This window comes from Pseudomonas sp. SDO524_S393 (genome assembly GCF_054071875.1).
In genome coordinates this window covers 1-41,286 of sequence record NZ_JBSVVZ010000062.1, presented here as the reverse complement: position 1 = coordinate 41,286, position 41,286 = coordinate 1, and the positions used below count along the sequence as shown (strand labels likewise).

37 protein-coding genes are annotated in these 41,286 nt (G+C 62.9%); 20 read left to right on the top strand and 17 right to left on the bottom strand.

Features of this window, described 5'->3' with window-relative positions:
• Nucleotides 1-110 precede the first annotated feature (110 nt).
• Nucleotides 111-962: a LysR substrate-binding domain-containing protein gene (locus ACW9IB_RS23190; RefSeq protein WP_457367564.1), complete on the bottom strand. Its 852-nt coding sequence runs from the start codon at nucleotides 960-962 to the stop codon at nucleotides 111-113.
• 243 nt (nucleotides 963-1,205) lie between these two features.
• On the opposite strand from ACW9IB_RS23190, the gene ACW9IB_RS23185 reads away from it, so the two are divergent.
• From ACW9IB_RS23185 to metC, 10 genes are all read left to right on the top strand, one after another.
• Nucleotides 1,206-2,027: a transporter substrate-binding domain-containing protein gene (locus ACW9IB_RS23185; protein ID WP_457367565.1), complete on the top strand. Its 822-nt coding sequence runs from the start codon at nucleotides 1,206-1,208 to the stop codon at nucleotides 2,025-2,027.
• Between the two features lie 2 nt (nucleotides 2,028-2,029).
• Complete coding sequence (locus tag ACW9IB_RS23180) at nucleotides 2,030-2,836, top strand: transporter substrate-binding domain-containing protein (RefSeq protein WP_457367566.1); 807 nt, start codon at nucleotides 2,030-2,032, stop codon at nucleotides 2,834-2,836.
• Nucleotides 2,829-4,250 carry an FAD-binding oxidoreductase gene (locus tag ACW9IB_RS23175; RefSeq protein ID WP_457415655.1) on the top strand — a complete coding sequence of 474 codons (1,422 nt, stop codon included), beginning with the start codon at nucleotides 2,829-2,831 and terminating at the stop codon, nucleotides 4,248-4,250. Before ACW9IB_RS23180 ends, ACW9IB_RS23175 begins: the two co-directional genes overlap by 8 nt.
• The gene (locus tag ACW9IB_RS23170) at nucleotides 4,247-5,449 is read left to right on the top strand and encodes an aminotransferase class I/II-fold pyridoxal phosphate-dependent enzyme (protein WP_457415654.1); all 1,203 of its coding nucleotides are present in this window, start codon (nucleotides 4,247-4,249) and stop codon (nucleotides 5,447-5,449) included. Before ACW9IB_RS23175 ends, ACW9IB_RS23170 begins: the two co-directional genes overlap by 4 nt.
• Entirely contained in the window at nucleotides 5,446-6,171 is a 726-nt protein-coding gene (locus ACW9IB_RS23165; protein WP_457367569.1) for an amino acid ABC transporter permease, read from the top strand. Before ACW9IB_RS23170 ends, ACW9IB_RS23165 begins: the two co-directional genes overlap by 4 nt.
• Nucleotides 6,161-6,844: an amino acid ABC transporter permease gene (locus ACW9IB_RS23160; RefSeq protein ID WP_457415653.1), complete on the top strand. Its 684-nt coding sequence runs from the start codon at nucleotides 6,161-6,163 to the stop codon at nucleotides 6,842-6,844. Before ACW9IB_RS23165 ends, ACW9IB_RS23160 begins: the two co-directional genes overlap by 11 nt.
• The gene (locus ACW9IB_RS23155) at nucleotides 6,831-7,655 is read left to right on the top strand and encodes an amino acid ABC transporter ATP-binding protein (RefSeq protein ID WP_457415652.1); all 825 of its coding nucleotides are present in this window, start codon (nucleotides 6,831-6,833) and stop codon (nucleotides 7,653-7,655) included. Before ACW9IB_RS23160 ends, ACW9IB_RS23155 begins: the two co-directional genes overlap by 14 nt.
• Nucleotides 7,656-7,671: 16 nt before the next feature.
• Nucleotides 7,672-8,268 (top strand): cysteine dioxygenase, encoded by a 597-nt coding sequence (locus tag ACW9IB_RS23150; protein WP_457415651.1) that lies wholly within the window; start codon nucleotides 7,672-7,674, stop codon nucleotides 8,266-8,268.
• A gap of 138 nt (nucleotides 8,269-8,406) precedes the next feature.
• Nucleotides 8,407-9,054, top strand: coding sequence for a glutathione S-transferase family protein (locus ACW9IB_RS23145; RefSeq protein ID WP_457415650.1), 648 nt, complete (start codon nucleotides 8,407-8,409; stop codon nucleotides 9,052-9,054).
• Between the two features lie 27 nt (nucleotides 9,055-9,081).
• A complete protein-coding gene (metC, locus tag ACW9IB_RS23140; protein ID WP_457415649.1) occupies nucleotides 9,082-11,781 on the top strand; it encodes a cystathionine beta-lyase in 2,700 nt (899 codons plus the stop codon).
• 41 nt (nucleotides 11,782-11,822) lie between these two features.
• Here metC and ACW9IB_RS23135 read toward each other — a convergent pair whose 3' ends face one another.
• The 6 genes from ACW9IB_RS23135 to ACW9IB_RS23110 form a co-directional block, all read right to left on the bottom strand.
• The gene (locus ACW9IB_RS23135) at nucleotides 11,823-12,899 is read right to left on the bottom strand and encodes a nucleoside hydrolase (RefSeq protein ID WP_457415648.1); all 1,077 of its coding nucleotides are present in this window, start codon (nucleotides 12,897-12,899) and stop codon (nucleotides 11,823-11,825) included.
• A 27-nt stretch (nucleotides 12,900-12,926) separates the two neighbouring features.
• Entirely contained in the window at nucleotides 12,927-14,237 is a 1,311-nt protein-coding gene (locus ACW9IB_RS23130) for an MFS transporter (RefSeq protein WP_457367576.1), read from the bottom strand.
• Between the two features lie 319 nt (nucleotides 14,238-14,556).
• Nucleotides 14,557-15,189, bottom strand: coding sequence for an N-carbamoylsarcosine amidohydrolase (locus ACW9IB_RS23125; RefSeq protein WP_457367577.1), 633 nt, complete (start codon nucleotides 15,187-15,189; stop codon nucleotides 14,557-14,559).
• 147 nt (nucleotides 15,190-15,336) lie between these two features.
• A complete protein-coding gene (locus ACW9IB_RS23120) occupies nucleotides 15,337-16,089 on the bottom strand; it encodes a maleate cis-trans isomerase family protein (RefSeq protein ID WP_122307871.1) in 753 nt (250 codons plus the stop codon).
• 11 nt (nucleotides 16,090-16,100) lie between these two features.
• Nucleotides 16,101-16,904 carry an alpha/beta fold hydrolase gene (locus ACW9IB_RS23115; RefSeq protein ID WP_457367578.1) on the bottom strand — a complete coding sequence of 268 codons (804 nt, stop codon included), beginning with the start codon at nucleotides 16,902-16,904 and terminating at the stop codon, nucleotides 16,101-16,103.
• The gene (locus tag ACW9IB_RS23110; protein WP_457367579.1) at nucleotides 16,901-18,034 is read right to left on the bottom strand and encodes an FAD-dependent monooxygenase; all 1,134 of its coding nucleotides are present in this window, start codon (nucleotides 18,032-18,034) and stop codon (nucleotides 16,901-16,903) included. Before ACW9IB_RS23110 ends, ACW9IB_RS23115 begins: the two co-directional genes overlap by 4 nt.
• A gap of 306 nt (nucleotides 18,035-18,340) precedes the next feature.
• Here ACW9IB_RS23110 and ACW9IB_RS23105 point away from each other — a divergent pair, with 306 nt between their 5' ends.
• The 4 genes from ACW9IB_RS23105 to ACW9IB_RS23090 all read left to right on the top strand — a co-directional run bounded on the left by ACW9IB_RS23105 (nucleotide 18,341) and on the right by ACW9IB_RS23090 (nucleotide 24,363).
• The gene (locus ACW9IB_RS23105) at nucleotides 18,341-19,393 is read left to right on the top strand and encodes a 2,5-dihydroxypyridine 5,6-dioxygenase (RefSeq protein ID WP_457367580.1); all 1,053 of its coding nucleotides are present in this window, start codon (nucleotides 18,341-18,343) and stop codon (nucleotides 19,391-19,393) included.
• Between the two features lie 379 nt (nucleotides 19,394-19,772).
• Nucleotides 19,773-20,207, top strand: a complete 435-nt coding sequence (locus ACW9IB_RS23100; RefSeq protein WP_457367581.1) for a MarR family winged helix-turn-helix transcriptional regulator — start codon at nucleotides 19,773-19,775, stop codon at nucleotides 20,205-20,207.
• A gap of 143 nt (nucleotides 20,208-20,350) precedes the next feature.
• A complete protein-coding gene (locus tag ACW9IB_RS23095) occupies nucleotides 20,351-20,842 on the top strand; it encodes a (2Fe-2S)-binding protein (protein ID WP_457367582.1) in 492 nt (163 codons plus the stop codon).
• Nucleotides 20,839-24,363: a molybdopterin cofactor-binding domain-containing protein gene (locus tag ACW9IB_RS23090; protein WP_457415647.1), complete on the top strand. Its 3,525-nt coding sequence runs from the start codon at nucleotides 20,839-20,841 to the stop codon at nucleotides 24,361-24,363. Before ACW9IB_RS23095 ends, ACW9IB_RS23090 begins: the two co-directional genes overlap by 4 nt.
• 129 nt (nucleotides 24,364-24,492) lie before the next feature.
• Here ACW9IB_RS23090 and ACW9IB_RS23085 read toward each other — a convergent pair whose 3' ends face one another.
• Nucleotides 24,493-25,140: a TetR family transcriptional regulator gene (locus ACW9IB_RS23085; protein WP_457415646.1), complete on the bottom strand. Its 648-nt coding sequence runs from the start codon at nucleotides 25,138-25,140 to the stop codon at nucleotides 24,493-24,495.
• Between the two features lie 160 nt (nucleotides 25,141-25,300).
• Between ACW9IB_RS23085 and ggt the strand changes: the two genes are divergently transcribed.
• The gene (gene ggt, locus ACW9IB_RS23080; RefSeq protein WP_457415645.1) at nucleotides 25,301-27,025 is read left to right on the top strand and encodes a gamma-glutamyltransferase; all 1,725 of its coding nucleotides are present in this window, start codon (nucleotides 25,301-25,303) and stop codon (nucleotides 27,023-27,025) included.
• On the opposite strand, the gene ACW9IB_RS23075 is transcribed toward ggt, so the two are convergent.
• The 4 genes from ACW9IB_RS23075 to ACW9IB_RS23060 all read right to left on the bottom strand — a co-directional run bounded on the left by ACW9IB_RS23075 (nucleotide 27,019) and on the right by ACW9IB_RS23060 (nucleotide 31,371).
• A complete protein-coding gene (locus ACW9IB_RS23075; RefSeq protein WP_457367586.1) occupies nucleotides 27,019-28,149 on the bottom strand; it encodes an FAD-dependent oxidoreductase in 1,131 nt (376 codons plus the stop codon). The two genes, ggt and ACW9IB_RS23075, sit on opposite strands and share 7 nt — an antisense overlap.
• Nucleotides 28,146-28,679: an AAA family ATPase gene (locus ACW9IB_RS23070; RefSeq protein WP_457415656.1), complete on the bottom strand. Its 534-nt coding sequence runs from the start codon at nucleotides 28,677-28,679 to the stop codon at nucleotides 28,146-28,148. The genes ACW9IB_RS23075 and ACW9IB_RS23070 overlap by 4 nt, the downstream gene beginning before the upstream one ends.
• Complete coding sequence (gene pnuC / locus ACW9IB_RS23065) at nucleotides 28,676-29,239, bottom strand: nicotinamide riboside transporter PnuC (RefSeq protein ID WP_457367587.1); 564 nt, start codon at nucleotides 29,237-29,239, stop codon at nucleotides 28,676-28,678. The genes ACW9IB_RS23070 and pnuC overlap by 4 nt, the downstream gene beginning before the upstream one ends.
• Before the next feature lie 497 nt (nucleotides 29,240-29,736).
• Nucleotides 29,737-31,371: a methyl-accepting chemotaxis protein gene (locus ACW9IB_RS23060; protein WP_457366296.1), complete on the bottom strand. Its 1,635-nt coding sequence runs from the start codon at nucleotides 31,369-31,371 to the stop codon at nucleotides 29,737-29,739.
• A gap of 209 nt (nucleotides 31,372-31,580) precedes the next feature.
• Here ACW9IB_RS23060 and ACW9IB_RS23055 point away from each other — a divergent pair, with 209 nt between their 5' ends.
• Together ACW9IB_RS23055 and ACW9IB_RS23050 are read left to right on the top strand one after the other, a co-directional pair.
• Nucleotides 31,581-32,411 (top strand): undecaprenyl-diphosphate phosphatase, encoded by an 831-nt coding sequence (locus ACW9IB_RS23055; protein WP_457366295.1) that lies wholly within the window; start codon nucleotides 31,581-31,583, stop codon nucleotides 32,409-32,411.
• Nucleotides 32,408-32,791, top strand: a complete 384-nt coding sequence (locus ACW9IB_RS23050) for a DUF1294 domain-containing protein (RefSeq protein WP_457415644.1) — start codon at nucleotides 32,408-32,410, stop codon at nucleotides 32,789-32,791. Before ACW9IB_RS23055 ends, ACW9IB_RS23050 begins: the two co-directional genes overlap by 4 nt.
• Here the strand turns inward: ACW9IB_RS23050 and ACW9IB_RS23045 are convergent.
• From ACW9IB_RS23045 to ACW9IB_RS23035, 3 genes are all read right to left on the bottom strand, one after another.
• On the bottom strand, nucleotides 32,780-33,136 hold the full coding sequence (locus ACW9IB_RS23045; RefSeq protein ID WP_457415643.1) for an MmcQ/YjbR family DNA-binding protein: 357 nt from the start codon (nucleotides 33,134-33,136) through the stop codon (nucleotides 32,780-32,782). The genes ACW9IB_RS23050 and ACW9IB_RS23045 overlap by 12 nt on opposite strands.
• Complete coding sequence (locus ACW9IB_RS23040; RefSeq protein WP_457415642.1) at nucleotides 33,133-34,041, bottom strand: LysR substrate-binding domain-containing protein; 909 nt, start codon at nucleotides 34,039-34,041, stop codon at nucleotides 33,133-33,135. The genes ACW9IB_RS23045 and ACW9IB_RS23040 overlap by 4 nt, the downstream gene beginning before the upstream one ends.
• A gap of 131 nt (nucleotides 34,042-34,172) precedes the next feature.
• Nucleotides 34,173-35,552 carry an NAD-dependent succinate-semialdehyde dehydrogenase gene (locus tag ACW9IB_RS23035; RefSeq protein ID WP_457415641.1) on the bottom strand — a complete coding sequence of 460 codons (1,380 nt, stop codon included), beginning with the start codon at nucleotides 35,550-35,552 and terminating at the stop codon, nucleotides 34,173-34,175.
• A 157-nt stretch (nucleotides 35,553-35,709) separates the two neighbouring features.
• Between ACW9IB_RS23035 and ACW9IB_RS23030 the strand changes: the two genes are divergently transcribed.
• On the top strand, nucleotides 35,710-36,636 hold the full coding sequence (locus tag ACW9IB_RS23030) for an AraC family transcriptional regulator N-terminal domain-containing protein (RefSeq protein ID WP_457366290.1): 927 nt from the start codon (nucleotides 35,710-35,712) through the stop codon (nucleotides 36,634-36,636).
• On the opposite strand, the gene ACW9IB_RS23025 is transcribed toward ACW9IB_RS23030, so the two are convergent.
• Nucleotides 36,602-37,792 carry an MFS transporter gene (locus ACW9IB_RS23025; protein WP_457415640.1) on the bottom strand — a complete coding sequence of 397 codons (1,191 nt, stop codon included), beginning with the start codon at nucleotides 37,790-37,792 and terminating at the stop codon, nucleotides 36,602-36,604. The genes ACW9IB_RS23030 and ACW9IB_RS23025 overlap by 35 nt on opposite strands.
• Before the next feature lie 230 nt (nucleotides 37,793-38,022).
• On the opposite strand from ACW9IB_RS23025, the gene ACW9IB_RS23020 reads away from it, so the two are divergent.
• Both ACW9IB_RS23020 and ACW9IB_RS23015 read left to right on the top strand, forming a co-directional pair.
• Entirely contained in the window at nucleotides 38,023-38,634 is a 612-nt protein-coding gene (locus ACW9IB_RS23020) for an FMN-dependent NADH-azoreductase (RefSeq protein WP_457366288.1), read from the top strand.
• 228 nt (nucleotides 38,635-38,862) lie between these two features.
• Nucleotides 38,863-39,900 carry an alpha/beta hydrolase family protein gene (locus ACW9IB_RS23015; RefSeq protein WP_457366287.1) on the top strand — a complete coding sequence of 346 codons (1,038 nt, stop codon included), beginning with the start codon at nucleotides 38,863-38,865 and terminating at the stop codon, nucleotides 39,898-39,900.
• On the opposite strand, the gene ACW9IB_RS23010 is transcribed toward ACW9IB_RS23015, so the two are convergent.
• Nucleotides 39,894-41,069 carry an MFS transporter gene (locus ACW9IB_RS23010; protein WP_457366286.1) on the bottom strand — a complete coding sequence of 392 codons (1,176 nt, stop codon included), beginning with the start codon at nucleotides 41,067-41,069 and terminating at the stop codon, nucleotides 39,894-39,896. The two genes, ACW9IB_RS23015 and ACW9IB_RS23010, sit on opposite strands and share 7 nt — an antisense overlap.
• Between the last annotated feature and the right edge of the window lie 217 nt (nucleotides 41,070-41,286).

Below are 41,286 nucleotides of genomic sequence, written 5' to 3'. Positions count from 1 at the left end.
CTGATCCACCGCTTTCGCGAGCAAGCCCGCTCCCACAATTTGGATCTCCTGTATCCGACAGATATCAATCCGCTTTGGCTCTGCTTTTGATTTTGATCTGAGGCGCCGGATCACAACCCCTGACTCCCCCGAATCAAATCATAAGCCTTGCGCGCAATCGGGTTCGCCGTATTCGGCCTGATCCACAAGTAATACGTCACATCCGGCAACCGCGGCAGCCCATCCGTCTCCCCCAGCACCCGCATATCCGGCCCCAGCATTTCCATACTGCGCGGTGTCACGCCCAAACCCGCCCGAGTCGCGGCTTTGATTCCGATCAGATTCGATGCCAGATACGCCTGGCGCCACGCAATACCCGCCCGTTCCAGCGCCTCCAGCGCATACCGCCGATAGATGCTCGGCTCATCCACCAGAATCAACGGCAACGGCTCGCCCGGCTGGTGAATGTACTGCGCCGAACAGATCCACCATACCGGCGACGTACGCAACGCAAATCCTTCCAGGTTCGGATCGGAGCGTGTGGAAATCACCATGTCCACCTTGCCCCGATGCAAGTCATCCATCAGGAACGGGCTGCGCCCTACATCGATCTCCAGGCGCAAGCGCGGGGCCGAGCGGGCGATGTGGCTGAGGATCGGCGGCAGGATGGTGTCGGCGATGTCATGGGGTGAACCGATGCGCAGCACGCCGCTCAGGCTGCTTTCGCGCAGGGAGTTGAGCGCGTCGTCGTTCAGCGACAGCATCTGCCGCGCATGACGCAGCAGTTGCAGGCCGGGTTCGGTCAGTTGTTTTTGTCGGCCACGCTTTTCGAACAGGCTGACCCCCACTTGCTGTTCCAGGCGCTGCATGTGCTGGGTCACCGACGATTGGGTGCGGGCCAGGTGCGTGCCGGCGCCGGCGAAGCTGTGGTGGTCGACCACGGCGATAAAGGTGCGCAGCAGTTCGAGGTCGAGGGTCGACATGGCCATTTCCAGGGGCGGTTTCATATCAAAGGTGTGAATGAATACATTACAGTTTCTGATGGGTTGTTGAAGCGTTTTTTCATGGGGGCCAATAATTATTGGGTTATTCCAGAAATGCAGGTCGTCCTTATACGTGAAGTTATAACGATATTAGATATTTGAATTTCCGTTGCCCGGGCACTCTCCCTAGCATGCCCCTCCATCAGGTCGGGGTACGCCGATCAATTGCCAGGGGGAAGTCCGATGATGTTCAAGAAATGGTTGCCGATGGCCCTGGGGTCGATGATCGCGCTGGGCGCCAACATGGCGGCGCAGGCCGATGCGACCCTGGACAAGATCGAGCAGCGCCACGTGCTGGTGGTGGGCGTGTTGTTGTCCGGCGGTCCCTTCGGCAGTGTCGACCCGGCCACTCAGCAGCCCAAAGGCTTGAACGTCGATCTGGCCAACGAACTGGGCCGCCAGCTCAAGGCCCAGGTGCAACTGGTGCCGGTATTGCCGGCCAACCGCGTGCAGTTTTTGCAGCAGGGCAAGGTCGACGTGCTGATCGCCAATATGGAATGGACCGCCGAGCGCGGTGAGATCCTCGGTTTTGTGCCCACGCCGTTCTACCGCATCGGCGGCACCGCCGCGGTACTCAAGGACAGCAAGATTGCCCGTTGGGAAGACCTCAAGGATCAACCGGTATGCACATCCCAGGGCAGCAGCTATGTGAAGCCGCTGACCGAACTCGGCGCACAACTCAAAGCTTTCAAGAGTTCGTCCGAATCCCTGCTGGCCCTGCGTGGCAACAACTGCGTGGCGGCGGTGCATGACTCCACCCTGATCAACCCGCTGGTCAACGACAGCGCCGAATGGAAGGACTATCGCGCGATCAGCCCGGAGCTCAACCCGGCGCCCTCGGTGATCTGGACCCGTCGCGGCGAAAGCGACACCCAGGCCCGGCTTGACCCAATCGTCAAGGAGCTGCACCGCAGCGGCTGGCTGATCGAAGCCCAGACCCGCAACCGCATCAGCCCCGCGTCGCCGGCGTTGGTGGAATTGCAGAAACAATTCAAGGGCGCCTGAGCATGAACCTGAAAACCCTCACCGCACTCGGCCTGGCCTTGTGTGCCGGCATCGCCCACGCGGATGCCACCCTCGACAAGATCCAGCAGCGTCACGCCATCAGCGTGGGCGTGATTCTCAGCGGCCCGCCGTTTGGCACCCTCGACCCGAAGACCGGCGAACACCTGGGCTATAACGTCGAACTGGCCAAGGGCATTGGCGAGGCTCTGGGCGTCGAAACCAAGACTGTTTCGGTGCTGGCGCCCAACCGCGTGCAGTTTCTGCAACAGGGCAAGGTCGACATCCTGATCGCCAACATGCAGTTCACCGAAGAGCGCGCCGAGATTCTCGACTACGTGCCCACGCCCTATGAAGAAGTGGGCGGCGCGGCATTGATCCGCAAGGGCGCCGGCATCCAGCAATGGGCCGATCTCAAGGACAAGCCGGTGTGCGTGTCCCAGGGCAGTAACTTCATCAAGCCGTTGCAAGAGACCTATGGCGCGCAGATCAAGGCGTTCCGCAGCCAGTCCGAGTCGCTGCTGTCGTTGCGCGGCAACGGTTGCGTGGCTGCCGTGCATGTGAGCCCGACCATGCATGCGTTGCTCAGTGACGCGGAATGGGCCGGCTATGAGATCCCGTTGCCGGGCGACCTGATCCCGTCCAAATCGGTGATCTGGATCCGCAAAGGCGAGCACGACACCCAGGCCAGGCTCGATGCCATCGTGAAGGGTTGGCATAAAAGCGGTTTCCTGATTGCCCTGGGCGAGCGTACCGGCATGGCACCGTCCCAGGCCCTGCGCGACCTGCACGAGCAATACAGCCATGAGTGAGACGTTGTTTGCCACCCTGCAAACGCTGCTCGGTGCGGCCCATGTGCAAACCACTGAAGAGGCGGCGCACTACCTTACCGACAAGCAGGGGCGCTACACCGGCCAGGTGATCGCGGCGGTGCACCCGGCCACTGCCGAAGAAGTGGCGGCGGTGGTGCGTGCCTGCGTCGCTGTGCGGGCGCCCATCGTGGTGCAGGGCGGCAACACCGGGTTGATGGCCGGCGCCACGCCGGATGCCAGCGGGCGTTCGGTGCTGCTGTTGCTGGACCGCATGAACCGCGTGCGCAAGGTCGACACCGACAACGATACGCTCACCGTGGAAGCCGGCTGCATTCTGCAAACCGTACAGGACGTGGCCCGCGCGGCGGGTCGACTGTTTCCTCTGAGCCTCGGCGCCGAGGGCAGTTGCACCCTCGGCGGTAACCTGGGCACCAATGCCGGCGGCACCGGGGTGCTGCGTTATGGCAATACCCGCGAGCTGACCCTGGGCCTGGAAGTGGTGACCGCCGAAGGCGAGATCTGGCACGGCCTGCGCGGTCTGCGCAAGGACAACACCGGCTACGACCTGCGGGATTTGTACATCGGCAGCGAAGGCACCCTGGGCATCATCACCGCCGCCACCCTCAAGCTGTTTCCGCTGCCCAAGGCCCAGGCCACGGCGTTGCTGGCCTTTGATGAGCTGGCCCAGGCCGTGGCGTTTCTGTCCCATGCCCGTGCCGGCTTTGGCGCCAGCCTGACCGCCTTTGAATTGCTGACCGCCGATTGCCTGGCGTTACTGCGCGATCAGTTTCCGGACGGCCCGCAGCCGTTCAAAACCGCCAGCCAGCCCTGGTTCGCCTTGATCGAACTCTCCGACAACCACGGCGAAAGCCACGCCCGCGAAGCCTTCGAGCGCGTCCTGGGCGAGGCCTTCGACAAGCAGTTGCTCAGTGATGCCCTGATCGCCGAAAGCCTGGCGCAGAGCGAAGCCCTGTGGCTGCTGCGCGAGAACATGAGCGAAGCGCAGAAGCGCGCCGGACGCAATATGAAGCACGATATCTCGGTGCCGATTTCCCAGGTGGTGGCCTTCGTCGCGCATACCGATGCCTTGCTCCAGCAGCATTTTCCCGGTGTGCGCAACTTCACCTTCGGCCATCTGGGCGACGGCAACCTGCATTACAACGTGGCCCATCCGCTGGGTTCGACGGTGGAGGCACACATGGCCCATTACGCCGAACTGAGCGCGCTGGTGCACGACAGCGCCCATGCCCACGGCGGTTCGATCAGCGCCGAACACGGCATCGGCCAGCGCAAGGTCGGCATGCTCAGCCGCTATAAAAGCCCGGTAGAGCTGGACCTGATGCGCCGCATCAAACAGGCGCTGGACCCGCACAACCTGCTCAACCCCGGCAAAGTCCTCGAGGTGCAGCCATGACCGTACGCCTGTCCCGACGCGTGCAGCGGGTGTCGCTGTCCGCCAACGCGGCGGCCAAGTCCCGTGCCACCGAATTGCGTGACGCCGGGCGCGATATCCTCGACCTCACCACCGGCGAGCCGGATTTCGACACCCCGGAACCCATCAAACAAGCCGCCTATGCCGCGATTGCCGCCGGTGCGACCAAGTACACCCCGACGCCGGGCGTGAAGGCGCTGCGGATGGCGGTGCAACGCAAGCTCGCCGAAGAAAATCGCCTGGACTATCCGTTGGCGTCCATCGTGATTGCCAACGGTGCCAAACAGATCATCTTCAATGCCTTCGCCGCCACCCTGGATGACGGCGATGAGGTGCTGGTGCCGACGCCTTACTGGCCGTCGTTCCCCGACAGCGTGCGCTTCAACGGTGGCGAGCCGGTCTTTATCGAGTGCGGCCTGGAGCAGGGCTGCAAGCTGTTGCCGCGCCAGTTGGAACAACACATCACCGCGCGCACACGCTGGCTGATTCTCAATGGTCCGGGCAACCCCAGTGGTGCGGTGTACAGCGAAACCGAGTTGCGCGAACTGGCCGAGGTGCTGCGTCGCCATCCGCAGGTGCTGGTGTTGCTGGATGAACTGTACGAACACATTCGCTTCGACGGTCGCCCGGCCCAGAGCCTGCTGAACGTCGCGCCGGACCTGCTGGACCGTTGCCTGCTGGTGGGCGGCGTGTCCAAGACCTATGCCATGACTGGCTGGCGCATCGGTTTTGGCGCCGGCCCCAAAAAACTGGCCGAGGCGATGGCGGTGGTGCAGTCCCAATCCACCTCTGGCGCGTCGTCGGTGGGGCAAGCGGCCGCGTTGGCCGCGTTCAGCGGCGGGCTGGGATTTCTCGCGGAACAGGTCGCGGCCTACCAATTGCGCCGGGATATTCTGGTGCGCGCGCTGGCGGCAGTGGAGGGGCTGGAAGTGCTCGAGCCCCAGGGCGGCTTCTTTGTATTCGTACGCTGTGCCGGGCTCCTGGGGCGCGTGCGTCCGGATGGTCAGCGCATCGACAGCGATGATGATCTGGTGGCCTGGCTCCTGGAGGAAGGCGTGGCGGGTGTGGCGGGCAGTGCCTATGGCCTGTCGCCGTGGTTCCGCCTGTCCATCGCCACCGCGACCGACAGCGTGGCCGAAGCCGGGCGGCGCATCGCGACGGCCTGTGGGCAGTTGCGATGATGGAGGCGTTCGTCCACTGGGCCGCGAGTATCGGCCTGAACTACAACTTTCTCCTGGACGCCTATCAACGCGGCACGCTGGTGCAAGGCGCGCTGACCACCGGCTGGCTGTGCCTGTTCACCATTGTCGGCAGCCTGCTGGCGGGCATCAGCCTGGCGGCGATGCTCACCTCCGGTAATCCATGGCTGGCCAAGCCGGCGCGGGTATTCGTTGAAGTCACACGCAACACGCCGACGCTGGTCCAGCTGTACTGCGCCTTCCTGGTACTGAACATGTTGCTGACCCAGGCGGTCGGCGCGGCCAACCCGCTGACGCCGTTTGCCTGGGTGGTCATCGTGATCTCCCTGCACAAGGGGGCGTTCCATGCCGAAGCCTTGCGCGCCGGCATCGAAGCGGTGCCCGCCGTCACGCTGGAAGCCGCCAGCTCCCTGGCCTTCAGCAGCCGTCAGTTGTTGTGGAACGTGCAGTTGCCTCTGGCGCTGCGCTTTGCCTTGCCATCGCTGATCAACAACCTGATCGACCTGGTGAAGATGACTGCCGTAGCCTCGGCCATTGCCGTGGGTGATATCACCTACGCGGCGATCATGATCTGGACCCAGAGCGACAACGTGCTGGAGTTGATGATCCTGATCCTGAGCTTTTTCGGCCTGCTGAGTTTTGTCGTCAATTGCGTGGGGCGCTGGCTGGAAGCGCGCCTGAGGATGCCCGGCTATGGCCATTGATTCATTTCCGGTGCTGTCGGCGCTGTTGCAGTGGTCGCCGGCGCTGGTGGCCGGTTTCGGCCAGAACATTCTTATCAGCCTGCTGGCGATTGCCATCGGTTCGGTGCTGGGGCTGTTGATCGGGGCGCTGGCCCTGTCGCCGCTGGGCGTTGTCGCGCGGCTGTGGGTGCAGGTGTTTCGCAATGCGCCGTGGCTGGTGTTGATCTATTTCACCACCTACGTGTTCCCGTTCGAGATCCACATCGGCAACCACTACGTGTCGTTTCCCGATTGGGTCAAGGTCACGATTGGCCTGGCGTTGCCGGCCAGTGCCAACGTGGCCGAGATTTTCCGCGGCGCCATCGGCTCGATCCCCGGCACCCAATGGGAAGCTGCGCGCTCATTGGCGTTTACCCGGGGTCAACTGTTCCGCTCGATCATCCTGCCGCAGTGCTTCAAGCGCATGTTGCCGCCGTGGATGAACCTGTACGCGGTGGTCACCATGGGCACCGCGCTGGCTTCGCTGGTGGGGGTGCATGACGTGATCGACACCGCGCAGATCGCCAGCAACACCGTGAACATGACCGGCTTCACCGTGGTGATCTACCTGAGCCTGCTGGTGCTGTTCTTCGCCTATTGCTACCCGATTTCCCGCCTGACCCAACACCTGGAGCGCCGTTATGCCTTCTATTGAACCCTTGGTGAGCCTGCGGGATATCCACCTGTCGTTCGGCGCCAACCCGGTACTCAAGGGCATCGACCTGGATGTGCAGCGCGGCCAGGCGGTGTCGATCATCGGCCCGTCGGGCTCGGGCAAGTCCACGATCCTGCGTTGCATCACCGGGCTGTTGCAACCCCAGCGCGGCAGCATCCGCGTGGGTCAGACCCGGGTCGAAACCCTGGCCCAGGAAGCCCAGCGCATCGAGCTGCGCAAGCGCGTGGGGTTTGTGTTCCAGCAGTACAACCTGTTCCCGCACCTGTCGGTATTGGAAAACCTGGTGATCGCCCCGCGCAAGGTCCTGGGGCGCAGCCGTACCGATGCCGAAAAAGACGCGCGGGCGCTGCTGGCCAAGGTGCGTATGGAACACAAGGCCGATGCTTATCCGGGCCAACTCTCCGGCGGCCAGCAGCAGCGCGTGGCCATTGCCCGCGCCCTGGCGATGCGTCCCGAGTTGATCCTGTTCGATGAAGTGACTTCGGCCCTGGACCCGGAAACCGTCGGCGAAGTGCTGACGGTGATTCGCGAGCTCACCGAAGAGGGCATGACCTGCGTGCTGGTCACCCACGAAATGCGCTTCGCCGAGGAGATCAGTGACGTGGTGTATTTCACCGAAAACGGCGTGATCGTCGAGCAGGGCAGCGCCGCGCAGATTTTTCAGAACCCGGCCAGCGAACGTACCCAGACGTTCCTGCGCCATGCCCTGGGCGATTCGGGGCGCCGTGGCCCCATTGCCCACGACCCGTACCTGTTGACCAATTTGAGCCGTTACAGCCTGTCTGTCTGACCTGAGGAAACCCGTCATGAGTACCATAAACCGTGCCGCTGTCATCGAAGCGTTTTTGCAGCAGATCCGCGTGATCAACCAGCGCGGCGTCGACCGCGCGGCGCTGGAGGAAATCGTCGGCCTGCTGGAAAACCTCGCCGAACGCCGCGACCTGTTCAACTTCGACGAATTTCCAGCACCGGTGCCGGGGCAGGGCAGCACTGCCTTTCGCTATCGCCTGAACGACGACGGTGATACGCCGACCCTGTACCTCAACTCGCTGTTGCCGGGCAAAAGCACGATCCCGCACAACCACGAGACCTGGGCGATCATCAGCGCCATCGAGGGCCAGGAGATCAACTACGTCTACGGTCGCAACGATGAAGGCCGCGAGCCCGGCTTCACCACGTTGACCCTGGAAAAGGAAGTGGTGGTGCAACCGGGCACCTCGATTTCATTCCTGGGTGAAGACCTGCACGGCATCAAGGTGGAAGGCGAGCAGGCGACTCTGCATTTCCACTTGTACGGCTTGCCGCTGGAATCGCTCAACGGCCGTTATGGCGTGGAAGCGGACGGCCGCATCCTCAATTACAACGCCTCGCAAATGGCGCCTTCTATCAAAGCATACGCCTGAGCAATGCCAGGCTGCTTTATGTGGGAGCCGGGCTTGCCCGCGATAGCGGTGTGTCAGTCACCACCGCTATCGCAGCGATGCGGCGACCCGACAAGCCAGCTCCCACAGGTTTAGCCGTGTTCGTCCAGAGGGGTTTTTATGATTGATCTGTATTACTGGCCCACGGGCAACGGCTTGAAAGTCGGCATCCTGCTGGAAGAGCTGGGTATCGAGTACCGACTGGTGCCGGTGAACATCCGCGAAGGCCAGCAGAAGCACGCCGACTTCCAACGCATCAGCGCCAACGGGCGCATCCCGGCGATTGTCGACCATCGCGCCGACACGCCACTGAGCCTGTTCGAGTCCGGCGCGATCCTCAATTACCTGGCCGACAGCGCCGGGCAATTCCTGCCGCCGACCGGTAGCGCCGAGCGACAGAAGGTGCAGGAGTGGCTGTTCTGGCAGGTGGGGCATATCACCCCCTACCTGAGCCAGTTGCAGCTGTTCAAGGAAAAGGCGCCGCAGCCGATCCCGTTCGCCCTTGACCTGCTCAACGCCGAAGCCACGCGCCTGTATCGCGTGCTGGAGCAGCGCCTGGCCGAAGTGCCGTATGTGGCGGGCGAATACTCGGTGGCAGACATGGCGATTTTCCCGTGGATCCAGCCCCAGCGCCAGGGTCAGGAGCTGGCGGACTACCCGCATATCCAGGCCTGGCGCGAGCGCATCAAGGCGCGGCCAGCGGTGCAGCGCGCCTATGCCACGGGCCGTGAAGTGGCCGCGGGCGAACGCTCGCTGGCGCTGCAGTAACTCATTTCTTAATTTGTTGGGACTTCCATGAGCCAGACCATCACCCCACGTCAACTGCAGCAATGGCTGTTCGATGGGCAGGAAATCGCCCTGTTCGATGTGCGCGAGCACGGCCAATACGGCGAGGCCCACCTGTTCCATGGGGTGAACCTGCCCTATAGCCGCCTGGAACTGGAAGTGCGCCGCTTGGCGCCGAACCCGTGGGTGCGCCTGGTGATCTACGACCAGGACGGGGGCGATGTGGCCGCGCGCACGGTCGAGCGCCTGCATGTTTTAGGCTACCGCCATGTGCACGTGCTGGAGGGCGGTGCCGAGGGGTGGCAGGCCGCCGGCTTGCAACTGTTCGCCGGGGTGCACGTACCCTCGAAGGCGTTTGGCGAGCTGGTGGAAGAGGCCAGCCACACGCCGCATATCACCGCCAGCCAATTGGCCGAATGGCAGGCGCGCGGCGAGCCGCTGGTATTGCTGGACGGTCGGCCGTTCGATGAATACCGCAAGATGACCATTCCCGGTTCCATCTGTTGCCCCAACGGTGAGCTGGGCTACCGCGTGCACGATCTGGTGCCGGATGAAAGCACGCCCATCGTGGTCAACTGCGCCGGGCGCACCCGCAGCATCATTGGCGCGCAAACCTTGATCAACCTGGGGTTGAAGAACCCGATCTATGCCCTGGAAAACGGCACCCAAGGCTGGTACTTGGCGGACTTTCAGCTGGAACACGGCAGTAGCCGGCGCTATGCCGAGCATGTCAGTGGCGACCTCGCGCAACAGCGCCAGGCGGCACGCCAATTGGCCGAGCGTGCCGGGGTGGTGACGGTATTGGCGGATCAGGTGCGCGAGTGGGCCGACGATACCCGGCGCAGCCTGTTCCTGTGTGACGTGCGCACGGCGGAGGAATTTGCCCTCGGCACGCTGCCGGGCGCGCAACACACCCCGGGCGGGCAATTGATCCAGTCCACCGACCTGTACATCGGCGTGCGCCAGGCGCGCATTGTGCTGGTGGACAGCGATGGCGTGCGCGCACCCGTCGTGGCCAGTTGGCTGCGTCAATTGGGGCATGAGGCCTATGTGCTCAGCGGCGGCGTGGACAGTGGCCTGGCGCTGCCGGTGTCGCAACCGGTGGCGCATGAGGCTCTGCCGCTGATCAGCGTCGAAGCGCTGGCGCGGCAGTTGAACGATGTGAACCTGATCGACCTGCGCCCGAGCATGGTGTTTCGCAAGGGGCATATTGCCGGGTCGCAATGGTCGATCCGTTCGCGGCTCACGTCTGATCACCGACCGTTGGTGCTGGTGGCGGATGACCCCGCGCTGGCAGCCTTTGCCGCTCAAGGAACGGACGCCCGGCTGCTCGACGGTGGTTTTGCCGCCTGGGCCGCCGCCGGCCTGCCGATCAGCGAAGGCGCGCATACCTTGCCCGATGCGCAGTGCATCGACTTCCTGTTTTTCACCCATGACCGTCACAGCGGCAACAAGGACGCGGCCCGGCAGTACCTGGCCTGGGAAATCGGCTTGCTCGCGCAAATGAGCGAAGCGGAAATCGCCAGCCTCAAACCGCTGGCGCCCGCGTCGCGGGTACGGACCCGTTTGATTCACGCCGCGCGCACGGAAAAGGGCAGCGGTGGCCGTGCGGTCAACGTGCCGGTCACCCGTCTGAGCACCGTGCTGTTCGACAATCTGGCGCAAATGCGTGACGCCCGTGCGCGCCGCGACAGCGAGCGTGTGCTGAGCTATGGCGCCCGCGGCAACCCGACGTCCCATGCCCTGGAAGACCTGGTCACCGAGCTTGAGGGCGGCTACCGCACGCGGCTTTACAGCACGGGGCTGGCGGCGGCGGCCCAGGTGTTCCTGGCGTATTTGCGCCCCGGCGACCATGTACTGATCACCGACGCGGTGTATTCGCCGGTGCGCAAGCTGGCCCAGGAATTCCTCCAGCCGTTTGGCATTCAAGTCAGTTATTTCGCGCCGGACGGCAATGGCCTCGAAGCGCAGCTGCAAGCCAACACCCGGTTGGTGTATGCCGAAGTACCCGGTTCATTGCTCTATGAGCTGTGTGACTTGCCGGCAATCGCCGCCTTGTGCAAGCCGCGCAATATCCTGCTGGCGGTGGACAACACCTGGGGCTCTGGCTACCTGTATCGCCCGCTGGCACTGGGTGCCGACATTTCGATCATGGCCCTCACCAAATACCTGGGAGGCCACAGCGACGTGATGATGGGCAGCGTATGCACCGCCGAAGCCGCCTGGTCGGCACTGGGCAAAATGAGTGACACCTTCGGCAATGCAGTGAGTGCCGACGATGCCTACCTGGTCTTGCGCGGTGCGCGCACATTGGCCACCCGGCTGGATGTGCATGAGCGCCAGGCCGTCGAAATCGCCCAGTGGTTGCAGGCGCAGCCGCAGGTCAAGCGCGTGTTCCATCCGGCGCTGCCCGGGCATCCGGGGCATGCGCTCTGGCGCCGCGACTTCAGCGGCAGCAATGGGCTGTTGTCGTTTGAACTGAGCAGCCTCGACCCGGCCTACATCGAGCGTTTCATCGACGGCTTGCAGGTCTTTGGGCTGGGGGCTTCGTGGGGCGGCTATGAGAGCCTGGTCACCGTGGCCGACACGCGCGACCGTGACAGTGCGGCAGACCGGACACTCAACCCGGTGGTGCGCCTGCACATCGGTCTGGAAGATGTGGCGGCGCTGATCGAGGACTTGCAGCGCGGGTTTGCCCTGGCGGACTGAGGGAGGTGATCGCTCCCACGGCTGTGGGAGCGATCGATCGGTCAGTGCTTGACCGGGGTGGGCAGGGTCACCAGGTTGACGTAGCCGTCCCAGAATTGCTTCTGGTCCACGCCGAACACGACCTTGGCCTTCTGCGTGCCGACCGGCGCACCTTTCTGGTAGCCGAGGGCGCGACCGTAGTCGGCACCGAAGGTGGCGTCCACATCCACCCACAACTCGCGGGATTCGGTGACGATGGCCGGGTTGACCAGGTACAGCGCCGGCAGGCTGTCCCAGGTGAAGCTGTGGTAAGACGGGTCCTTGTCGAACAGCGGCCCGAACTCATGTTTGTACAGGTCGGCAATCGCGCCTTTGCTGGCGATCACGCGTTGGTACACCGCCTTGTCGAAGGTGACTTTCTCGCACACATCGTTGGGGAAGATCACGTGTTCGATTGGCGAGCGCAGCACGATCTTGGCGGCCTCCGGGTCGAACCACCAGTTGAATTCCGCCGCCGGCGTGGTGTTGCCCGGGATCTCCAGGGCGCCGCCCATGTACACGATGCGCTTGATCAGCGGCACGATATCCGGGGCCGAACGGATGGCCAGTGCGACGTTGGTCAACGGGCCGACCGCGAGGATGGTCACCTGGTGCGGGTTGGCCCGCACGCTCTGCACGATGAACTGCGCGGCGGTTTCACTGCGCAGCCTGGTGTGGGTGGCCAGGCCGTCCGGCGGGGCGATCAATTGTGCCGGCGAGGTCGGTCGCGGATTTTTGAATGCCCCCGGCCAGCCTGAGCCGAACAGTGCTTTTTCGGCCTCGTAGGTGGCGTAGTCATGCAACAGCGGGTAGGCGGCGCCCGAATAGACACCCACCTCTTTTTCCACGCCCATGCGTTCCACGGCCTTGAGCGCGTCGACCTGTTCCTGGTCGACCCAGGCGTTGCCGCTGACCAGGGTCATGCCCAACAGCTCGATGCGTTTTTGCGCATGGAGCTGGGCGAGCATGATGAAGGCCTGGCCGTCATCGTTGAGCACGTTGAAGTCGGTATCGAAAATGACTTTTTCCGCTGCCTGCGCGGTGCCGGCACACAGGCCGACGGCGACAAGCAGGGCACAGCGTCTAAGAAAGCCTTGCATGGTGATTCATCCGCAAAGTTGTTGTTATCAACGGTTCACCAGTTTCGCCGGCAAGGCGATGACCAGGAAGCTGCTGAGAATCAGGCAACCGGCGAAAAACCACAAGGCGCCGGCGCTGCTGCCTGTGACGTCGATCGCAACACCCATCAACGAGTTGCTGACCAACCCTGCAATGTTTGCCACCGAACAGGCCAGGGCAAAACCGGTGGCCGCTGCGGTGCCTTTGAGAAACGTCGCCGGCAGGCTGAAAAACACCGGCACTGCGCCGATGATCGCTGCCGAGGCGATGGCGAACAGCGCCACGGTGGCGACCACGTTATGGGTGAAGAAGGTGCTGGTGGCCATGGCGGCGGCGCCGATGAAAAACGGCACGATGATGTGCCAGCGGCGTTCGCGGTGTTTGTCGGAACTGGCACCGATCAGCAGCATGCCCAGCAGGGCTGCGACACTGGGCAGGGCAGTGAGGATGCCGATGTGGAAGGTGTCGGTGATACCGGCGTTGCGGATGAAGGTTGGCATCCAGAAGCCCATGGCATAGGCGCTGAGCAGGATCGAGAAGTCGATACCGCCAAGCATCCACACTTTGAGGTTGAAGAAGCCGTCGCGGAAGCTGTGCTTGCTGCCGGTGGCGTCCGCTTCATCCTTGCGCAGCTCGCTTTCCAGCAGGGCCTTTTCGTCCTCCGACAGCCATTTGGCCTGCCGATAGCTGTTGGGCAGCGCCCAGAAGGTCAGCACGCCGAGCAGCACGCTGGGCACTGCCTCGATCAGGAACAGCCACTGCCAGCCGCGCAGGCCGGCCATCTGGTCGAAGTGCCCCATGATCCAGCCGGACAGCGGGCCGCCGATCACGCTGGACAGCGGCAGGCCGATCATGAACAGCGCGATGATGCGCCCGCGTCGATAGGTCGGGAACCAGGTGGTGAGGTAATACAGCACGCCCGGCAGGAAGCCCGCCTCGGCGGCACCGAGCAGGAAGCGCAGGATGTAGAACTGGGTGGTGGAGGTGACCAGCAAGGTGCAGGCCGAAAGCAGGCCCCAGGTGATCATGATGCGCGCGATCCAGATCTTCGCGCCGACCCGTTCCAGCACCAGGTTGCTCGGCACTTCGAACAGGATATAACCGACGAAGAACAGCCCGGCACCGAGGCCGAACGCGGTTTCGCTGAAGTGCAGCTGGTCGAGCATCTGCAGCTTGGCGAAGCCGATGTTGATGCGGTCGAGGTAGGCGGCCAGATAACAGAAGCACAGGAACGGGATGAGCTTCCAGGTGATCTTGTGGTAGAGCGTGTTGACGGGGTCGGCGACGGTGGTCGCGGGCGCTGCATTCGCAATGGGCATTGGGTGTCTCCTGGCGGTGACTTATGGTTTTTATACAGCCGCTTTTTTTTCAGCACTTCGGCGTGCTGTAGAAGCGACGTCCAAAGGCAGTGTCAGAAGACTGAGGGGGCGGTTGGACACGGTCCATATGGACACCGGGCTTATGTGGGAGCTGGCTTGCCTGCGATAACATCGGCGCGGTGTCACTGTTACACCGCAGCGGCTGCATCGCGGGCAAGCCCGACTCCCACAGAGATCGGTTCCCACATACGAATGTGTTCCAAGGCCGGGCCTCAGTTTGTGCAGGACCACGCTCTATGGCGCAGTTCCTGATAACGTTTTATTGCTCCTTGAACTTGCTCATCGCCTCCTGCTTGCTCACCACGTCGCCATATTTGCTGTCGATGTCGAACAGGTTGGCTTCGTGGGGCGCCGGGTGCCGGTCGCCGACGCATTCGCGCACGACGATGGTGCGAAACCCGTGTTGCACGGCATCCACCGCCGTGGCGCGGATGCAGCCGCTGGTGGAGCAGCCGGCCAGTACCACGGTGTCGATGCCCTGGGCGTGCAGCATCGGCGCCAGGCTGCTGCCGAAAAACGCGCTGGCATACTGCTTGGTGATCACCACTTCGTCGGCCTGGGGCAGCACCTCGCTGCAAAACGCGGCGAGCGGGTTGCCTTCGACCATGTCTTTCATCACCGGGGCCTTCTTGACCCAGATCCCGCCATCGACGAAATGGCCGGGATGGTAGCGGATATTGGTGTGCACCACCGCAACCCCGTGCTTTCGCGCCGTGGCCAACAGCTCGACGCTTTCAGCCACCGCCGTGACCACACCCGGCGCAAACAGCGGTGCGCCTTCGGTGGTGTAGCCCTGCATGAAGTCGATCATCAGCAGTGCAGCTTTCTTGCCAAAGCCGATGCGATTGCCCCATACGCCCTGGTAGTTGGCGTCGACGGATTGTTCGCTCATCTTCTCAACTCCTCATTAATAGCTGTGGTGAGCGGTTTATTTGTGGTGAGCGGGCTTGCCCCGCGCTGGAGTGCGTAGCGCTCCCGCTGTTTTGGGGCCGCTGCGCAGCCCGGCGCGGGCAAGCCCGCTCACTACAACTTGCGAACGTTAGTAGGCGCCGGAGAGCAGGGCACCCGCGCCGGGCACGATGGGCTCCAGGTCCAGCGCCTTGAGCATCGCGTAAGTGGTGGCGATGGCGGCGGTGAGCACGGGTTTGCCGGTTTGTGCCTCGACCTTGGCCACCACCGGCAGCGACTGCATCTGCACGCAAGCCGACAGCACAATCACGTCGACGCCTTCCAGGTTCATGCCGGCAACGATGGCCGGCAGGTTGGCCGGGTCGTGGCGAGCCACTTCGAGGTTGTCGGGGATCTCCAGCGCGCGCCAGTCCACCACCTCAAAGCCTTCTTCGCGGATGTAGTTCACCACCAGCTCGGTCAGCGGTTTCATGTACGGCGCGACGATCGCGATACGTTTGGCGCCCATCACCTTGAGGCCTTCGATCAAGGCGCCGGCGCTGGTGATCACCGGGGCGTTGGCGTCGTTGTCGGCGGTGGCCTTGCGCAGGCGTTGCTCGGAGTTGCGGTGATAACCCAGTCCCATGGCCATGATCGCCACCAGGCACGCATAACCCAATACATCGACCTTGGCGTCGGACAGCTCGACGGCGCAACGGTCGGACTCGCCGTCCATCGCCGCCAGTTCTTCCTTGCGTACCTGCTTCATGCGCATGCGGCTGGAGTGAAAGGTAAAGCGCTCGGGGCGGATCGCCTGGCGTGCGGTGAGCATCGCCGGGATCTCGGTTTCCATGGTGGTGTTGGAACTCGGCACGATCTGGCCGATGCGGTAAGGCTTGAGCATGGTGGTCTCCGTTATTGTTCGGTGGGCAGGAAGTCGCCCAGGGCGGCGAAGAAGCCCTCGAGGTCATCCCACGGAATCATGTGTCCGGCGTTGGCCACGCGGGCCACCTGGATGCCGGGTTGCAGGTCCTGGATTTCGGCCACGTCTTCGTCGAGGATCACACCGCCACGGCCGGCCACCAGCAGCAGGGCCGGGACCTTGAGGTGGGGCAGGTGCTGGTGGAAGTCGGTGTCGTGGAAGTCATTGAAGGCGCGCACGATGGCGGGCTCGAAGCAGGTGTGCAGCCATTCGGCGCGCAATTGCAGTTGTTCTTCGGTCCAAGTGGCGCAGAAGGCTCGCATGGCGTCTGCGTCCATGCCGACCAGCGATTGGCGGATCGAGTCGACGTACCACGGCAATTTGCTTGGGTATTCACGCCGGCCAGGGCCGGACACCGGTGGGTCGATCAGCACCACGCGGTTCACGCCCCGTGGATGCTTGACCGCGCTGCGCACGGCGAAGCGTGCGCCCATGGAATGGCCCATCAGGTGATAGCGGTCGAGGCCGAGGGCGTCGGCAAAGGCGCCGATGTCATCGGCGCAGACCTCGGCGCTGTAGTCGAGATCCGGGCCGGTCGATGACAGGCCGCGCCCGCGTACGTCCAGCACGTAGGTGTCGTAGTGGGCGCCAAGGCGTTCGGCCACGAAGCCCCAGGTGATCGCCGGGCTGGTGATGCCCGGGATCAGGATCAGCGCCGGGCCCTTGCCGCCGTAGCGCAAGTAGTGCTGGCGGATGCCGTTGGCCTGGACGTTGCCGCCGTAGAGAAAGGTGCTCACGCGGCCACCCCCGATTTCAGTTCCTGGGCATAGAGGTCGTAGCCGTAGACCCAGGCTGGATCTTCCTGGGTGCGCAGCCAGGTGTTGGCGTTGGACACGGCCTGCACACGGGAGGCGCGCTCCTTGCGGTTGGCTTCGTAGAGTTGGAACGCAGTGCGGTAGTCGCTGATGCCGGTTTCCTGCAGGCAGCGGGTGAGCATGGCGGCGTCTTCGATGGCCATGCCGGCGCCCTGGGCCATGTGCGGTTTCATCGGGTGGCAGGCATCGCCCAGCAACACCAGGCGCCCACGGCTCCACAGCGGTAACGGATTGCGGTTGCGCAGCGGCCATTTGGTCACGCTTTCGGTGGACTCGATCAGCGCCTGCACGGTGGGGTGGTAGCCCTTGAAAGCGTCGAACATCTCTTCGCGGCTGCTGTCGACGAAGGCACCCTGGAAGTCCCATTCGGCGTGGGGTACGCCGGTCACGTAGTAGTACTCGTCGCGCTTGCCGGTGGTGTAGTAGACCATCATGTGGCGGTCTTCGGTCCACCACTTGATGCAGTCTTCGAACTTGAGGTCGTACTTGGCCAGTTGGTCGCCACGGATCAGCGCGCGGTGCGCGACCCAGCCGCTGTACAGCGGTTTTTCCACACCCAGCAGTTCTTCGCGGATCTTGGAGTTAATGCCGTCGGCACCGATCACGATGTCGGCGTAGGTCACTTGGCCGTCGGCGAAGGTCAGGCGCACCTGGGTGTCGGTTTCCTCGAGGCTTTCCAGGCGTTTGTTGAAATGCAGGCTGCCCGGCTTGAGGGTCGACATTTGCAGGGCGTGCAGGTCGCCGCGGTGCACCGTGATGTACGACGCGCCGTAGCCGGTGAGGGGGATGCGAGAGAGGTAGTCGCCGGTCTCGCCGCAACGGCTGAACCAGTGCTCGGGGTGCGAGCCCATCAGGTCCAGCTGTTTTTCGATGCCCATGCGCCGAAAGATTTTCATGATGTTGGGACCCATGTGGATCCCTGCGCCCAGCCGGGAAAACTCCGGTGCCTGCTCGTAGATGTCCACTTCGAAACCGGCTTGCTGCAACAGGGTGGCAGCGGCGGCACCGCCAAGGCCGGCGCCGACGATGGCAATTTTCTGTGTACTTCCCATGGGGCGTGATCCTCTCTCTTTTTAATTTTGGCGGCGTCTGTCCGCAAGGCTTTTAAAGTGTATACGCTCATTTTTTGAAATGGGAAGCCCGAGTTAGAAAATTTATTTTTTGGCCTGAATAGTCCTGTGTAACGCTATGTAGCCTTTAAATAGTGGGTTTGTGTGGATTGGTAACGTTTTGGTGCGCCGCTTGCAGTTCGCCTTCAATTCAGGTCTTATCGTTATTAATTGGCGTATACGCTATAAAAATGCACTAGAGTGAAGCGCAGTGCCTGAACTTGGTGCAGCCTTTGGAGGAGACCCGAAATGCCGGTAAGCGATTGCGAATTGACCCAGATGTTCGAACACGTGCTGAAGCTGTCGAAGGTCGACCCGACCCAGAGCGTCGCCGTACTCAAGAGCCATTACTCCGACCCGCGCACGGTGCGCGCGGCCATGGACGCCGCCCAGCGTCTGGGGGCCAAGGTGTATGCGGTGGAGCTGCCGTCGTTCAACCATCCCAAGGCGATGGGCAATGACATGACCGCTTACTGCGGCGACACCGCGCTCACCGGCAACATCGCCGCCCAGCGCGCACTGGAAGCCGCCGACTTGATCGTCGACACCATGATGTTGCTGCACTCGCCGGAGCAGGAGCAGATCCTCAAGACCGGTACGCGCATCCTGCTGGCGGTGGAGCCCCCGGAAGTGCTGGCGCGCATGCTGCCCACCGAGGAAGACAAGGTGCGGGTACTGGCCGCCGAACAGCTGTTGAAGAAAGCGCGCTCGATCCACGTCAAATCCCGCGCCGGCAGTGATTTCCGCGCGGCGCTGGGGCAATACCCATCGGTCACTGAATACGGCTTTGCCGACGAGCCGGGGCGTTGGGACCACTGGCCCAGCGGCTTTTTGTTCTCCTGGCCCAACGAAGAGACCGCCGAGGGCGTACTGGTGCTGGATATCGGTGACATCCTGCTGCCATTCAAAACCTACACCCGCGAGAAGATCACCCTGGAGATCGAGAAAGGTTTCATCACCAGGATCCATGGCGGCTTCGAGGCCGAATACCTGCGTGACTACATGAAGTACTTCAATGACCCCGAGGTGTACGGCATCTCCCATATCGGCTGGGGCCTGCAGCCACGGGCGCAGTGGACCGCCATGGGCCTGCACGACAAGAACGACGGCATGTGCATGGATGCGCGGGCGTTCTACGGCAATTTCCTGTTCTCCACCGGGCCGAATACCGAAGTGGGCGGCACCCGCAAGACGCCGTGCCACATGGACATTCCGCTGCGCAATTGTGATGTGTACCTGGATGACGAGGCGGTGGTCATCGCCGGTGATGTCGTCGCCCCCGCGGCCTCCCTGGCCCGCTAACCCCCCCCAAAAAAATGTGGGAGCGGGCTTGCTCGCGAATACAGTGTGTCAGTTGATGGATTTGTTGGCTGACCCACCGCATTCGCGGGCAAGCCCGCTCCCACATTGAGTTTCTAGCGTTGCCAAGAAAGCGCCGGGCATGATGGCCCTCTGGCAGCGTTTTTCCAGCCTCCGCTGATTCCCTGTGGGAGCGGGCTTGCCCGCGAAAGCGGTGGGTCAGACAGCATCTCTGTCGACTGTGCCGCCGTCTTCGCAGCGATGCGGCGATCCGACAAGCCCGCTCCCACATTTTGACGGTGTTTCTTCGGGGAGTGTCTTGAGTCCTTTCCCCATCCCCGCCATCATGCCTCCCCAACGCCCGTCACTCACCGAGCCCGCCGTGCCTGATTCCTACGTCTTTTCCGAACAAGTTGGCCACCTGCTGCGCAAGGCCTATCAACGCCACCTGGCGATCTTTCAACAGAATGTCGGCGACTCCCAGCTCACCGCCGTGCAGTTCGTCACGTTGTGCGCGTTGCGCGATCACGGTGCAAGTTCCCTGACGGAACTGGTCAAGGCCACCGCCGTCGACCAGGCGACCATCCGTGGCATCGTCGAACGGCTCAAAGCCAAAGAGTTGATTACCCTGGAGCCGGACCCCCAGGACAAACGCAAAGTGGTGGTCGACCTGTCGGCTGCCGGTGCCGAGCTGGTGGCGCAAACCGCGCCCCGCGCCGCGCAGATCAGCGAACTGACCATGAGCAACCTCAACCCCGCCGAACGGGTGGCCGTGTTGTTTCTGCTGCGCAAGATGATCGAAGACCCGCAGGAATAAACCGGCACTGGCACCGTTTTTGCTCTGAGTTGATGTAGCAGTCACTTCACCAGTCAAGTGTGTCGCGAGACCCCAGGTACGCGGCGCTTTTTTTTGACTGTTTCATGTAGTGACTACTTCACCAACGGTTACGGGCGAAGTGAATGATCAGTCAGCAGATTACGGTAGCGCTTGAGGTCAATGGCCACACGAGCGAAGTCAGTGCCATGGCGGACACCCCGCTGTTGCTGGTACTGCGCAACGACTTGGCGCTCAACGGCCCCAAATACGGCTGCGGCCTGGGGGAGTGCGGTGCGTGCACCGTGATCATCGATGGGGTGGCCGCACGGTCCTGCGTGTTCCCGCTGTCGGGGGCGGTGGGGCGCGAGATCGTCACCCTTGAAGGCCTCGGCACGCGCCAGGCGCCGCATGCGGTGCAACAGGCCTTTATCGACGAGCAGGCCGCGCAATGCGGCTACTGCCTCAACGGCATGATCATGACCGCCAAGGCGTTGCTCGACCGCAATCCCAACCCCAGCGAAGCCGAGGTGCGCAACGAGCTGTCGGGCAACCTCTGCCGTTGCGGCACCCATATCGAAATCCTGCGCGCCGTGCTGCGTGCCGCCCGCCTCATGACTGTGGATGGATCACTATGACTGACACGCCGCTTTCCCGTGACCAGTGGCTGGCCAAGGCCGGCGTCCTGCTGATCGTCGACGATGTGCTGCCGCCCTCGGGCCCGGTGGCCAAGGGCGGTACGCCCACCGTGAAGCCCAAGGAACTGGGGCTGTTTATTGCGGTAAACGATGACGGCCTGGTGTACGCGTTCAATGGCCATGTGGACCTGGGCACCGGCATTCGCACGTCGTTGGCGCAGATCGTCGCCGAAGAGCTCGACCTGACGATGGAGCAGGTGAAGATGGTGCTCGGCGACACCGAGCGTGTGCCCAACCAAGGGGCGACCATCGCCAGCGCAACCTTGCAGATATCCGCCGTGCCCCTGCGTAATGCCGCAGCCGAAGCGCGGCGTTTCCTGTTGGCGCGGGCGGCGGGGCGCCTGGGTGTGAGCACGGCCAGCCTGAAGGTCGATGCTGGCGTCATCCACGCAGCTGACGGGCGCACCGCCACCTATGCCGAACTGGTCAGCGGCCAGCATGACCAACTGCGCATCAGCGGTGACGCGCCGCTCAAACCCATCGAAGACTACCGCCTGGTGGGCAAGGGCGCTGCGCGAGTGGATATCCCCGGCAAAGCCACTGGCGAGTTGACCTACGTACACGACATGCGCGTGCCGGGCATGCTCCATGGCAGGGTGATTCGCCCGCCGTATGCCGGGCTCGATTGCGGCGATTTTGTCGGCAACAGCCTGTTGAGCGTGGATGAGTCGTCCATCGCGCATATCCCCGGTATCGTCGCGGTGGTGGTGATCCGCGATTTTGTCGGTGTGGTGGCGCTGCGTGAAGAGCAGGCGGTCAAGGCCGCCAGCGAATTGCAGGTGCACTGGAAACCCTGGAACCACGCGTTACCGGACATGAGTGATGTTGAACAGGCCATCCGCGACAACCCCCGCGTACGCCGTACCGTGCTTGACCAGGGCCATGTCGACGAAGCCCTGGCCGGCGCCAGCCAACGCATGCCGCGCAGTTATCTCTGGCCGTACCAGATGCATGGTTCGATCGGCCCGTCCTGCGGCGTGGCGGATTATTCGCCAGCCGGCAGCCGGGTGTGGTCGGGCAGCCAGAACCCGCACCTGCTGAGGGCCGACCTGGCGTGGTTGCTGGAGTGCGATGAAGCGCTGATCGATGTGATCCGCATGGAAGCTGCCGGCTGCTACGGGCGCAATTGTGCGGATGACGTGTGCGCCGATGCCTTGCTGTTGTCCCGTGCGGTCGGCAAGCCGGTGCGCGTGCAACTGACCCGCGAACAGGAACACCTGTGGGAGCCCAAGGGCACTGCGCAACTGATGGATGTCGATGGCGGCCTCAACGCCGATGGCAGCATCGCCGCCTACGATTTTGAAACCAGCTACCCCTCCAATGGCGCGCCGACCCTGGCGCTGTTGCTGACCGGCCGCGTCGAGCCGGTGGCGGCGATGTTCGAGATGGGCGACCGCACCTCGATCCCGCCTTACGACATCGAGAATATGCGCGTGACCATCAACGACATGGCGCCCATCGTGCGCGCGTCGTGGATGCGCGGCGTGTCGGCCTTGCCCAACACCTTTGCCCACGAGTCCTACATCGACGAACTGGCGTTCGCCGCCGGCGTCGACCCGGTGGAGTACCGCCTGCGCTACCTCAAGGACGAGCGCGCCATCGACCTGGTCAAGTCCACCGCCGAACGCGCCAACTGGGCGCCGCGCACGGCGCCGATGCAAACCGCCAATGAAGACCATCTGCTGCGGGGCCGGGGCTTTGCCTACGCGCGTTACATCCACAGCAAGTTCCCGGGGTTCGGCGCGGCGTGGGCGGCCTGGGTGGCGGATGTGGCCATCGACAGGCAGACCGGCGATGTGTCGGTGACGCGGGTGGTGATCGGGCATGACTCGGGGATGATGATCAACCCGGCGGGGGTGCAGCATCAGATCCATGGCAATGTGATCCAGTCGACCAGCCGCGTGCTCAAGGAGCGAGTGACCTTTGAAGAGTCGACGGTGGCGAGCAAGGAGTGGGGCGGTTATCCGATCCTGACCTTTCCGGAAGTGCCGAAGATCGACGTGATGATGATGCCGCGCCAGGACCAGCCGCCCATGGGGGCGGGCGAATCGGCGTCGGTGCCCAGCGCGGCGGCGATTGCCAATGCGATCTATGACGCCACCGGCATTCGCTTTCGGGAATTGCCGATTACCCCGGAACGGGTGTTGGCGGCGCTGAATGCCGGCACCCTCGGTGAGCCGGCCAAGTCGCCGGAGAAACGCAAGAAGTGGTGGTTTGGGGCGTTGTTCGCCACCTTGGGTGCCTTGGCGGCCACGGCCTGGCCCTTTCACAGTGAGATCGCGCCGATTGCCCCGCCCGCTGCGGGTACCTGGTCAAAGGCCACTCTGGAGCGCGGGCGCTTGCTGGCGGCGGTGGGCGATTGTGCGGTATGCCATACCGCACCGGGCGGTGCCACCAATGCCGGTGGGTTGGCGATGGAAACACCGTTCGGCACGCTGTACAGCAGCAACATCACGCCGGATGTGCAGACCGGCATCGGCGCCTGGTCGTACCCGGCGTTCGAGCGTGCCATGCGCGACGGTATCGGTCGTGACGGGCGCAACCTGTATCCGGCGTTCCCCTACACGGCGTTTCGCAATATCAACGATGCGGACATGCAGGCGTTGTACGCGTACCTGATGTCGCAAACGCCCGTAAGCCAGGCGCCGACGCCAAATGCCATGCGGTTTCCGTTCAATATCCGACCCTTGATGGCGGGGTGGAACTTGCTGAATTTACGGCGCGGTGAAATCAGCGTGCAGCCTGAACGGAGTGAGCAGTGGAATCGCGGCAATTACTTGGTCAATGGACTGGGGCATTGCGCGGCCTGCCATTCACCGCGCAATCTGATGGGGGCGGAGAAGGGCGGCAAGGCGTTCCTGGCGGGTGGCAGGGTGGATGGCTGGGAGGCGCCGGCGTTGAATGGCTTGTCCAGGGCGCCAACGCCATGGACCGAGGATCAACTGTTTACCTACTTGAGCACGGGCTATTCCGATGCCCATGGCGTGGCGGCGGGGCCGATGGGGCCGGTGGTGAGCGAGTTGTCGAAGCTGCCCAAGGCGGATATCCGGGCAATGGCGGTGTATTTGGCGTCGCTCAATGAGGATGCTGCGGCGCAGACACCTGGCGTGGCAGCGACGCTGCCGAACCCCAATGGCCGGCGTGTCTTCGAGGGCTCATGCCAAGCCTGTCATGCCGATGGCCTGGGGCCGAAACTGTTTGGTGTGAGCCCGTCACTGGCCACCAATACCAATGTGCACAGTGACCAGCCGGACAATTTGATCAAGGTGATCCTGCAAGGCATCAGCAACCCGGCGACCAAGGACCTGGGATATATGCCAGGGTTCAAGGACAGTTTGTCGAACAGCCAGTTGGCGGATCTGGTGGCGTATCTGCGCGGCCGATTCGCGCCGAACGCGCCGCAGTGGCAGGGATTGGAGCAGAAAGTGGCTTACCTGCGGGCCAATCCCGGCACCCATTGATATTTCAAACCCTATGAAAATCAACTGTGGGAGCTGGCTTGCCTGCGATGGGGGTGCATCAGTCACTGAAAATGTTGACTGGCATACCGCTATCGCAGGCAAGCCAGCTCCCACAGTTTGATTCGGTTTCTACAGTGAGGTCGGGGATACTCCTCTGAGCACCAAGTCGGTGATGAAGGCCAGCCAATCCTGCTGTTGCCCCTTGTTCGCCAAGTCTTCCCCCAGAAACGAACTGAGGGTATGCCGGTTGGAGTTATAGAAGTAGCAGAGCGAGGCGATCATCAGGTACACGTGCTTGAGGTCGATGTCGTGGCGGAACAGGCCTTTGGCCAGGCCTGACTCGATGATCGGCCGCAACACGCCCACCGCTTCCCCCGACAACCGGCGCATTTCGCCGGACTGCCTGGCGTGCTTGCCCTGGTGCAGGTTCTCGATGCTCAGGATCGCCACGAACTCCGGGTGCTTGACGTAGTAGTTCCAGATGAACGCGACCAGTTCGCGCAAGGCTTGCACGGGGTCTTCCAGGTCCAGCTTGAGTTTGCTCTCGGCCTTGTTGAACTGCTCGTAGGTGTGTTCCAGCACGCAGATGAACAGGTGTTCCTTGCTGCCGAAATAGTAATAGAGCATGCGGTCGTTGGAGTCCGCTTCCTTGGAGATGGTGTCGACGCGCCCGCCGGAATAGCCGTCGCGGGTGAACACCTTGATCGCCGCCTGGAGGATGCGTGCGCGGGTCTGGTCGGCCTGTTGGGCACGAATCCCGGTCTTTTTGAGTGCCATATCAAAGTGCCTTGCGAGACAGTCAGGGCGCGGAATATAGCATGGGCATATTTTTGCCCGTTCCGTGACCGACAAGTTCTGTAATAAAAACGCCATTACGCTGGGGAATGGATCCAGGAAGGGCTATTTTGGTGCATCTCAATAACCAGAGTAGCCATGGATGAAATACCAACCCTTCAGTCGTACCTTGATTGCCACTGCCCTGGTGTTGACGGTCAGCGGCGTGCAAGCAGCGTCCCAGGCCCCGGTGGCGGGTGAAAATGGCATGGTGGTGACGGCCCAGCATCTGGCCACCCACGTGGGCGTGGATGTACTCAAGGCCGGCGGCAACGCGGTCGATGCAGCGGTGGCCGTGGGCTACGCGCTGGCGGTGGTCTACCCGGCAGCGGGCAACCTGGGCGGCGGCGGTTTCATGACCGTGCAACTGGCCGACGGGCGCAAGACCTTCCTCGATTTCCGCGAAAAAGCCCCATTGGCGGCCACCGCCGACATGTACCTGGACAAGGACGGCAAGGTCATCGACGGCCTCAGCGCCAAGGGCCATTTGGCCGTGGGCGTGCCCGGCACCGTTTCCGGCATGGAACTGGCCCTGAGCAAGTACGGCACGCTCAAGCGTGCCCAGGTGATTGCCCCGGCGATCAAGCTGGCAGAAAACGGCTTCGCCCTGGAGCAGGGTGATATCGACCTGCTGCACACCGCCACCGGCGAGTTCGAAAAAGACAAGGACATGCGTGCGATCTTCCTGCACAACGGCCAGCCGATGCAGGTGGGCCAGAAGCTGGTGCAGAAAGACCTGGCCAAGACCCTCAAGGAGATCTCGGCCAAAGGCAGCGACGGCTTCTATAAAGGCTGGGTCGCCAAGGCTCTGGTGGATTCCAGCCAGGCCGGCAAGGGCATCATTACCCAGGCGGACCTCGACAAGTACAAGACCCGCGAGCTGGCGCCCATCGAGTGCGACTACCGTGGCTACCACGTCGTCTCGGCGCCGCCTCCAAGCTCCGGCGGCGTGGTGATTTGCCAGATCATGAACATCCTCGAAGGCTATCCGATGGCCGACCTGGGTTATCACTCGGCCCAGGGCCTGCACTATCAGATCGAAGCCATGCGCCACGCCTACGTGGACCGTAACAGCTACCTTGGCGACCCGGACTTCGTGAAGAACCCCATCGCCCACCTGCTGGACAAGGACTACGCGGCGAAGCTGCGCGCCGCCATCGAACCGCAGAAGGCCGGTGATTCCCAGGCGATCAAGCCCGGCGTGTCGCCCCATGAAGGCAACAACACCACCCACTATTCCATCGTCGACAAGTGGGGCAACGCGGTCTCGGTCACCTACACCCTCAATGACTGGTTCGGTGCCGGCGTGATGGCGAGCAAGACCGGGGTGATCCTCAACGATGAAATGGACGACTTCACCGTCAAGGTCGGCGTGCCGAACATGTACGGCCTGGTCCAGGGCGAAGCCAACGCCATCGCCCCGGGCAAGGCGCCGCTGTCGTCGATGAGCCCGACCATCGTGACCAAGGATGGCAAGGCCGTGATGGTGGTCGGTACGCCCGGTGGCAGCCGCATCATCACTGCGACGTTGCTGACCATCCTGAATGTCATCGACTACAAGATGAACATTCAGGAGGCCGTGGACGCGCCGCGTTTCCACCAGCAATGGATGCCGGAAACCACCAACCTGGAGACCTTCGCGGTCAGCCCCGACACCCAGAAAATCCTCGAAAGCTGGGGCCACAAGTTCGCCGGCCCGCAGGACGCCAACCACTTGGCGGCGATCCTGGTGGGCGCACCGTCCCTGGGTGGCAAGCCGGTGGGTAACAACCGCTTCTACGGCGCGAACGACCCGCGTCGCAACACCGGTCTGTCGCTGGGCTACTGAGGCGTGAGGTGGTGATGCAGGTGGGCCAGGGACAGCGCCAGGCTGTCATGGGATAACTGGGTGGCGGCGCCTTCGGCGCTGCCCTGGGCCGCTGGCATCACCCGCTCGAACATGTGGTTTTCATACGCCTGCACGGCTTTCGAGGCGTCAGGCGTTTCCATGAGCTGTTGCGCCAGCTCGGCGGCATCCAGCATCGCCGCGTTCACCCCCTCGCCACCGAACGGCGACATGAGGTGGGCCGCATCACCGATCAACGTCAATCCCGGACGGTGGGACCAGCGATGGCCCACGGGCAGGGCGTGGATGTGCCTGCACATCAGGGTCGGATGGGCAGCGTCGAACAACGCGAGAATGTCCGGGTGCCAGCCTTCGAAGTGCGCTTTCAATGAGGTGGCGTCGGACACGTCGATATGCGTCGCAGCCCAGTCCGTCGGCACGCGGAAGATCGCATAACCGCGCAAATGAGCATTGGCGTTGCGCTGCACGATGATCGACCGGGCTTCACCGGCCACTTGCAGCGTGCCGCGACCGACCAGGCGCGCAACCTGTGGGTGCGAACGGTCGGCGTCGTCGATGTTGAATTCGATAAAGGTCAGGCCGCTGTACTGCGGTAGGTAGCTCGACAGCAGCGGACGGATCTTCGACCAGGCACCGTCGGCACCGACCACCAGGTCGAAAGGACCATGGCTGAGGCGGCCTTGATGCAACGTCCAGCGGTTGTCGTCAGCCTGGCTGGCGTGGTCGATGCCGACGCCCCAGGTCACGCAACCCTGGGGCAGGGCGTCCAGCAAGATCTGGCGCAGTTGGGTGCGATCGACTTCCGGGCGGTCTCCCGCGTCCGGGTTCGGGTCCTCGAACAGTAAACGACCGTGATGATCCATCAAGCGCGAGCCTTGGTCTTCATAGCGGGCGATGCGTTTGAAGGCATCTTCCAGGCCGGCCTGGCGCAAGGCGAACTGGCCGGACTCCACGTGCAGATCCAGCGTGCCACCTTGCGGACGCTCCAGCGGTCCGCCTTCGCGCTCGAACACACTGACGGCCACGCCGTGATGGTGAAGGATTCGCGCCAGGGTCAAGCCGCCAGGGCCGGCGCCGACGATGGCGATATGCAGCGGGGTGGTCATGGGGTGGCCTCGGCGAGAAGTTGTTCTACAGCGTCGAACGCAAGGGCGCGACGTTCTGTCCAGTCGCCGCGAATCACCCGGACGTTCTGGTGATGCCGTTCGATCCACTCCAGGCTGCTCTGGAAAAACGTCCGGCGATCCGCCAATTCCGGCTGGCAGCGCTGGCCGTCGGCGGTCCACTCCACGTCTTCGGGGGACAGCAGCAGGTGCAGGTCGTAGTGGCGTGCCAGCAATTCGCGGTCAAGCCAGGCGGGATAGCTGCCGAACAGGGTCTGGCTCCAGAGTTTATTGGTCAGCAGGTGGGTGTCGAGCACCAGCAGCGACGGGCGCGCTACGCGGGCGGCATCTTCCCAGGCCAGTTGGCCGTGGGCGATGGCGGGTATATCGGCCAGGGTGGTGTCGCGCTGATGCAGGTCGATGAAGTGGCGCACGTATTCACCGACCATCAGCCCGCCGAAATGCGTGTGCAGTTCCGCTGCCAGCCAGCTCTTGCCGCTGGACTCGGGCCCGGCGAGTACCACCACCTTCATGCGTGCAGCGCCGGATCGGCGCGCCACTCACGCCAGCCTTGCACGGCAATCACGGTGAATAGCGCGTAGAGCGCGGCGGTGAGGTACAGGCCTTTGTAGAGGAACAGGCCGACGAAGATCACGTCGACCGCAATCCACAACGGCCAGCACTGCACGCGTTTTTGCGCCATCCACATTTGCGCCACCAGGCTGAAGCCGGTGAGGGCGGCGTCGAGCCATGGCTGGGCGGCGTCGGTCCAGTGGGCCATGGCGGCGCCCAACAACAAGCTGCCGGCCGCACCCACGGCCAGGCTAGTCATGATCGCCGGCCAGCCGAGACTGGTCACCTGGCGACCTTGCTTGACCTCGCCGGCACGGGTCCACTGCCACCAGCCGTAGAGTTGCAGGCCCGCATAGACCACTTGCAGCAGCATGTCGGAATAGAGTTTCACGTCGAAGAACACCCAGGTGTACAGCAACACCATCACCAGGCCGATGGGCCAGCACCAAGGGTTCTGTTTGACCGTCAGCCAGACGGCGATCACCCCCAAGGCGGCGGCGATCAGTTCAAGGCCGGACATGGCGGTTCCTTAGGGGAGACGAAGAGGGCGGTGATTGTAACCAAAGACGACTGACGGTTGTAGTGAGCGGGCTTGCTATGGCAGGAGGGCTTGTTGTGGTGAGCGGGCTTGTCCCGCGCTGGGCGGCGAAGCCGCCCCAATAAAAACGCCGCATCCTGTCAGCAAGAATGCGGCGTCTGGTTTCAGGGCCGCTTCGCGCCCCAGCGCAGGACAAGCCTGCTCACCACAGTGATTGTATTGAGCCAGATGGATTTGCCGGGCTTTTGTAGTGAGCGGGCTTGTCCCGCGCTGGGCGGCGAAGCCGCCCCAATGAAAACGCCACATCCTGTCAGCTAGAATGCGGCGCCTGGTTTCAGGGCCGCTTCGCGCCCCGGCGCGGGCGGTGCGACGATTCGACAAGCCTGCTCACCACAGTGGTATTTGCTCAACACCACAAAGGTATTGGCTTACCTCCACAAAAAACCGGATTGCAACAAGGAAATCGGCCCGCCGCAGCGTCAGACCTTGAACTGGCGCAACAACCCATCAAGCTGTTCGCTCAAACCGCGCAACTGGCTGCTCGCCGCGCTCGACTGTTCCGCCGCCAGCGCGGTGCTGTGGGACAACCCTGCCGCCTGGGTGACGTTCTGGTTGATGTCCTCCACCACGTGGGCCTGTTGCAGGGTGGCACTGGCGATGGAGGCGTTCAGGCCGTTGAGGTTGCGCAGGGCCTGGCCGATGGCGTTGAGGCTGGCGCCTGCCTGGCCGGCTTGTTCGATGGTCAGTTGCGAGGCGCTGTGGCTGTCGCTGATCACCTTTACCGCCGCTTCCGAGTGGCCTTGCAGCCGTTCGATCATCACCTGGATCTCGGCGGTGGACTTCTGTGTGCGCTGGGCCAGCAGGCGCACTTCATCGGCCACCACGGCAAAGCCGCGGCCCTGTTCACCGGCGCGTGCGGCTTCGATGGCGGCATTGAGGGCCAGCAGGTTGGTCTGGTCGGCAATGGAGCGGATCACTTCCAGCACTCCGCCGATCTGCGTGCTTTCGCTGGAGAGGGTGCGGATCACTTCCACGGCCTGGCTGATGGTGCCGGACAGTTGGTCGATCTGTTGCAGGCTGCCGTCGATGTTCACCTGGCCCTGTTGCGCCTGGGCCTGGGCATCACGCATTTCGCTGGCAGCCTGTTCGGCGTTTTTCGCCACGTCCTGCACGCCGTAGGTCACTTCGTTGATCGCCGTGGCTACCAGTTCCATTTGCTGAGACTGCTGCTGACTGCGGTCATGGGCCTGGGTGGCGTTGTTGCCCAGTTCCAGGGACGACTGGCCCAATGCCGTGGCGCAGACCTGCAACTGACTGACCACCTGGCGCAGCTTGGCGGTGAAACTGTTGAAATGCCGGGACAGCTGGGTGACTTCGTCCTGGCCGTGGGTGTCGAGGCTGCGGGTCAGGTCGCTTTCGCCGCTGGCGATATTGCCCATGGCATTCACCGCCGCCTGCAACGGGCGCACGATGCTGCGGGCGATCAGCGTCACCAGCAGCGCCATCACCACCGCGATGCCCAGGCCGATGAATGACGCTTTCCACACCTGGCCGTTGAACTCGGCCTGCACATCGTCGACATACACGCCAGAGCCGATGATCCAGCCCCAGGGTTCGAACAGTTGGATGTACGAGGTTTTTTCTACCGGCGCTTCGGCGCCCGGCTTCGGCCAACGATAGTTGACGATGCCAGCGCCCTTGGCCTTGGCCAGGATCACGAACTCGTTGAACACCGCAAAACCGTCCGGGTCGCGGATCGCCGAGAGGTTCTGGCCGTCGAGTTTGGGGTTGGCCGCGTGCATGATCATCACGGGCGTCAGGTCGTTGATCCAGAAATAGTCGTCATGGTCGTAGCGCAAGCCGCGCACCACGCTCAGGGCCTGCTTTTGCGCGGCTTCGCGGGTGAGTACGCCGGTCTTCTCCAGGTTCTGGTAGTAGGCCAGCACGCCGCTGGCGGTCTGCACCACATGCTGGGTCTGCTGGCGTTTGGCCTGGTAGAGATCGCCGTGGATCTGCTGGAGCATCAACAGGCCCAGGGTCAGCAGCATCAACACGGCGACTATCAGGATCAGCCAGAGGCGGCGGCTGATCGACATACTGCGCAAACTGTTCATCGTCCTGTCACTCCGTGTTTTTTATAATTGTGGGTGCTGCATCGACATTTCCGGCTTGTCTGATAGGCTTTCGGCCTGAAATCGCAAAACCTGAGTACTGCCTGATTTTTCACATGATTTTTGCAGTGCGGCGTTGATCATCAACACCGGGCCTCAGCGCGCTCGCCATCAATGAATCGTTCGAAACACGCATGACCCTTGGGAGAAACATGGATATTTGGACCGCCATTCAGGCATTGATACTGGGCGTTGTGGAAGGGCTGACCGAGTTTCTGCCGATCTCCAGCACCGGCCACCAGATCATCGTCGCCGATTTGCTTGATTTCACCGGCGATCGCTTCAACGCTTTCAATATCATCATTCAGCTGGGCGCGATCCTGGCGGTGGTCTGGGAATTTCGGCGCAAGATCATCGACGTGGTCATCGGTTTGCCGACCCAGCGCAAGGCTCAGCGGTTTACCGTCAATCTGCTGATCGCGTTCCTGCCGGCGGTGGTGCTGGGGGTGATCTTCGCCGACGTGATCCACCATTACCTGTTCAACCCGATCACCGTGGCCACTGCGCTGGTGGTGGGCGGCATCATCATGCTGTGGGCCGAGCGTCGCGAGCATACGGTGCATGCCGAAACCGTCGATGACATTACTTGGAAAGATGCGCTCAAGGTCGGCCTGGCCCAGTGCCTGGCGATGATCCCGGGCACCTCGCGTTCCGGCTCGACCATTATCGGCGGCCTGCTGTTCGGCCTGTCGCGCAAGACCGCCACCGAGTTTTCGTTCTTCCTGGCGATGCCGACCATGGTGGGTGCGGCGGTGTACTCGGGCTACAAGTACCGTGACCTGTTCCAGCCATCCGACCTGCCGGTGTTCGTGATCGGCTTCGTCACCTCGTTTATCTTCGCCATGATCGCGGTCAAGGGCTTGCTCAAGTTTATCGCCAGCCACAGCTATGCGGCGTTCGCCTGGTACCGGATTGCGTTCGGCCTGCTGATCCTGGCCACCTGGCAGTTCGGCTGGATCGACTGGGCGGCGGCCAAGGCATGAGTATTCAGCACCCGCGGCTGAAGCTCGCGCTGTTTGTGCTGCTGTGCGCGGCGCCGCTGTTGGGCTCGGCGTTGCTCTGGCATCGCGGCGAAACGCTGATCCCGCTGGCGGCCTACGGGGTGGTCAGCGTCGTGGCGTTTCTGATGTACTGGAACGACAAGCGCAAGGCCCAGACCGAAGGCCGCCGCACCCCGGAAAACATCCTGCACGCCGTCGAGCTGGCAGGCGGCTGGCCGGGCGCATTGATCGCTCAGCAAGTGTTCCGGCACAAGACACGCAAGGTGTCGTATCAAGTGCTGTTCTGGGTGATCGTGCTGTTGCACCAAGTGTTCTGGCTCGACCAGCTGTTTCTCGGCGGTACGCTGCTGTCAGTCCTCTAACAGCAACCTGATTTGCGTGCGCTTGGGCAGCTTGCTCACCACCAATTGGTGGGAGCGCTGCAACAGGCCACGCAGTTCCTCGGCGCCCAGCGGGTAGGGCGTGTTCATGATCACCCACTGCGCCCGTGCCAGATAAGGCGCCGGGTGGATGCCAGGGCGGTCCACGTGGCCGAGGAACAGCTCCTTGTCGACCTTGAACGCCAGCGAGTCGCCGCGCAGGCCCTGCAAGGCGAACATCTTGTTGCCGGCAATCGAGAACACGCGCACGCCGCCCCATTTGTAGTCTTCCCGGGCACCGGGCAGGCTCAGGCAGAAGGCGGCGACCTGGGCTTCGGTCAGGCTCATAACAGGCGATCTCCACAGCCTTTGAAGGCTTCTTCCAGGTAGTCGATCCACGCGCGAATGGCCGGCAGCACACCACGGCGATGCGGGTAGACTGCTTGCAGCCAACCACCCGGCAAGGACCATTCGGGCAACAGTTGCACCAGCTCGCCACTGGCCAAGTCGTCTTCGCAGTACAGCATCGGCAGTACGGTAAAACCCAGGCCCCTGAGGGCGCAGGTTTTACGCACGATGAAATCGTCGATCCCCAGGCGCGCCTCCATCGACAGGTCCACGGCGTTGCCTTGGGTGTCCAGCAGACGCAGGTGCACCAGGCGATCGGCCTCCAGGGCGCCAAGCATCGGCAGTTGCTTGAGGTCGTCGAGGGTCTGCACGGGGCGCCCCTTGAGGAATTCCGGGCTGGCCACCAGGATGGTCTGCGCCGGCCGCAGGCGTTTGGTCACCAGCAACGGGTCTTCGTCACCGGACTCACGTACCCGCAGGGCCACGTCGATGCCCTCGGCCACCAGATCGACGCGCCGGTTGACCAGGGTCATCTCCAATTGCACGTGAGGGTGGGCGGCAAGGAAGTCGGCGACCATGTTCGGCAGCATGTGCTGGGCCATGCCCACCGGACAGCTGACCCGCAGCCGTCCGCGCGGTTCGCTGGACATGCTGGCGACGGCCTCATCGGCCATTTCCGCTTCCAGCAGCATGGCCTGGCAGTGGCGCAGGTAACGCTCGCCGACGGCGGTGAGCGTCAACTGTCGCGTGGTGCGTTGCAGCAGGCGTGCGCCCAGGCGCTCTTCCAGCTCGGCGATGCGGCGCGACAATCGTGACTTGGGAATGCCCAGCAGGCGGCCGGCCGCGGCGAAACCGCCGGCTTCGACCACCTTGGCGAAATAGTAGAGGTCGTTGAGGTCTTGCATGGTTGCATCTCAAAAAACGTAGGCGCGAACGGGCGCGCGAAAGACCCTAACGATAACGCAGCGCGCAGGGTTTATCGCAGCGTTATCGGGTTTTTCACGCGCCCGTTCGCACCTGCCGATTAGTGAGGTGCTTAGAACTGCGCGCCGGCCATCAGCACATATTTCACATGCACGTACTCTTCGATGCCGTAGTAACTGCCTTCACGGCCATAACCGGACTGCTTGATGCCGCCAAACGGGACCGATGCGGTGCCCACCGAGCCCGAGTTGAGGATCACCATGCCGGCTTCCAACTGGCGCGACAGGCGCAGCGAGCGGCCCAGGGCGCTGGTGTAGGCGTACGCCACCAGGCCGACTTCGGTCTGATTGGCGCGGGCGATCACTTCCGCTTCGTCCTTGAACGAATAGATGGCGAACACCGGGCCGAAGATCTCCTGGGTGGCCAACGGTGAATCATCGGTCAGCCCTGTCAGCACGGTGGGCTCATAGAACAGACCACCCCTGGCGTGGGGTTTGCCGCCCATCAGCACCGTGGCGCCGGCGGCCCGGGCCTGTTCCACCAGGCTTGCAACCTTGTCGAAGCCCATTTGATTGACCAGAGGTCCCACCACAAAGTCTTCACGCTGGCCCTGATCCACCTCGATATTGGCCACGGCGTGTTTCACGCGCTTGATGAAGTCTTCAAGGATGCTGTGCTGCACAAAGATCCGGTTCGGCGAAATGCACACCTGGCCGGAATTGCGCAGCTTGGCGCTGACCAGGCCTTTGACCGCTTCCTCGATGTTGGCGTCCTGGAACACGATAAAGGGCGCGTTGCCCCCCAATTCCAGGGTCATTTTCTTGATGGTCGCCGCGCATTGCGCCGCCAGCAACTTGCCAACACCGGTGGAGCCGGTGAACGAGATCTTGCGGATGCGTGGGTCGCTGGTGAGGATCTGGCCGATTTCCTTCGGATCACCCACCACCACTTCCAGAACGCCGGGCCCGATGCCGGCCTTGCGTGCGTATTCCAGCAGTTTGAAGGCGGTAAGTGGCGTGTCTTCGGCGGGTTTGATCACCATGGTGCAGCCGGCGGCCAGGGCCGTGGCCACTTTGCGGGTGATCATCATGAACGGGAAGTTCCAGGGCGTGATGGCCGCGACCGGGCCGATGGCTTCCTTGGTCACCACCACGTTGGCGTTGCGGTCGTGGGTGGGGATGGTGTCGCCGTACACGCGCTTGGCTTCTTCGGCGTACCACTCGATGAAGCCCAGGCCGTAATCGATTTCGCCACGGGCTTCGCTGAGGCATTTGCCGTTTTCGCGGCAGAGCAGTTCGGCGAAGGCTTCCTTGTCGGCTTTGACGCTGTCGTGCCAGCGTCGCAGGATATCGCTGCGCTCCTTGGCGAGTTTGCCGGACCATTCGGGGAAGGCGGCGCAGGTGCGGTCGACGGCCGCCTTGACGTCGCTGGCGGTATTGAAGGCGACGCGGTCGATTTCTTCGCCGGTGGCGGGGTTGTAGACGATAAGCATGGGAAAGTCTCCGTGGGCTGAAAGTGCTGTTTCAGGCTACGGAAGACGGGCGTTCCGGCGAATATCCATTCCAATGTGCTGATTGCCTATTCCTATGAGCACGTAGCAGCAGGTACTTTTGCGCGGTACCGTGCCGTTTTCGCAGGAGCCACGAACCATGGGCCGTACCGAACGAATCATCGAATTGATGGGCCGCCTGGCGCCTGTCGAAGGCTATAACCTCACGGCATTGGACGATGTGCGCTTCCTGCGCTCCAACCGCCCATTGCACCGGGTGCCGGTGCTGTACGACCCGGGCATCGTGATCGTCTGTCAGGGGAGCAAGCGCGGCTACCTGGGTGACGAGACTTACTTGTACGACGCCCAGCATTACCTGGTGGTGTCGGTGCCGGTGCCGTTCACCATGGAGACCGAGGCCAGCGAAGCCGAGCCGATGCTGGCGGTGTACCTGCGGCTGGATTTCACCCTGGCGGCGGAACTGATGGTGGCGCTGGATGACTTCCCCGAATTGGCCGAGGCACGGCCTCGGGGCATGTATTCCTCGCCGATGGATGACAAGCTCAGTGAGTCACTGTTGCGCTTCCTGGAGGCCATGAGCGTGCCGATGGACGCGCAGATCCTCGGGCCGACGCTGATGCGCGAGATCTATTACCGGATCATCACCGGCGAACAGGGCGGTTCGATGCGTGCCGCGCTCAATCGTCAGGGGCAGTTCGGCAAGGTGGCGCGGGCGATTCGCAAGATTCACGGCTGCTATCACCAGCACCTCGACGTGGAAGAACTGGCGCGGGAGGCGATGATGAGTGTGCCGAGTTTCCATGCGCACTTTCGCACGGTCACCGACACTTCGCCGATGCAGTACCTCAAATCCACACGCCTGCACCAGGCGCGCCTGCTGATGCTGCGCAGCGACATCACCGCCGCCACGGCCTGCATGAAAGTGGGCTATGAAAGCGCCTCGCAGTTCAGTCGCGAGTTCAAGCGCTTCTTCGGGCGTACGCCTCAGGAAGAGATCCAGTGGATGAAGCGTACCTATGCGTTGCCCGCACCTACGACGTCGTCGATTTACGTGTCATCCCACTGAGCAGGGTGATCAGCAACGCGGTACCGGCAAAGGCGACGCCGGCCAGTGCCTGGCCCTGCCAGCCGAAATGCTCGGAGGCAAAGGCGCCCGACGCCGAACCCAAGGCGCCGCCGATGAAGTAGACCACCATGAACACCGTGTTCAGGCGGCTGGTGGCCGAAGGTTCCAGGGCCAGCACGCGGGTCTGGTTGGCCAGTTGGTTGATACGGTTGCCCAGGTCCAGGAAGGTTGCAGCCACCAGGAGCGGCAGCCACCAGCCTCGCGGGCCGAAGGCAAAGATCAGCACGAACGCCACCAGCACGGTGCCGATACCCACCCATTCCAACAGTTGGCGGTGGCGTCGGGTCTGGTCGCCGATGGTGGAGGCGCAGAGAATGCCGACGATGGCCGAGAGCCCCAGCAACCCTGCCTGGGCGCTGGAGAATCCGTAGGGCGGTGCGGCCAGCAGCGCCGCCATCGAACCCCAGAACACGTTGAGTGCGCCAAACACCAGGCCGGCCTTGAGCGCTGACTGACGCAGGGTCGGGTACTGCGTCGCCAGGCCCCACAGTGACTTGAGCAAGGCGCCGTAGGCCAGCTTGCTGGTGGACACCGAAACCGGCATGCGCGTCAGAATCGCCAGGAACAGCAGCACATCCAGTGCCGCCGCCACGGCGAACATGCCGCGCCAGCCGAGCCAGCCACTGACCACGCCGCTGACCGTACGGGCGAGCAGGCCGCCGGCAGACAGGCCGCTGACCATCAGGCCAAGCACCGCGCCTTTTTGCAGGGGATCACTGAGGTCGGACGCCGCTGGAATGATCACCTGGGCACTGATGCCGGACAGGCCCAGCAGCACGCTGGCTACCAGCAGCAGGGAATAGGAGGGCGCCGTGGCCGACGCCAGCAAACTGATGAAGTTGAGGCACAGCACGGCGAGGATCAGCGTGCGCCGACTGATGCGGTCGCCCAATGGCACGAACAGCAACAGTCCGCAGGCGTAGCCGAGCTGGGTCAACATCGCGATCTGCCCGACATGGGCGGTGGAGACATCGAACGTATTGGCGATCAGCGGCAACATCGCCTGGTTGTAGTAGATCGTTGCCACGGAAAATCCGCAGCAGATGGCGAGGATCAGCGTCAGGCCCTTGGTCAGGGCGGGGGAGTGTGGGGGCATGGTGCGCTCGAAGGCTGTCGGTTCTGCGGCGAGGATGAAGCGAACCGCAGGTGAAATCCAGCGTCTCATAGGATTGGGCAATAACCCGGCACGATCCGTACAGGCTGAGCTAACATTGTCCCACCAGCGGGACAAATAATCGCATTTGAGCCCTCTAATCGACGATTGATGCTGCCTGTAGCATTAGCCTCACTTGATCGCCTTGCCGCGATCCTCACTTGGAGAACCGCATGAAACTGTTGCATATCGATTCCAGCATCCTCGGCGACAACTCGGCTTCCCGTCAGCTCAGCGCTGGCGTGGTCAAGGCCTGGCAAGCGGCGCAACCGAGTGTGGAAGTGACCTACCGCGACCTGGCGGCCGAAGACATCAGCCACTTTTCCGGCCTGACCCTGGGTGCCCTGGGCACTGCAGCCGAGCTGCGTGATGCGGTGCAGAAGCACGAAGCCGAACTGAGCGCAAAATCGTTGGCCGAGTTCATCGCCGCTGACGCCGTGGTGATCGGTGCGCCGATGTACAACTTTTCGGTGCCGTCCCAGCTCAAGGCGTGGATTGACCGCATCGCCGTTGCCGGTCAGACCTTCCGCTACAGCGAAGCCGGCCCGGAAGGCCTGTGCGGTGGCAAGAAGCTGATCATCGTCTCCACCGCCGGCGGCCTGCATGCCGGTCAACCGAGCAATGTGGGTCACGAAGATTACCTGAAGCTGATGTTTGGCTTCCTGGGCATCACCGACATTGAATTCGTTCGCGCCCAGGGCCTGGCCTACGGTGAAGAAGTGCGCAACAAGTCCCTGAACGACGCCAACGTAGTCATCAACGAACAATTGTTCAACGCCGCGTAAGGCTTGTGTAAATTTCGCCGCTGCCCGGTTTCAATCTGAAGCCGGGCGCCTAAACTCTGTAGTCTGATCACCTGAAAGTGATCGGAGTGCGGAGTTTTTTCGTTTACCCGCTGTCTTTACCTTGGCCCAGGTTATGCACGCATGGGTTTATCACCCGGTGCGAGCGCCCAGACCATGGACTTTTCCCATAGACATGCCGGCTTTTACGCAGCAAAGGTGGACATCCTCATGATGCGTCTTTGTGCAGTTGTGGTTCTTTTCCTGCTCGGTGGCCTGATTTCAGTGCAGGCCGCACCCGCGCCGCACCCGCACTGGAGCGTGGGTTTTCATCGCATGATGTTCCTCGACCCGCTCGACCTGCAGCCGATGAAAGCCATCGCGTTCTACCCGTCCACCGATGTCGGTCACACCACCCAACTGGGCGCCTACCACGTCGCCGCCACCGAAGATGCCAAGGTCGCCATTGGCCGCTTCCCCATGCTGATGCTGTCCCACGGCAACACCGGTACGCCACTGGCCCTGCATGATCTGGCCACATCCCTGGCGCGCAAGGGGTTTGTGGTGGTGGCGGTGCTGCACCCCGGTGACAACTACAAGGATCACAGCCGCCTGGGCACGGTGAGCAACCTGTATGGGCGGCCTATCCAGATTTCCGAAGCCATCACCGCCACGCTGGGCGACCCGATGCTGTCGCCGTTCGTCAACGTCGATCAGGTCGGTGTCATTGGCTATTCGGCCGGAGGCGAAACCGCGTTGATCCTGGCCGGCGCCAAGCCTGACTTCGACCGGTTGCGCCGCTATTGCCAGGAGCGTCCGGAGGACCGCGATGCCTGCACCACCAAGGGCGAGCTGGTGGTGGACCGTGACGACCTGCAGCCACAATCCGACCCGCGCATCCACGCGCTGATGCTGATGGCGCCATTGAGCCTGATGTTCGGACGTCACACCCTGGCCGACGTGCATGTGCCGGTGCTGCTTTATAGCGGTGACGGCGACAAACTGGTGGCGGTAGACAAGAACGCTGCGGCGCTGGCGCGCAAGCTGCCGGAACCGCCGGATTTCAAATTGCTGGCGGGGGCCGGGCACTTCGTGTTCATGGCGCCGTGCGACAGTGATCAGTTGATCGCGATGCCGGCGATCTGCACCGATGCCGATGGTGTTGATCGCGAGGGCATCCACCGTGATCTCGTGTCTGAAGCCGGGCGTTTCTTCAGCCACAGTCTGGGTCAATCCACCCGTGCCGGGTTGCAGACCGCCGATCAGTAGGCGCGGCGTTTGAGCAGCATCGTCAGGCTCAGTGCCGCGACGGATAACAGCGCAGCACAGAAAAAGATCCAGCCATAGCCGAGGTTCAGCGCCACGGCGCCCATCAACGGTCCGGCAATCGCCAGGGCCAGGTCAAAAAACACCGCATACGCACTCAATCCGGCACCCCGGCTGCTGTTGGGCACCTGCTTGATCGCTTCCACACCCAGTGCCGGATAGACCAGCGACAAACCAAAACCGGTCAGCCCGGCACCGATCAACGCGACGCCGGTGGAGGGTGCCAGCCACAGCAGGGTCAGGCCGAGGGTTTCGATGCTCATGCAGGCAATCGCCGCGCGGAAACCGCCAAAGCGGCTGATGGCCGAGATGAATACCAGCCGCGACAGGATAAAACACACGCCGAATACCGTGAGGCAGTAGGCCGCGCCGGCCCAGCCCCGATTGAGGTAGTAGAGGGTAATGAAAGTGGTGAGGGTGCCGTAGCCGATGGAGGCCAGGCACAGGCTGGTGCCGAACGGTGCGATGCGACCGAACACCGCCCAGAACGGCAAGCGTTCGCCACGCACCACCGGCACCGACGGTTTGTTGCGGATCAGCACCAGCCCCAAAGCGGCCAGCACTGACAGCGCAATGCCAAGGCTGGTGTAGCCGTACTCGGCGACCATCACCACGCCGAGTGGTGCGCCAATGGCGATGGCACCATAGGATGCAATGCCGTTCCACGAAATCGAGCGCGCGGTGTGTTCGGCGCCGACCTGGCCCATGCACCAACTGATGGTGCCGACGCCGATCAGCCCCTGGGCCACGCCCAGCAGCAAGCGCCCGACGATCAGAATGCCCAGGCTCAGTGTCGGCAGGCTTTGCACCAGCGTGGCGAAAAACGTCAATACGCCGCTGATCAGGATGCCGGCCAGGCCCAACACGATGGCGCGCTTGGTGCCCACGTTGTCCGACATGCGCCCGGCCATGGGGCGGCTGAGCAGGGTAGCGAGGTATTGCGAACCGATGGTCACGCCGGCCACTACCGCGCTGAAGCCCAGTTGCTCATGCACATAGCCAGGGATCACCGCGATCGGCAGGCCGATGCAGATAAAGGCGATGAAGGTGTAGAAGACGATGGAGACGATCTGCAGGGTGATCGACAGGGAGCTGGGGGTGGCGGCAGGCATGGGCACTCGTTCGCGGGCGGGCGGTGAGGGCATCATGGCAAGGGCTCGAGGGAAAAGAAAGCAGGCTAACTACTTTATCTGATGAGCAGGTCTGTCTTGGACAACCTGGTTGTTGTGGTGAGCAGGCTTGTCGAATCGTCGCACCGCCTGTACCGGGCTGCGCAGCGGCCCTGAAATCAAACACCGCGGTCTGCCTGGCAGATCGCGGTGTTTTTTA

Coding starts and splice junctions, on each gene's coding strand:
- ACW9IB_RS23040 (WP_457415642.1), bottom strand. CDS start 34,041: ATGCAAGACCTCAACGACCTCTACTATTTCGCCAAGGTGGTCGAAGCC.
- ACW9IB_RS23085 (WP_457415646.1), bottom strand. CDS start 25,140: ATGGCACTCAAAAAGACCGGGATTCGTGCCCAACAGGCCGACCAGACC.
- ACW9IB_RS23025 (WP_457415640.1), bottom strand. CDS start 37,792: ATGCCCCCACACTCCCCCGCCCTGACCAAGGGCCTGACGCTGATCCTC.
- ACW9IB_RS23060 (WP_457366296.1), bottom strand. CDS start 31,371: ATGAACAGTTTGCGCAGTATGTCGATCAGCCGCCGCCTCTGGCTGATC.
- ACW9IB_RS23030 (WP_457366290.1), top strand. CDS start 35,710: ATGGGCCGTACCGAACGAATCATCGAATTGATGGGCCGCCTGGCGCCT.
- ACW9IB_RS23075 (WP_457367586.1), bottom strand. CDS start 28,149: ATGACCACCCCGCTGCATATCGCCATCGTCGGCGCCGGCCCTGGCGGC.
- ggt (WP_457415645.1), top strand. CDS start 25,301: ATGAAATACCAACCCTTCAGTCGTACCTTGATTGCCACTGCCCTGGTG.
- ACW9IB_RS23055 (WP_457366295.1), top strand. CDS start 31,581: ATGGATATTTGGACCGCCATTCAGGCATTGATACTGGGCGTTGTGGAA.
- ACW9IB_RS23120 (WP_122307871.1), bottom strand. CDS start 16,089: ATGCTCAAGCCTTACCGCATCGGCCAGATCGTGCCGAGTTCCAACACC.
- ACW9IB_RS23105 (WP_457367580.1), top strand. CDS start 18,341: ATGCCGGTAAGCGATTGCGAATTGACCCAGATGTTCGAACACGTGCTG.
- ACW9IB_RS23165 (WP_457367569.1), top strand. CDS start 5,446: ATGATGGAGGCGTTCGTCCACTGGGCCGCGAGTATCGGCCTGAACTAC.
- ACW9IB_RS23170 (WP_457415654.1), top strand. CDS start 4,247: ATGACCGTACGCCTGTCCCGACGCGTGCAGCGGGTGTCGCTGTCCGCC.
- ACW9IB_RS23050 (WP_457415644.1), top strand. CDS start 32,408: ATGAGTATTCAGCACCCGCGGCTGAAGCTCGCGCTGTTTGTGCTGCTG.
- ACW9IB_RS23135 (WP_457415648.1), bottom strand. CDS start 12,899: ATGCAAGGCTTTCTTAGACGCTGTGCCCTGCTTGTCGCCGTCGGCCTG.
- metC (WP_457415649.1), top strand. CDS start 9,082: ATGAGCCAGACCATCACCCCACGTCAACTGCAGCAATGGCTGTTCGAT.
- ACW9IB_RS23095 (WP_457367582.1), top strand. CDS start 20,351: ATGATCAGTCAGCAGATTACGGTAGCGCTTGAGGTCAATGGCCACACG.
- ACW9IB_RS23090 (WP_457415647.1), top strand. CDS start 20,839: ATGACTGACACGCCGCTTTCCCGTGACCAGTGGCTGGCCAAGGCCGGC.
- ACW9IB_RS23185 (WP_457367565.1), top strand. CDS start 1,206: ATGATGTTCAAGAAATGGTTGCCGATGGCCCTGGGGTCGATGATCGCG.
- ACW9IB_RS23010 (WP_457366286.1), bottom strand. CDS start 41,069: ATGCCTGCCGCCACCCCCAGCTCCCTGTCGATCACCCTGCAGATCGTC.
- ACW9IB_RS23190 (WP_457367564.1), bottom strand. CDS start 962: ATGTCGACCCTCGACCTCGAACTGCTGCGCACCTTTATCGCCGTGGTC.
- pnuC (WP_457367587.1), bottom strand. CDS start 29,239: ATGTCCGGCCTTGAACTGATCGCCGCCGCCTTGGGGGTGATCGCCGTC.
- ACW9IB_RS23125 (WP_457367577.1), bottom strand. CDS start 15,189: ATGAGCGAACAATCCGTCGACGCCAACTACCAGGGCGTATGGGGCAAT.
- ACW9IB_RS23015 (WP_457366287.1), top strand. CDS start 38,863: ATGATGCGTCTTTGTGCAGTTGTGGTTCTTTTCCTGCTCGGTGGCCTG.
- ACW9IB_RS23150 (WP_457415651.1), top strand. CDS start 7,672: ATGAGTACCATAAACCGTGCCGCTGTCATCGAAGCGTTTTTGCAGCAG.
- ACW9IB_RS23155 (WP_457415652.1), top strand. CDS start 6,831: ATGCCTTCTATTGAACCCTTGGTGAGCCTGCGGGATATCCACCTGTCG.
- ACW9IB_RS23070 (WP_457415656.1), bottom strand. CDS start 28,679: ATGAAGGTGGTGGTACTCGCCGGGCCCGAGTCCAGCGGCAAGAGCTGG.
- ACW9IB_RS23130 (WP_457367576.1), bottom strand. CDS start 14,237: ATGCCCATTGCGAATGCAGCGCCCGCGACCACCGTCGCCGACCCCGTC.
- ACW9IB_RS23045 (WP_457415643.1), bottom strand. CDS start 33,136: ATGAGCCTGACCGAAGCCCAGGTCGCCGCCTTCTGCCTGAGCCTGCCC.
- ACW9IB_RS23020 (WP_457366288.1), top strand. CDS start 38,023: ATGAAACTGTTGCATATCGATTCCAGCATCCTCGGCGACAACTCGGCT.
- ACW9IB_RS23110 (WP_457367579.1), bottom strand. CDS start 18,034: ATGGGAAGTACACAGAAAATTGCCATCGTCGGCGCCGGCCTTGGCGGT.
- ACW9IB_RS23175 (WP_457415655.1), top strand. CDS start 2,829: ATGAGTGAGACGTTGTTTGCCACCCTGCAAACGCTGCTCGGTGCGGCC.
- ACW9IB_RS23035 (WP_457415641.1), bottom strand. CDS start 35,552: ATGCTTATCGTCTACAACCCCGCCACCGGCGAAGAAATCGACCGCGTC.
- ACW9IB_RS23160 (WP_457415653.1), top strand. CDS start 6,161: ATGGCCATTGATTCATTTCCGGTGCTGTCGGCGCTGTTGCAGTGGTCG.
- ACW9IB_RS23145 (WP_457415650.1), top strand. CDS start 8,407: ATGATTGATCTGTATTACTGGCCCACGGGCAACGGCTTGAAAGTCGGC.
- ACW9IB_RS23180 (WP_457367566.1), top strand. CDS start 2,030: ATGAACCTGAAAACCCTCACCGCACTCGGCCTGGCCTTGTGTGCCGGC.